Source organism: Campylobacterota bacterium (assembly GCA_040752835.1).
Lineage (GTDB): Bacteria > Campylobacterota > Campylobacteria > Campylobacterales > Sulfurimonadaceae > Sulfuricurvum.
In genome coordinates, this window is the sequence record JBFMGG010000005.1 from 1 (window position 1) to 57,671 (window position 57,671).

Annotated in this window: 57 protein-coding genes and 1 rRNA gene (1 of these 58 running past the window's edge); 31 read left to right on the forward strand and 27 right to left on the reverse strand. The window is 55.2% G+C overall.

Annotated elements, in window-relative coordinates:
* From rrf to AB1763_03200, 4 genes are all read left to right on the forward strand, one after another.
* A 5S ribosomal RNA gene (rrf, locus tag AB1763_03185) occupies window positions 1-101 on the forward strand; the annotation flags it as partial.
* Window positions 102-531: 430 nt separating this feature from the next.
* Window positions 532-1,722, forward strand: coding sequence for an outer membrane protein transport protein (locus AB1763_03190; GenBank protein MEW5831823.1), 1,191 nt, complete (start codon window positions 532-534; stop codon window positions 1,720-1,722).
* A gap of 178 nt (window positions 1,723-1,900) precedes the next feature.
* Window positions 1,901-2,851, forward strand: coding sequence for a hypothetical protein (locus tag AB1763_03195; protein ID MEW5831824.1), 951 nt, complete (start codon window positions 1,901-1,903; stop codon window positions 2,849-2,851).
* Window positions 2,848-3,681 carry a hypothetical protein gene (locus AB1763_03200; GenBank protein ID MEW5831825.1) on the forward strand — a complete coding sequence of 278 codons (834 nt, stop codon included), beginning with the start codon at window positions 2,848-2,850 and terminating at the stop codon, window positions 3,679-3,681. Before AB1763_03195 ends, AB1763_03200 begins: the two co-directional genes overlap by 4 nt.
* Before the next feature lie 66 nt (window positions 3,682-3,747).
* Here the strand turns inward: AB1763_03200 and AB1763_03205 are convergent, their stop codons facing one another.
* The 3 genes from AB1763_03205 to AB1763_03215 are packed head-to-tail and all read right to left on the reverse strand — an operon-like array spanning window position 3,748 to window position 5,751.
* Window positions 3,748-4,788, reverse strand: coding sequence for an Mrp/NBP35 family ATP-binding protein (locus AB1763_03205; GenBank protein MEW5831826.1), 1,041 nt, complete (start codon window positions 4,786-4,788; stop codon window positions 3,748-3,750).
* Window positions 4,778-5,149 carry a hypothetical protein gene (locus AB1763_03210; GenBank protein ID MEW5831827.1) on the reverse strand — a complete coding sequence of 124 codons (372 nt, stop codon included), beginning with the start codon at window positions 5,147-5,149 and terminating at the stop codon, window positions 4,778-4,780. The genes AB1763_03205 and AB1763_03210 overlap by 11 nt, the downstream gene beginning before the upstream one ends.
* Entirely contained in the window at window positions 5,146-5,751 is a 606-nt protein-coding gene (locus tag AB1763_03215; GenBank protein ID MEW5831828.1) for a hypothetical protein, read from the reverse strand. Before AB1763_03215 ends, AB1763_03210 begins: the two co-directional genes overlap by 4 nt.
* A gap of 307 nt (window positions 5,752-6,058) precedes the next feature.
* Between AB1763_03215 and AB1763_03220 the strand changes: the two genes are divergently transcribed.
* From AB1763_03220 to AB1763_03250, 7 genes are all read left to right on the forward strand, one after another.
* Window positions 6,059-7,177 (forward strand): rhodanese-like domain-containing protein, encoded by a 1,119-nt coding sequence (locus AB1763_03220; GenBank protein MEW5831829.1) that lies wholly within the window; start codon window positions 6,059-6,061, stop codon window positions 7,175-7,177.
* Between the two features lie 9 nt (window positions 7,178-7,186).
* Entirely contained in the window at window positions 7,187-10,099 is a 2,913-nt protein-coding gene (locus AB1763_03225) for a molybdopterin-dependent oxidoreductase (protein MEW5831830.1), read from the forward strand.
* A 9-nt stretch (window positions 10,100-10,108) separates the two neighbouring features.
* On the forward strand, window positions 10,109-11,242 hold the full coding sequence (locus AB1763_03230; protein ID MEW5831831.1) for a 4Fe-4S dicluster domain-containing protein: 1,134 nt from the start codon (window positions 10,109-10,111) through the stop codon (window positions 11,240-11,242).
* Window positions 11,242-12,429 (forward strand): ethylbenzene dehydrogenase-related protein, encoded by a 1,188-nt coding sequence (locus AB1763_03235; GenBank protein MEW5831832.1) that lies wholly within the window; start codon window positions 11,242-11,244, stop codon window positions 12,427-12,429. Before AB1763_03230 ends, AB1763_03235 begins: the two co-directional genes overlap by 1 nt.
* A complete protein-coding gene (locus AB1763_03240; protein ID MEW5831833.1) occupies window positions 12,429-12,827 on the forward strand; it encodes a hypothetical protein in 399 nt (132 codons plus the stop codon). The genes AB1763_03235 and AB1763_03240 overlap by 1 nt, the downstream gene beginning before the upstream one ends.
* A gap of 113 nt (window positions 12,828-12,940) precedes the next feature.
* Window positions 12,941-13,510 carry a molecular chaperone TorD family protein gene (locus AB1763_03245; protein MEW5831834.1) on the forward strand — a complete coding sequence of 190 codons (570 nt, stop codon included), beginning with the start codon at window positions 12,941-12,943 and terminating at the stop codon, window positions 13,508-13,510.
* A complete protein-coding gene (locus tag AB1763_03250; protein MEW5831835.1) occupies window positions 13,503-14,588 on the forward strand; it encodes a 4Fe-4S binding protein in 1,086 nt (361 codons plus the stop codon). Before AB1763_03245 ends, AB1763_03250 begins: the two co-directional genes overlap by 8 nt.
* 55 nt (window positions 14,589-14,643) lie before the next feature.
* Here the strand turns inward: AB1763_03250 and AB1763_03255 are convergent, their stop codons facing one another.
* From AB1763_03255 to moaC, 3 genes are read right to left on the reverse strand one after another with little or no spacing between them, the layout of a single operon-like run.
* Window positions 14,644-15,693 carry a DUF6781 family protein gene (locus tag AB1763_03255; protein ID MEW5831836.1) on the reverse strand — a complete coding sequence of 350 codons (1,050 nt, stop codon included), beginning with the start codon at window positions 15,691-15,693 and terminating at the stop codon, window positions 14,644-14,646.
* A gap of 56 nt (window positions 15,694-15,749) precedes the next feature.
* Window positions 15,750-16,019, reverse strand: coding sequence for a DUF493 domain-containing protein (locus tag AB1763_03260; protein ID MEW5831837.1), 270 nt, complete (start codon window positions 16,017-16,019; stop codon window positions 15,750-15,752).
* The gene (gene moaC / locus AB1763_03265; GenBank protein ID MEW5831838.1) at window positions 15,985-16,470 is read right to left on the reverse strand and encodes a cyclic pyranopterin monophosphate synthase MoaC; all 486 of its coding nucleotides are present in this window, start codon (window positions 16,468-16,470) and stop codon (window positions 15,985-15,987) included. The genes AB1763_03260 and moaC overlap by 35 nt, the downstream gene beginning before the upstream one ends.
* Before the next feature lie 247 nt (window positions 16,471-16,717).
* On the opposite strand from moaC, the gene AB1763_03270 reads away from it, so the two are divergent.
* Window positions 16,718-17,599, forward strand: a complete 882-nt coding sequence (locus tag AB1763_03270) for a hypothetical protein (GenBank protein MEW5831839.1) — start codon at window positions 16,718-16,720, stop codon at window positions 17,597-17,599.
* Here AB1763_03270 and mobA read toward each other — a convergent pair.
* The 13 genes from mobA to AB1763_03335 form a co-directional block, all read right to left on the reverse strand.
* Window positions 17,541-18,128: a molybdenum cofactor guanylyltransferase MobA gene (mobA, locus tag AB1763_03275; protein ID MEW5831840.1), complete on the reverse strand. Its 588-nt coding sequence runs from the start codon at window positions 18,126-18,128 to the stop codon at window positions 17,541-17,543. The two genes, AB1763_03270 and mobA, sit on opposite strands and share 59 nt — an antisense overlap.
* Window positions 18,125-18,586 (reverse strand): DUF2780 domain-containing protein, encoded by a 462-nt coding sequence (locus AB1763_03280; GenBank protein ID MEW5831841.1) that lies wholly within the window; start codon window positions 18,584-18,586, stop codon window positions 18,125-18,127. Before AB1763_03280 ends, mobA begins: the two co-directional genes overlap by 4 nt.
* 46 nt (window positions 18,587-18,632) lie before the next feature.
* Window positions 18,633-19,901, reverse strand: coding sequence for a 3-isopropylmalate dehydratase large subunit (locus tag AB1763_03285; protein MEW5831842.1), 1,269 nt, complete (start codon window positions 19,899-19,901; stop codon window positions 18,633-18,635).
* Window positions 19,902-19,957: 56 nt separating this feature from the next.
* Window positions 19,958-20,491: a hypothetical protein gene (locus AB1763_03290; protein MEW5831843.1), complete on the reverse strand. Its 534-nt coding sequence runs from the start codon at window positions 20,489-20,491 to the stop codon at window positions 19,958-19,960.
* A 91-nt stretch (window positions 20,492-20,582) separates the two neighbouring features.
* A complete protein-coding gene (locus tag AB1763_03295; protein MEW5831844.1) occupies window positions 20,583-21,290 on the reverse strand; it encodes a TonB family protein in 708 nt (235 codons plus the stop codon).
* On the reverse strand, window positions 21,287-21,934 hold the full coding sequence (locus tag AB1763_03300) for a sulfite exporter TauE/SafE family protein (protein MEW5831845.1): 648 nt from the start codon (window positions 21,932-21,934) through the stop codon (window positions 21,287-21,289). The genes AB1763_03295 and AB1763_03300 overlap by 4 nt, the downstream gene beginning before the upstream one ends.
* Window positions 21,935-21,937: 3 nt before the next feature.
* The gene (locus AB1763_03305) at window positions 21,938-22,939 is read right to left on the reverse strand and encodes a 4Fe-4S binding protein (protein ID MEW5831846.1); all 1,002 of its coding nucleotides are present in this window, start codon (window positions 22,937-22,939) and stop codon (window positions 21,938-21,940) included.
* On the reverse strand, window positions 22,932-23,744 hold the full coding sequence (locus AB1763_03310; protein MEW5831847.1) for a hypothetical protein: 813 nt from the start codon (window positions 23,742-23,744) through the stop codon (window positions 22,932-22,934). The genes AB1763_03305 and AB1763_03310 overlap by 8 nt, the downstream gene beginning before the upstream one ends.
* Window positions 23,745-23,754: 10 nt before the next feature.
* On the reverse strand, window positions 23,755-25,944 hold the full coding sequence (locus tag AB1763_03315) for a TonB-dependent receptor (protein ID MEW5831848.1): 2,190 nt from the start codon (window positions 25,942-25,944) through the stop codon (window positions 23,755-23,757).
* Window positions 25,945-26,049: 105 nt separating this feature from the next.
* Window positions 26,050-26,937 carry a 4Fe-4S dicluster domain-containing protein gene (locus tag AB1763_03320; protein ID MEW5831849.1) on the reverse strand — a complete coding sequence of 296 codons (888 nt, stop codon included), beginning with the start codon at window positions 26,935-26,937 and terminating at the stop codon, window positions 26,050-26,052.
* Complete coding sequence (locus AB1763_03325; GenBank protein MEW5831850.1) at window positions 26,937-27,350, reverse strand: thioredoxin family protein; 414 nt, start codon at window positions 27,348-27,350, stop codon at window positions 26,937-26,939. Before AB1763_03325 ends, AB1763_03320 begins: the two co-directional genes overlap by 1 nt.
* A gap of 139 nt (window positions 27,351-27,489) precedes the next feature.
* Window positions 27,490-28,812, reverse strand: coding sequence for a c-type cytochrome (locus AB1763_03330; protein ID MEW5831851.1), 1,323 nt, complete (start codon window positions 28,810-28,812; stop codon window positions 27,490-27,492).
* Window positions 28,812-30,206, reverse strand: coding sequence for a cytochrome c (locus tag AB1763_03335; protein MEW5831852.1), 1,395 nt, complete (start codon window positions 30,204-30,206; stop codon window positions 28,812-28,814). Before AB1763_03335 ends, AB1763_03330 begins: the two co-directional genes overlap by 1 nt.
* A gap of 312 nt (window positions 30,207-30,518) precedes the next feature.
* Between AB1763_03335 and arsC the strand changes: the two genes are divergently transcribed.
* Window positions 30,519-30,863, forward strand: a complete 345-nt coding sequence (arsC, locus tag AB1763_03340) for an arsenate reductase (glutaredoxin) (protein MEW5831853.1) — start codon at window positions 30,519-30,521, stop codon at window positions 30,861-30,863.
* Here the strand turns inward: arsC and AB1763_03345 are convergent.
* From AB1763_03345 to AB1763_03360, 4 genes are read right to left on the reverse strand one after another with little or no spacing between them, the layout of a single operon-like run.
* Window positions 30,860-32,503, reverse strand: a complete 1,644-nt coding sequence (locus AB1763_03345; GenBank protein MEW5831854.1) for a methyl-accepting chemotaxis protein — start codon at window positions 32,501-32,503, stop codon at window positions 30,860-30,862. The genes arsC and AB1763_03345 overlap by 4 nt on opposite strands.
* 59 nt (window positions 32,504-32,562) lie before the next feature.
* Window positions 32,563-33,009: a nucleoside deaminase gene (locus AB1763_03350; protein MEW5831855.1), complete on the reverse strand. Its 447-nt coding sequence runs from the start codon at window positions 33,007-33,009 to the stop codon at window positions 32,563-32,565.
* A gap of 20 nt (window positions 33,010-33,029) precedes the next feature.
* Window positions 33,030-33,791, reverse strand: coding sequence for a M15 family metallopeptidase (locus AB1763_03355; GenBank protein MEW5831856.1), 762 nt, complete (start codon window positions 33,789-33,791; stop codon window positions 33,030-33,032).
* Between the two features lie 27 nt (window positions 33,792-33,818).
* Window positions 33,819-35,183, reverse strand: coding sequence for a DUF389 domain-containing protein (locus AB1763_03360; GenBank protein MEW5831857.1), 1,365 nt, complete (start codon window positions 35,181-35,183; stop codon window positions 33,819-33,821).
* Window positions 35,184-35,285: 102 nt separating this feature from the next.
* Between AB1763_03360 and AB1763_03365 the strand changes: the two genes are divergently transcribed.
* Genes AB1763_03365 through AB1763_03375 form a run of 3 tightly spaced genes read left to right on the forward strand, consistent with a single transcriptional unit; the run spans window position 35,286 to window position 40,250 of the window.
* Window positions 35,286-35,600 (forward strand): hypothetical protein, encoded by a 315-nt coding sequence (locus AB1763_03365; protein ID MEW5831858.1) that lies wholly within the window; start codon window positions 35,286-35,288, stop codon window positions 35,598-35,600.
* A 60-nt stretch (window positions 35,601-35,660) separates the two neighbouring features.
* Window positions 35,661-36,992 carry a diguanylate cyclase gene (locus AB1763_03370; protein MEW5831859.1) on the forward strand — a complete coding sequence of 444 codons (1,332 nt, stop codon included), beginning with the start codon at window positions 35,661-35,663 and terminating at the stop codon, window positions 36,990-36,992.
* A gap of 3 nt (window positions 36,993-36,995) precedes the next feature.
* Window positions 36,996-40,250, forward strand: a complete 3,255-nt coding sequence (locus tag AB1763_03375) for an EAL domain-containing protein (protein MEW5831860.1) — start codon at window positions 36,996-36,998, stop codon at window positions 40,248-40,250.
* Here the strand turns inward: AB1763_03375 and AB1763_03380 are convergent.
* Together AB1763_03380 and AB1763_03385 are read right to left on the reverse strand one after the other, a co-directional pair.
* Window positions 40,242-40,529 (reverse strand): c-type cytochrome, encoded by a 288-nt coding sequence (locus AB1763_03380; protein ID MEW5831861.1) that lies wholly within the window; start codon window positions 40,527-40,529, stop codon window positions 40,242-40,244. The genes AB1763_03375 and AB1763_03380 overlap by 9 nt on opposite strands.
* A 35-nt stretch (window positions 40,530-40,564) precedes the next feature.
* The gene (locus tag AB1763_03385; protein MEW5831862.1) at window positions 40,565-41,341 is read right to left on the reverse strand and encodes an RMD1 family protein; all 777 of its coding nucleotides are present in this window, start codon (window positions 41,339-41,341) and stop codon (window positions 40,565-40,567) included.
* 66 nt (window positions 41,342-41,407) lie between these two features.
* Here AB1763_03385 and AB1763_03390 point away from each other — a divergent pair, with 66 nt between their 5' ends.
* Entirely contained in the window at window positions 41,408-42,625 is a 1,218-nt protein-coding gene (locus tag AB1763_03390) for an OmpA family protein (protein ID MEW5831863.1), read from the forward strand.
* A gap of 24 nt (window positions 42,626-42,649) precedes the next feature.
* Here the strand turns inward: AB1763_03390 and AB1763_03395 are convergent, their stop codons facing one another.
* Together AB1763_03395 and AB1763_03400 are read right to left on the reverse strand one after the other, a co-directional pair.
* Entirely contained in the window at window positions 42,650-43,528 is an 879-nt protein-coding gene (locus AB1763_03395) for a hypothetical protein (GenBank protein ID MEW5831864.1), read from the reverse strand.
* Window positions 43,525-44,115: a hypothetical protein gene (locus tag AB1763_03400; GenBank protein MEW5831865.1), complete on the reverse strand. Its 591-nt coding sequence runs from the start codon at window positions 44,113-44,115 to the stop codon at window positions 43,525-43,527. The genes AB1763_03395 and AB1763_03400 overlap by 4 nt, the downstream gene beginning before the upstream one ends.
* A 218-nt stretch (window positions 44,116-44,333) precedes the next feature.
* On the opposite strand from AB1763_03400, the gene AB1763_03405 reads away from it, so the two are divergent.
* From AB1763_03405 to AB1763_03470, 14 genes are all read left to right on the forward strand, one after another.
* A complete protein-coding gene (locus AB1763_03405; protein ID MEW5831866.1) occupies window positions 44,334-45,905 on the forward strand; it encodes an ATP-binding protein in 1,572 nt (523 codons plus the stop codon).
* Window positions 45,893-47,362 (forward strand): response regulator, encoded by a 1,470-nt coding sequence (locus AB1763_03410; GenBank protein ID MEW5831867.1) that lies wholly within the window; start codon window positions 45,893-45,895, stop codon window positions 47,360-47,362. Before AB1763_03405 ends, AB1763_03410 begins: the two co-directional genes overlap by 13 nt.
* Window positions 47,363-47,390: 28 nt before the next feature.
* Entirely contained in the window at window positions 47,391-47,777 is a 387-nt protein-coding gene (locus tag AB1763_03415; protein MEW5831868.1) for a response regulator, read from the forward strand.
* A gap of 2 nt (window positions 47,778-47,779) precedes the next feature.
* The gene (locus tag AB1763_03420) at window positions 47,780-48,274 is read left to right on the forward strand and encodes a chemotaxis protein CheW (protein MEW5831869.1); all 495 of its coding nucleotides are present in this window, start codon (window positions 47,780-47,782) and stop codon (window positions 48,272-48,274) included.
* A 2-nt stretch (window positions 48,275-48,276) separates the two neighbouring features.
* A complete protein-coding gene (locus AB1763_03425; protein MEW5831870.1) occupies window positions 48,277-49,101 on the forward strand; it encodes an MCP four helix bundle domain-containing protein in 825 nt (274 codons plus the stop codon).
* Window positions 49,098-49,916: a methyl-accepting chemotaxis protein gene (locus AB1763_03430; protein ID MEW5831871.1), complete on the forward strand. Its 819-nt coding sequence runs from the start codon at window positions 49,098-49,100 to the stop codon at window positions 49,914-49,916. The genes AB1763_03425 and AB1763_03430 overlap by 4 nt, the downstream gene beginning before the upstream one ends.
* 1 nt (window position 49,917) lies before the next feature.
* A complete protein-coding gene (locus AB1763_03435; protein ID MEW5831872.1) occupies window positions 49,918-50,181 on the forward strand; it encodes a hypothetical protein in 264 nt (87 codons plus the stop codon).
* A complete protein-coding gene (locus tag AB1763_03440; protein ID MEW5831873.1) occupies window positions 50,174-52,288 on the forward strand; it encodes a chemotaxis protein CheA in 2,115 nt (704 codons plus the stop codon). The genes AB1763_03435 and AB1763_03440 overlap by 8 nt, the downstream gene beginning before the upstream one ends.
* Window positions 52,275-53,099 (forward strand): protein-glutamate O-methyltransferase CheR, encoded by an 825-nt coding sequence (locus tag AB1763_03445; protein ID MEW5831874.1) that lies wholly within the window; start codon window positions 52,275-52,277, stop codon window positions 53,097-53,099. The genes AB1763_03440 and AB1763_03445 overlap by 14 nt, the downstream gene beginning before the upstream one ends.
* A 10-nt stretch (window positions 53,100-53,109) precedes the next feature.
* On the forward strand, window positions 53,110-54,507 hold the full coding sequence (locus AB1763_03450; protein MEW5831875.1) for a PAS domain-containing protein: 1,398 nt from the start codon (window positions 53,110-53,112) through the stop codon (window positions 54,505-54,507).
* Entirely contained in the window at window positions 54,485-55,324 is an 840-nt protein-coding gene (locus tag AB1763_03455; protein MEW5831876.1) for a HAMP domain-containing sensor histidine kinase, read from the forward strand. The genes AB1763_03450 and AB1763_03455 overlap by 23 nt, the downstream gene beginning before the upstream one ends.
* Window positions 55,325-55,807, forward strand: coding sequence for a chemotaxis protein CheD (locus tag AB1763_03460; GenBank protein MEW5831877.1), 483 nt, complete (start codon window positions 55,325-55,327; stop codon window positions 55,805-55,807).
* 2 nt (window positions 55,808-55,809) lie between these two features.
* Window positions 55,810-56,832: a chemotaxis response regulator protein-glutamate methylesterase gene (locus AB1763_03465; GenBank protein ID MEW5831878.1), complete on the forward strand. Its 1,023-nt coding sequence runs from the start codon at window positions 55,810-55,812 to the stop codon at window positions 56,830-56,832.
* A 71-nt stretch (window positions 56,833-56,903) separates the two neighbouring features.
* On the forward strand, window positions 56,904-57,671 hold the 5' portion of the coding sequence (locus AB1763_03470) for a hypothetical protein (protein MEW5831879.1). Its footprint extends 348 nt past the window's final position; only the first 768 of its 1,116 coding nucleotides appear in the window; the start codon lies at window positions 56,904-56,906; its stop codon lies off the right edge, out of view.

Genomic DNA, 57,671 nt, shown 5'->3' on the forward strand with positions numbered 1-57,671 from the left:
GAGGGGGAAACGCCCGGCCCCATTCCGAACCCGGAAGCTAAGACCCTCTTCGCTCATAATACTGCACCTTTCAGGTGTGGAAACGTAGGTCGCCGCCAGGCCGCAAGATTCTAACTCTAACTACAATAATCAATCACCTGATATTTCCCAAACACATCATTCACCTAGAAAACCTTTTTACGTCTCCACTCTTGGCGATCATATCCTTTCCTTGTCCAAACATCACAAATTTGTCACATTCTGTGTTACTTTTCTAAACATTTCTTTTTTTTCCTCCAAAGTCGACATTTTGACTTTCTATACCTCTTTTCCGGCCATAATGCAACGGCGGCACATGATTGCGGCCCTTTTTGACGATAAATATACTATTTAGAAAACTAATAAACCGTCATATTAGAAATATGATTAGTTTTATAAGAAAAAAATATAGTGTGATATTTTCGTGTTAAGTTTGGATTAATTTTGACACCCCTATAATGGTGTCAGGAGCGAGCCTTTAAGGCTCTATCTATAACTTATCGAGGAGAATTGATGAAACGTTCAATCAAACTTGCCGTAGCTGCTGCTGTGGCGCTTAGTGCTACATCCGCATTCGCGACAAATGGTGACCACCTGATCGGTACCGGTGCTAAAGCACGCGGTATGGGGGGTGTCGGTATCGGTATGAGTCACGGTGCTGAATCGGCTCTGACCAACCCTGCATTGATTTCGACAGTTAAAGGAACAGAAGTATCGTTCGGCGGTACGATTTTTATGCCGGATGTTGAATCGACAACAGGTGAAGGGTTCAAAAAAAGCAATGCTGACCTGAGTGTGATCCCTGAAGTATCTCTTGCCCAGAAAGTTTCGGAAAACTTTACTTGGGGTATCGGTATGTTCGGTACAGCCGGAATGGGTGTTGATTATCGTTCACAGACTGGCGGTACATACAACAACTATAAAATGGTTACGAATCTCCAGCTGATGCAGTTTGCGGTTCCATTGGCGTATTCTGACAGCGGTGTATCGGTCGGTATCGCTCCGGTTCTCCAATACGGTTCATTGGATATCAACTATCGTACACCTGCAGGCGTTGACAGTACTACCCAGGGTGTCGCTCAGGATTTCGGTGCCGGTTACAACATCGGTTTGGCGTATGAAACAAACGGCTTGACGGTGGGTGTTTCGTACAAATCGGCAATCGATATGGTTTACGACGGACAGCTTTCCAAAGCAACGGTACAATTCGGTATGAACGGCGGTGCAGGGCATGCCGACAACCTTGAGCAGCCTGCTGAAATCGGTGCGGGTCTTTCGTATACGACGGCTGGGCATACGTTTGCCTTCGATTACAAAAGAATTAAATGGTCCGATGCAAAAGGGTATAAAACATTCGGCTGGGACGATCAGAATGTTTATATGTTCGGTTACCAGTATGCGCAAGACAACTGGGCTCTCCGTGCCGGTTACAACTACGCGAAAAGCCCGATTAAAGAACAGTTCGGCACCGATGCTGCCGCTAAAAACATGTTCAACCTCCTCGGGTTCCCCGGTATTGTTGAAAAACACTATACTGTAGGTGGAAGCTACGCATTCACAAAAATGACATCACTCGATCTGGCGTATGTCTATGCGGATGAAAAACAAGATACGTTTGCAACGACAGGTATGACCGCTGACAACAAAACATCGACAAAACACAGTCAGCAGGGCATCAGCGCTCAGCTCAACTTCAACTTCTAATCGAAGTATCCGTTTCCCCCATCCGGGGGATTCACAATCCATTCACCTTTCCATACGATAATTAGAGTCCAAAACGTTGAATTGTCATTATCGTTTTTTGATGGCTTTGTGATACAATATCCCCCTTTAATCCGAGGATTATCACAACGACGAAAGCGATGTTACGAAGGAGAAAACGATGCTTAACAAACTTTTGATGGGTGCTGCGGCACTTTCACTGGCCGCTTCGATGGCTTTTGGTGCCCAGGGGGCCAAATTCTATGTCGGTGACGGCGATAAAGAAAAAGCGTACATGGATATGGTCAACAACAAAATCAGCACAATCGGTTTTGTTCTTTCCGATCCGCATGAGCGCATCAACGATGCGTACAAAACCAAATACGGTGGGACGAACCTCGATAACCTCGGCTTCTTTTCGGTCATGAAAGACGCCGATGTCGGGCCGCTTCTGCTGAAAGAGCCTTCACTCGGCGGGTTTAGTCCTTTCAACCTGCACGTGTACAAAAAACAGGGCGAAAACAAAACGTACGTCGGGCACGTAACGCCTGAGACGATGCTTGATATCACCGGTGTCAAAGATGCAGACGTTCGTGCGAAATTCATCGCAACGTTCCCCGCACTTGATGCGATGATCGAAAAAGAGATCGGAAGCAAAGTGCAGTACACCGAGTACAGCGCGCTTCCGGCAAAGCCGATGATGACGTTCGAACTGCCGATCGAGCGCGGAGCAAGCCTGGAAACGGCGATCGCCGATTTCCAGGGGAAATTCGAAGAGACGTTTGAAGGAAACCAGTACATCATCGCGGGCTACAAAGACATCAAAGCTTCAATGACCGACGCGAACATCGAGTTCGGCCGTTTCGATGCGTACTGGGTTTACTCGCTGTGCCATTTTAAATTCTCCGAGGGGATTTTCAATCAGGGACGTCCCGATGCGGGTGCGTTTGCACCGTGTTCGATGTACATGTACATCGAAAAAGGATCCAACAAAATCATGATCGGTATGCCGCGTCTGGCTACATGGACCGCGGTGATGGGGATCAAAGATCAGAAAATGGTTGACTCGATCAACGCGCTTGATGTCGAAATTACGAAAATCATGAAAGAACTCGGAGCGAAAGAGCTATGAAAAAATTCCTCTCTTTGATTTCAGCGGCTTTGGTCGTTGCGTTTTCGGGATGTGCCGGAATTTCCCCTTCTTCGGAAGGGAATGCCCCGGCAGAAAAAGAGGTTGCGGCGTATAAAATCGCGCCTTACGCATCGGTAGAGGATGCGACGGCCAAACTCGCATCCGCAGGATTTGAAGTGGTCGGAACGAGCAAGGCCGATGCCGGAACGACGGTGTTGTTTACCAATGCCCAGATGAAAGCTTCCGCCGACAAAGCAACCCGCGGGCTTGCAGCGGTCGGGCGCCTGCTGGTGGATGACGAGCGCAAGCAGATCAGCATCGCCAACCCGGTCTATTTCGGCAAAGCATTTATGCAAAAAGAGTACACTCACGCCGCTGCCGCCGCGAATCTTGGCGCTTTGGAAAAAGCGTTCGGACCGCTGAAAGATTCTGCCGACAAATGGGAATTCGCCAAACTCGCGGGATACAATTTCATGATCGGGATGCCTTATTATGAAGACATGATGATTGTGGGCGAAGGTTCAACGGCCGATCTCGTCGCCAAAGCGAAAAATGCCAAAGGGACAACGGCCGTAGTGAAACTTTCGGATGACCGTTACGTCGCGTTTGTCGACATGGATCGCCGCACCAAAGGGTTTGTCAAAAAGATCGGGACCCAGAACGGTCAATTGCTTCCGTGGGCGGTATTGATCGAAGACGGTAAAGCCAAAGCGCTCAGCGCGAAATATTTCATCGCGATCAGCTATCCGCTGCTGACGATGACCGAGTTTATGACGATTGCGACCGTTCCCGGCGCGATCGAAAACGATCTCAAGAAGATCTTCAAATAACCATCAGGCGGCAGGGGCATGTTTGTCCCGTGCGGCCCTCCGCATCTCTCACGATGCAGGAGAAACTCACACTCTAAACTTCACCGCTTTTAGCATGTTTTCCACTATCTCCCGATAATGCCCTTTTAACGTATCGTTTCCCAAGGCGACGGGCGGTTCCCCGTTATCCGATCCTTCGCGAATCTCCATATTGAGCGGAATCTGTCCGAGCAAAGGGACGTTGTAACGCTGTGACAGACGCTCGCCGCCGCCCGTACCGAAGATGTCATAGCGTGTCCCCGTATCGGGGGCGATGAAATAGCTCATGTTCTCGACCAGCCCGCCGATGGGGACGTGGATGTCCTGGAACATCCGTATGGCGCGGCTGACGTCGTCGCTGGCGACGAGCTGAGGCGTCGTGACGATAACACCGGCCGTAATCGGAAGCTCCTGGGCCATGGTCAGCTGGATGTCTCCTGTTCCGGGAGGCATATCGATGACGAGGAAATCAAGTTCTCCCCATGCGACGTCTTCGAGAAACTGGATGAGTGCCGAGACGGCAACGGACGAACGCCAGACCAGCGGAGTGTCCGAGGTAGGGGTTGTGAGGGCGACGCTCATGATTTTAAGGCCGTAATTTTCGCTCGGGACGATTTTATTGTCGTCGTTCCAGCGGATTTTTTCCAGATCGGTGTTGGTCAGGCGGGGAACGTTGGGGCCGTACACGTCGGCATCGAGAATACCTACTTTAAACCCTTTCTGGGCAAGCGCGATGGCGAGGTTGACGCAGACGGTGCTTTTTCCGACTCCTCCCTTGCCGCTGGTAACCGCGATGACGTTGGCCGCATAGGGGGCACGGTTGTTGGGCGTGGCGCTGTTGCCGTAGTGGATGTCTTTTTGCGCAGTACTTTTTTTGGTGATGTCAAGCGTTTGGAAACGATCGCCGAACGCCGCCTCGATCGCCGCTTTGACGGTGAGGTAGGAATCGTCGCTTACCGTTAAAAGCTCGATGTTTGCGCGGTCGTCCGTGACTTTTACTTGCGAGATCAGTTTGAGCTCTCCGAGGGTGCGCGAAAGACCGGGATAGGGGAGGGCGTGGAGTGCTGATTCGAGTTCTTTAGTGTTCATACGGATTCCCCCGTACTTCACGGGCCAGCAGCGATTTGCTCCCTGCGGCTTTTTGGGCGAGTTTCGCAAGTGCCGCGCGGGCCCCGGGATAATCGAGGCTGAGGCGGTGGCACTCTGCGATCCGTTCGTCGATCAGGCGGTTCATCGATGCGATGACCTCCGGGATTTTGCCGTTTTCGTCGGCTTTGTTCAAAAGTTCTTTGATCAGCATTTCCCGTGAGTGCATCTGCATCGGGAGGCCGATTTCACGCCCGAGTGCCATAAAGTCGGCGGCACTCAGGTATAAGCCGGAAAAAAACGTGTTGAGAAAATGGTTTTCGATCGAAAAATATTTGCTTTGCTGTTCGTGGTGCTGTCTCACGCGCGTCCTCCGAGATTGACTTCGGCCGCTTTGGCGACATCGGGATCGGCGTCGTTGAGCAGCAGGGAAACCACCTCTTTGGAAGCACCGCGGTTTTCGGCGAGTCGCATCCGTACCATTTTATCGTTGTCATCCGCGAGGACTTTGAGGAGCTTTGCCGGAGTGTTCGGGTTGCCGGAGAGGCCGTCACGGACGATCTTCTCGTCACTGAAGAATTTTTCAAGCACTTCCGCGGGCGTCGAGGGGTTGGTTGCAACCAGGGCGCGGACGAGGTTGATGGGGTCGTTTGCAAGGTGACGAAGCACTTCAACCGGAGTATGGGGGTTTTTGGCTACGGCCCAGCGTGCTCCCATATCGACGGGGTTGGAAGCAATGTCGATCAGCAGTTCGACCATGAGCGGGCTGTATTCTTTGTCGCGCTCGTAGACCGAGGTACGCAGCGATAGGTTCATGGCGACCTGCCCGACGATCTCTTTGTGGGTTTTGAAGGCGTCATAGATTTGGGCGACCTGCTCGATGGGGAGCGTTTTGTCTTCCAAAAATTCTATCAGTCTGGCGGTATCGGATGCTGCAATGGCAGCGGATACGGTGAGTTCGCTCATTCTCTTTCCTTGAAAATAACAAATGTCTAAAAAGTTAATCGCCATACTATCAAAAAGTGATTAAATGGCAAGTATTAATATAACAGCGTAAGAGAAAAAACAGATAGGCGGTGTATAAGAAAACGTAAAAAAACACTCAGTCATCGGATGTCTCAAAAATGTGATAACTATGTAACATATTGTAATAGGAGTGTGCGGGAAAACGGGCAATTTAACAGTAATTAAGAGTCCCAAACCTATAATGGAGGCGGTAATTCCGTAATTAATCACACCGCTTGAGTGTGCAGACTAAAAACAAGGAGCACGGATGAACAGATTGCTAAAAACACTGTGTGTTGCGGCATCACTGTCGGCAGCGGCTGCGATGGCGGCTGATGGATATGCTAACAAAAATATCCTGATTTCTGCCGAAGAAGCGGTCAAGCTGATCGGTAATCCAAAAGTGATGTTCGTATCGGGTGATAACGAAGATATTTATAAACTCGGTCACATTAAAGGTTCGGTTGAGATGTACGCTCACCACCTTCACCACTCAGAAATTGACGGAGAGATGCACTGCGCGCCGTTGTACCGCTGTGTCGACGATGCCGAAAAATACATCGGCAGCAAAGGGATCAGCAACGATATGACGATTATCGCGTACGACGACTTCAAAGGTCCGAATGCCACCGGCGTTTATTCGTTCTTTGACAGCTTCGGCCATAAAAACGTGAAAGTGCTTAACGGCGGACGTGCGGCAATGATGGCGATCGATCCGGCTCAAAAAGAGTACGATGCACTGAACAAAGACCTCAAAGCGGCCAAAAAAGCCGAAAAAGAGGCCAAAGAGGCGCTGAAAAAAGAGGGTGCCGATAAAGCGGCGCTTGAAGCGGCGCTGAAAAAAGCATCCGAAGAGGCCAAAGCGCTGAGCGCGAAAATGGCGGAAGTCGAAAAACGTCTTCTCGTCGTCAAAGGGGATGAAGTCGTCAAACCCAAAAAATACAAAATCGATCCCAAAAAGATCAAATGGAGCGTCATCGCGGGTAAAGAAGAAGTCAAACACGCGATGGAAGACATCCTCAAAAACGGCAAAAATTCCAAATACGTTATCATCGATTCACGCGGGATGAGCGAAATCATGGGTGAGCGCAAAATGGATAACGTCGCCCGCGGCGGACACGTTCCGGGTGCAACGTTCATCGAGTGGAGCCAGATTTCCGATGCCGACAAAAAACTCTCTTTCCGTTCTGCGGCAGAGCTTCAGGCAGTGTACGACAAGTACGGCATTACCAAAGACAAAACGATCTATGCGTATTGTCACGTAGGTGCCGGACGCAGCTCCGAGCACATTACGGCGCTTCAGCTCCTCGGCTATAAAAACGTCAAAGTCTTCACCGGAAGCTGGGACGTTTGGGGCAACGACATGAACCTTCCGATTAAACGATAAGGCAGAACTATGACAAAAGTAATGAATAATAACCGCCGCGACTTCCTGAAAGTATCGGGAATGACGGCTGCGTTGGTGGCTTCTCAGGGTTCACTTTTTGCAAAAACGAACGTTGTTTCGGTAGAAAACGGCAAAAACAACTATCCGAACACCAGCTACACCGAAGAGATGTACCGCAACGAATTTTCGTTCGTATACGGTAAAAAAGAAGAGCACGGTTTCGCATACCACTGCGTCAACTGTCAGGGTAACTGTGCGTGGGAAGTATGGTCGAACAACGGTGTCGTCACCCGTGAAAACCAGTCAGCGCGCTATCCGGTCATCAATGCCAAAATCCCCGACTTCAACCCACGCGGATGTAACAAAGGGGTTCAGCACTCACAGGTAATGTATCAGAAAGACCGTATCCTCTACCCGATGAAACGGGTCGGCGAACGCGGCGAAGGCAAATGGAAACGGATCAGCTGGGATGAGGCGGCCGAAGAGGTGTGCCAGCAGATTTTCAACTGTCTGACCGATCCGGAACGCGGACCGGACAAGCTGATGGTTCACGCCGGTACGGGTCTTCTGACCGAAGGGCGCCGCGGTGCTCCACTTCGCTTTTCGACGCAGCTGGGTGCGATCCGTATTTACCCGTCTTCTTACCTCGGGGATATGTTCTCGGGTGCGGCGATCGCGTACGGCGAAGGTAACCTCGGTTGTACATGGGACTTCATGTACACCGTAGATACCGCCGTAATGTGGGGCGGTAACCCGTCCGTTTCACGTATTCCGGATGCCCACTTCGTATGGGAAGGAAAATACAACGGAGCGAAAATCATCACGATTACTCCGGAGTTCAACGCGACGGCAAAATCATCCGACCTGTGGATCCCGATCAAAGCCGGATCCGACAACATCCTCGCGATGAGCGTCATCAACGTCATCCTGAACGAAAAACTCTACAAACCCGAGTTTATGAAGTCGTTTACCGACCTTCCGTTCCTTGTCGACGTCGAAACGCAAAAATTCCTCCGCCGCTCCGACATGGAACACGCTTCGAACGATGAAGACCATCACAAATACATGGAAGAGTTCTACTGCTGGAACACGGCGAAAAACGGTATCGCCCTGATGCCGGGTACCGAAGGCTCTGCCATCAAATCGCTCCGCCTGGACGAGCAGGGTATCGTGCCTGCGCTCGAGGGAACATGGACGATCAAAGACATGCACGGACACACGCGCAAAGTGACGACGGTTTTCGAAATGTTGAAAAAATCGGCGGCAAAATTCGCTCCGGAAGCCACCAAAGAGATCACCGGGGTTCACCCGGATACCGTTCGCCAGCTGGCACGCGACATCGCGATCCCCAAAGTGGTCGAGATTACGACCGGATTCTCGTTGAACAAATACTTCAACGGCGTAATGACGATCTGGAACATCGCGTCGATCTGCGGTCTGACCGGACGGATGGGGCCTTATGGCGGTATCAATACCGAGAATGAGTTTACCCTGTCGGGCCTTGGAGCGCTTTCGGGCTTCAGCGGGAAATACAACCCGCGTTTCGGTTCGGGCTTCGTCGGCGAATTCGTATTCGGTGACGGACTTGAAACGTTCGACAAATACTTCAGTGACGAAGACGTCAAACGTGCCCAAAACGGCATGAGCAAAAAAGAGTACATGGCCGTATTGTCTGAATTGCTCAAAGACGGTGAAAACGACAAGAAAAACCAGGCTTCCAAACACGGCAACGTGGTGAAGCCTTGGTGGCAGCCTGACTGTGCACTGATCGTGGCCGACTCGAAATTCCGCCGTAACAAAGGCAGCGACTACCGTAAAGCGTTCCTGAACAAAACGAAGTTCTACGCTTACGTCGATTATCGCATGTCCGAAGCGGCGCAGTTCGCGGATATTCTGCTTCCGGCGAAATCGCACTATGAGGTGTATGACCTCCGTACGTCTCCGGGTTACCACCGTTTCACCAACCTGGCCCAGCCGGTTGCGAACATCAAAAACATCGGTGAAGCGATGGATGAGTGGTCAATGTTTACGTTCCTCGCGAAAAAACTCGAAGAACTGGCTAACCGCCCTGAAAACGTCTCTAAAGCGAAAGTCAAAGACCATCCGAAGTTTGCGAAACCCGGTTTCCACGATCTGACGATTTTCCACAAAGAGTTCACCAACACGGACGCCGAGTCCGAAGGTGCGGGTGAAGTCTATCTCGGAACCGACAAAATGGCGGTTCAGGCGGCACTGGAAAAATGTGAACAGTACGAGCCGTGGACAATGGAGAAAATGTACAAAGTGGGCGGATTCTTGCTGATCAACGAAAAAGCGGCAAAATCTTCACCGTTGTACTCTGACCGTCCGTTCAACTCGAATGAGGACCACCTCTACAAATTCGAGCGCCTCGAGACGGTTTCGGGACGTCAGACGTTCTACGTCGACCATGAGCTGTTCATCAAAATGGGTGCGGCGACCAACACCGGTATGGAAGGGATCCGTCCTCAGTCCAAAGACTATCCGTACGTGTTCATGACGCCGCACGCGCGCTGGTCGATCCACTCGAACTATAAAACTTCCCGTACGCTTCTGCGCCTCCAGCGCGGTGTTCCTGCGATCCAGGTCAACCGTGTCGTCGCAAAAGCCAAAGGAATTGAAGACGGCGATACCATCCGCATCTACAACGCCCTGGGCGAATTCTATGCGATGGCGAAACTCTCTTCTTCCGCACCGGCGGACGGATTGGTTCTTGAACACGGATGGGAACCGTACATGTATCTGAAAAACAAAGGGCACAACGAGGTCGTTCCGACGGCGTTGAACCTGCTCGAAATGGCTGACGGTTGGGGGCACCTGAAATTCGGTGGTCTCTGGGACGGTAACCAGTACGCATACGACGGGGCCGTGAACTTCGAAAAAGCTAAAGACGTACAGTATTAAGGGGTAGTAATGTCTAAAAGACAATTAGCAATGGTAATGGACCTGAACAAATGTATCGGGTGCCAGACATGTACCGTAGCATGTAAAACGCAATGGACGAACCGTAACGGTCGTGAATATATGTATTGGAATAACGTCGAAACCTATCCGGGTACGGGTTATCCCAAAAACTGGATGGAGCTGGGCGGCGGATTCGACGCGGCCGGCGACCTCCAGCCGGGTGTCATCCCCAACCTCGAAGCCGATTACGGGGTACCCTGGGATTACAACTACGAATCGTTGATGGGCGGCCAGGCCGACAGCCATACGTTCCACCCGCACGTTTCTCCGACATGGGGACCGAACTGGGATGAGGACGAAGGTGCCGGGATGTTCCCGCAGGACAACTATTTCTTCTACCTGCCCCGTATCTGTAACCACTGTACGAATCCGGGCTGTTTGAGCGCATGTCCGCGTGACGCGATCTTCAAACGTGAAGAAGACGGTGTTGTTCTCGTCGACCTCGACCGCTGTCAGGGTTACCGCTACTGTATCGCGGGATGTCCTTACAAAAAGATCTATTTCAACCCGAAAATCTCTAAATCTGAGAAATGTATTCTCTGTTTCCCACGTGTCGAGCAGGGTCTGCCGCCGGCGTGTGCGCAGCAGTGTGTCGGACGTATCCGTTTCGTCGGATTCCTGGATGATGAAGAGTCTCAGGTTTACAAACTGGTCCACAAGTACAAAGTAGCGCTCGGACTGCGCAGTGATTACGGTACACAGCCGAACGTCTACTACATCCCTCCGACCGAATCTCCGGCGAAATTCGATGCGGAAGGTAAAATCATCGAAGGTTCTACGCGTCTTCCGATCGAAGAACTTGAAAAACTGTTCGGACCGGAAGTACACGGCGCGATCAAAACGTTGAAGGCAGAGATGCAAAAACGCAAAGAGACGGGTGTAAGCGAACTGATGGATCTGTTGATCGCGTATCAGCATTCGGATATGTTCCGCCTCGACAACAACTACTACCAGCAGGTTGCCAAAGAGAACAAACGCAATCCTCTGGCACCGGTAGATACCCGCTACATCGCAGGTAAATTTACAACCAAAGGGCACACGCAGACTCTGTTCGGCGGTCACACTGCAGGAGGACACCACTAATGAAAAAGCTTCTTACATCTATCCTCGCATTGGGTGTGTGCGCCTCTGCGGCGCTTGCCGCCGAGCCGCTGATCACTGCGGCCAAGGTTGCGAACGTAAACGACGCGACCGTATGGGAAAAAGCGAAATTTGAAACGGTCACCCTCTACCCACAGACGGCGATCGAGTTTAACGACAAAAAAGCCAACGAACTGACGGCCAAAGCGAAAGCGAAAAAAGCCCAGGTTGCCGCGGTTCATGACGGTAAAAATATCGCGTTGATGGTCAAATGGGCCGACAAAACGAAAGATGTGCAGGGGATCAAATGCAGCGACACCTACAGTGACGGGTTCGCGGTACAGTTTGCTGCCGCCACGAAAAAACCCCAGCCGCTTCCTTACATCGGGATGGGTTCAGAAGGGCGTCCGGTTATCGTGCACCTCCAAAAAGCGACCGCTAAAGTCTATGAGCCCAACGGGAACAAAGACGTAGGGATGCAAATCAACCGTCAGCAAACGGGTGTATTCGGCAAAGAGCTTGCCGACTTCGACGCCAAAGTGGCTGCGCTGGCCAACACCGATTTCGAGCGCGTTTTCGTTGCCGAAGGGTTCCGTTCTCTGACCGAAATCAAAGACAAATCGGTTCAGTCGAGTGCGGCGATGACGTACGTACCGGGCGGATGGAACGGATCTTTGGTCCGTCCTTTGAAAGACCAGTATGTCAATCTGAACGGCACAGTTCCCGTATCAATTGCCGTCTGGGACGGTACGAACATGGGGCGTAACGGTCTGAAAAACCTCAGTTCATGGGTTGCGATCAACCTCGAAGGGCAAAAACCCAACGCGGCGATGGTAGCGGAACTGACCACCGACGCCAAAGGGGATGCGGCCAAAGGTAAAGAAGCGGCGATGACGAACGGTTGTAACGGATGTCACCAGCTTGAAGCGACCGATGCGAAATCGTTCATGGGGCCTGCGCTGCACAATGCCGGCGGGTATTCGACGGCAGCGTATCTGCGCGAGTCAATCTTAAAACCGTCTGCGGTTGTCGTACCAGGTTACAATCGTAATGCACACGCCAACACACCTTGGTACAATATTGAAAAAGGGAAACGCGTTTCAACGATGACCGACTTCAGTTTCTTGGATAAAGAGACCGTTGACAATATCGTCGCGTATCTCAAAACTCTCAAAGCGGAGGCAGAATAATGAAAAAAGTTGCAATGCTTTGCGCCGCACTGGTTTTCAGTGCGTTCGCTAACGAGCCAGAAGAGTTCGAAGGCTTTATGACAACGCCTTCATGCGCAGCCCAGGGTGCGTTCGCGGACTGTTATCTCGAAACGTACGCGTGCGGATCTGACGGATGTTTCAAAAAAATCAATCCGGGCGAAACGACCAATGCGCCGATCGCTCTGTTCGTTCACGCAACGGGGAAAACCTATACCATCGACACGAGCAAGCTCAAAGCTTCGGAACTCAAAGAGGGTATGAACAAAAACGGTGTTGTCATCGTCGGCGTTCTCGACGAAGCGACCAACACGATCAAGGCAACGGAGTTCAAAGCGCCTCCTCCGCCGAAAAAATCGTTCTTCAAGGGATGCCTGTAATCTCTTGTACCGCCCCGGCTCCGGGGTGGAAATCCTTTGTGTAATCTATTCTTCTTGGCTCTTTGCAAGCCATCGTATGAGACAATCCGCTATCTTTTTTAGGAATATGTTTGATGAACAACGAATACCGCCTTTACATTTATGCTTTTTTATCGCGCGTGATGAGCGATATTCCCGACCGTCGTTTTATCCATGATCTCAAAAACAACGACCCGCTTTTGGAGATTATCGGTGAAGAGACAAAAGAATGGGTGCAGTCGAATGACGGGGAAACGCTTTATGAGGCGATGAACATCGACTATACCTCGATGTTCATCCTCAATACCCAGCCCGTCGAATCGTTTGTCCTGGATGCGAAAAACGAGACCCTTGTAGGGCTTCAGAACCCCGTTATGGCGTTTTATTTTACCCACGGGTTCGAGGTAAACATGGACCAGACGCAGATCATGGCCCCCGATCACCTCTCGATTGAATTCGCTTTTATGCAGACGCTGGTTTACCGCGATGAGAAAGCGCCCCAGCTCGAGTTCCTCGAGCAGCACCTTTTCCCGTGGGTCGTCCCGTACATGATGGGGATGAAGAATATGGCCGACACCCCGTTTTACCGCGACATCTGCGACTTTGTCGTTGAGTTTTTAAGTGCCGATTACGAGTACCTTAGCGGAGGCGGAGCGAATGGCTAACATCAATTTCATTCAAAAAAGCAACCTCTTCAGCTACACGGGAACGCGCTGCCTGCGCAACGAGTATTACCACAACGACTGCCGGATCTGCATCGATTTGTGCCCGAAAGGGGCGTTCAACATAGTTCGCAACAAGCTGACCCTTTTTGAAAGCGAATGTGTCGGCTGTGCCGGATGTATCGGCAGCTGTCCTACCGAAGCACTGGAAATCGAGAGTTTCGATCCCAACGGATTTGCGGCCGGATTCAAAAACCGGGAAGAGAATCTTGTTTCATGCAAATCCTCGACACCGTGTCTGGGGGTTTTCGACAGCGAACACTACCTGGTGATGGCGCTGCGGGGTGGCAAAAGCGCTTCGTGCGATCTGAGTCACTGCGCGACGTGCCCGTTGAACGAAAACGGGAAACTCGAAGCAACGATCCGGCAAAAGATTGACGATGCGAACCATTTTCTCGAGACGATCGCGCATGAACGGCGGATCGAGATCATCGAGGTCAACGAAGAACACAATGAGCGCCGCGCCCTATTCCGTAAAGGGTTTGAGAAGATCAAAGAGACGGTTGCCGACTCGAGCGAAGCCCACGAAGCGATGACGATCGTGCATCACAAGCAGCCGGACATTAAGATGCCTCTGAAGAGGGTACTGCTCAAAAACTCTCTCAAAGAGATCGTCGGCGATCTGGAAAAGACCGAATTTGCCGAAACCAGCCCTCTGTTTTTCAACAAACAGATCGATTTCAATGCGTGCACCAACTGTGCCGACTGCATCCAGTTTTGCCCGACGGACGCGCTCTTTCCGACTTCGGACAAACAGGGGATCTATTTCAGTCAGGGGAAATGCATCGGATGCGGTATTTGCGAGGAGATCTGCAAACCCAAGGCGATTACGAAAAAAGAGGGATTTGATCTGGTGAGCGTCGCGTATGAACGCGCCGAACAGATGGTCCATTACGAAATGGTGATGTGTCACGAATGCCGGACCCCTTATCCTTATAAGGGGGGCGACCCGATTTGCGACCGCTGCATCAGCTTTGTGACGAACCATGCCAACATGTTCACCCTTGCCCGGGATATGTAAGGCATCGTTTCTTGTGAATCCCTTTCGTGCGCCGCGCGCGCTTTAGCGCAGGCGGCTATTTTTTCTCCATAACGTCTTTGGCCCCTTTGATCGCCCCTTCCATGGCCGATTTGGCGACGCTCCAGGCACGCGCTCCCATCGCTTTGGCTTCCTGCGCCGATTTTGACCGCAGCAGTTTGTTTCCCCGCTCCGTAACGCCCCGTTTGATGCGCGCCAGACGGCTGCGCAACAGTTCGACCGTCTCCTGCGAGAGGCGTTTGAGCTCATCCGAACCGGTCGTGATCTCTTCGTTGAGGCGTTCGAGTTTTTCGACGAATGCGGGGCTGTTGTGGCTTTTGAGGCCGTGGAAGATCTGGGAGAAGAGGGTGTCGACGTTGTCGAGTTCGATTTCGATCGTTTTGTACTCGTCGCGGTAAAGGGCTTTCACCTCTTCGGGGACGTAGAGAAGGTACTGGCGGAATTTTTCGATCGATCGGATCAATGCCGTGTGAATACCCCGCAGAGTGCCGCGCAGAATCGTATCGGCCTGGTTGGGAGTCGCTTCGGCGACGCTCATCGCGCTTTGGAGGATGCTGGAGAGAATCCGCCGGATCCGGACGGCGTTGAGAACGTTGGCGTTGAGCGATTCGAAGGTGATCTCTTTGATGATCTCTTCGAGCGTCTCTTCGATGTCGCTCCCTTTTTCGAGCGTCGTGATGACGGCGCTTTCGGTGATCTCCTCGAGAATTTCGAGCAGGTCGATCGACTGGATTTTTACCTGATGGAGCCGTTCAAGGGTGGCTTCGTCACTGCCGAAATGTTTTTCGAGTGCATTGAAAAGGTTGTATTTGAGATGCTGAAGCTCTTCGCTTTTGCGGGCGATCTGGCGTTCGATGCGCTCTTTCTGGGCCAAAAGGTCTTCGAGTTCGTGGTAAAGCGTCTCGCCCTCCTCTTCGATCATGGCCCCCGTGAGCATTTTCATCTCCTGCAGCGACAGGGCATCGGGCGTGACGGACCATTCGTTGTGCAAGGACGCGACGATGGAGGAGACTTTTGATTCGAGGTCGGCCGATTCGAGGGTGCGGTAACGCGTTTTGATATCCCGTTTAAACGTTTCGAGGTTCATCCTAAACTCCTGTCTGTAGATTAAAATCCGATGGCACATGCCTCGCCCAGGCGAGGTCAAAGAACCATTTTGATGTGAGGGTGGGCTTTGAGCGTTTCGTAAAAATAGGTTCTTTCGTCCTCGTTGTGCACGAGCAGTTCGAGATTCATACTGATGTACTTGCCGCCGCGGCTGGTGTTTGAAGGGGTCAGGGAATAGCTGCGCTCCCCCATGATCTCCAGCGCGGCGATTTCGATTCCGGCCCGTTCGTGCGCAACGATTTTATACAGCCAGTTGCACGGGTATTCGAGCTCAAGCTTTTGGGTTGATTCGTTGATAATCACCACTTTTACCTCCTGATTTGGTTTCGAGTTGAACGGGGCCGATCACCATCCCTTTGTCGATCGCTTTGAGCATATCGTAGATGGTCAGCAGCCCGATGCTGGTTCCGGTGAGGGCTTCCATCTCTACCCCCGTCTGGCCGCTGAGTTTGGCCGTGACGCTCAGGCGGAATCCCGGAAGGTCGGGGAGCTCCTCGATATCGCAGTTGACGCCGCTGAGGTTGAGGGGATGACACATCGGGATCAGGTCGGACGTTTTTTTCGTCCCCATGATCGCCGCGATGACCGCAGTCTGGAGTACCGGCCCTTTTTTGGCCGTCTGGTTGACGACGGCATCGTACGCTTCGCGGCTCATCGTGATCAGGCCGCTGGCTACCGCAACGCGCGCGGTCGTATTTTTATCCGAAACGTCGACCATTTTGGGACGGTCGCGCTCGTCAAGATGGGTTAGTTGCATGGTTTCTCTTTGTCGTAGCGTATATCTAATTATAGCCAAGAGTGGTAAATCCCAAACTGATGAAAAAATAATCATATTGATGGTTAAAATTGGGTTATAGTTTTAGCATGAGATTTCGGTGGGGCTAAAGATAGCGCGTAATTCCGAAACCCTCATACCTCCTTCTTCAAGATTCAGCGCTTTGCCTCTGTGTGCGGAGGCAATCCGTTCGCTTTTAACCGACATCACTACCGACAGGGGAAAAACAATGCAAGATTTGGTACGAAGTTATTCCGCAAATGCCCCGTTGTTCGAAAAATTTATTGTAACCACTCTGGGAAAAGTGAGCCTCAAAAAATTCGACGTACAGCTGGCGCAACGCCTTTTTAAAACCTTTCCGAGCCTCGAGCTGATTTACAAATGCGACGAGGGGTTTGTCCAGAACTCTCCCAATATCTATGCCGACCGGGAGGATCATCGCGAGATCGGAGCCGACCGTGGCTACCTGGTCAACGAAGCGGCGCTTCAAAAAGGGTATTACGTCAGCGAACCCTACATCTCTTCGGCAACTGGGGTGTTGTGCGTAACCGTCGTGTATGCCGTCGGAGACGGATACCTGTTCCTCGATTTCCGGGTGCGCAAACTGCTGGAGCGGTTTGACCTGATCGAGAAAAACGATGTATTCAAACGTCTCAACCGCACCTCCTATGCCGTCATCGGCGGGGGACTGCTCTTTTTCGGGGTCTTCGTCGTATTGTACGGGTTTTATACGTTCGGGGGGTATCTGTTCGGGGATGAACCGCTGTCGATGGATACGGTATTCAAACCGATCATCGCGCTGACCCTGGGGTTGGCCGTGTACGATCTGGGAAAAACGATTTTCGAGCAGGAGGTACTGCCCCGAACCCAGCAGGTGAGCGACGCGTTCAATGCCAAAACGCTGTTGAACTTTTCAGTCTCGATCATCATTGCGCTCCTCATCGAGGCGCTGCTGGTCGTGTTTAAAATCGCGATCCACGACTACAAGGACCTCCCTTACGCATCGACCCTTATCGCCGCGCTGGCGTTTTTGCTGCTGGTGTTCGCGGTCTTTATTTATCTGGTGCGCAAAAGCGAGAAAGTGCCTGCTGATATTCGTGCGGATGGTTGAGATTGGCGAACGCTTCTTCCTCGGTAAAAGGGACGTAGAGGGTACGCGAAGTGCTCAGGAGCTTGCCCAGCCGATGGTCCCCTTCGCGGAGCATCCGCTCCATCTCTTCTTGCAGGGTGCGGCGGTAAATGCCGCAGAGAGGATGGCTCCCCGAAACGGTTCTGGCGATGATCGCATCGTAGTCGCCGTTGTCCGCGGCGATCAGCGTTTCAAAAACGCTTTCGCCGACAAAAGGGGTGTCGACGCTTAACGCCATGATCCGCTCGTCCTTTAGGGAACGGAATGCGCTGACGAACCCCGCCGTCGGGGCGAAATCGGCCCCTTGAGGATCAACAAGGACCGGTGCGCCGAAGCCGAATTTTTCGGGATCTTTGGAAGAGAGGTAGACGCGCTCGAACAGACAAACCAGACGGCGGTACTGGTATTCGGCAAGGGTTGAAAAGTCTCCGAAGGGGAGGAGTGATTTGTCCTCTCCCATCCGGGAGCTTTTTCCCCCCGCAAACAAAACGCACGGAAGATCGGAGATCATTCGGCCAGTGCCGTCTGGACGATTTTGGCCATTCCCGGGCTGCTTCCTGTTTGGATGTATTCGAGAATCAGCGGGGTGAACTTGGAAATAAGCGAGGGGTCCATCCCCAGTGCGCTGAATTTCGAAGCGACGCTGCCGCTTCCGACCGCCGGTGCGGCGGAGACGATCGTCCCCAGCGGGGGAAGCTGTTTGGTTAATGCGGCGTAATCGGTCGGTTTCATCGTACTTTTGGCGTCGTTGAGGATCGCCGCCGTCCCGCCGACCGCCTGGGTCGGGGTGACACCCAGCGTCGTCGTGAGGTTTTTGATCAGCGGGTTGGACGCCAGTGAGGCATCGACAACGGGTGCGGCACTCTGGGCGACGGGTGCGACGCTTTGGATGAGGCCTCCGAAGTCGATGGCCTGGGCCTGCGAAGCGATAAGGGTCAGTGCGGTCAACGGATGGATGAGGTTGCGCATGGTGAGGGCTCCTTCAAGAGTGATGGAGCCATTATAGCAGATACGTTCAGCGGATGGTGGCGGGATCGGTGATGACTCCCGTGATCGCCGAAGCGGCGGCGACGGCCGAGTTGGCGAGGTAAACTTTCGAGCTGCGCGCTCCCATCCGTCCGACGAAGTTGCGGTTGGTGGTCGCGATGGCGACTTCGTTATCGCCGAGAATGCCCATGTATCCCCCAAGGCAGGCGCCGCAGGTGGGGTTGGAGACGACGCCGCCCGCATCGACGATGATGTCGATGTAGCCGAGCTTGGTCGCTTCGCGCAAGATCCTTTGGGTCCCCGGGGTGACGATGAGGCGGACGTCGGGGTGGACCCGTTTGCCCTTGAGGATTTCGGCGGCGATTTTGAGGTCGCTGAGGCGGCCGTTGGTGCAGCTGCCGATAAAGGCCTGGTCGACTTTGATGTGGTCGCTGACCGCCTGGCTGAGGCTGTGGCCGTTGCTGGGGAGGAACGGGTAGGCAATGACCGGCTCGAGCTTGGCCACGTCGATTTCAAGTACCTGAACGTAGATCGCGTCGTCGTCGGAATAGTGGATTTTCGGTTCACGCGCCAGCGGCTTGTCCGCAAGGAATTCGGCCGTGATTTCGTCGTAGGCGACGATCCCGCTTTTGGCCCCCGCTTCGATGGCCATGTTGCACATCGAAAAGCGGTCGTCCATACTGAGGTACCGAATCGTGTCGCCGGTGAATTCGAGGGTGCGGTAGAGGGCGCCGTCGACGCCGATCATCCGGATCACTTCGAGGATAATGTCTTTTCCGGTCGTGTATTTCCCCGGTTTACCGCTCAGGACGACTTTGATCGATTCGGGGACTTTGAACCAGTTGCCCCCCGTGACCATCGCGAATGCGAGGTCGGTCGAACCCATCCCGGTGGAGAAGGCACCCAGTGCGCCGTGGGTACAGGTGTGCGAATCGGCGCCGATGATCACGTCGCCGGGGACTACCAGCCCTTTTTCGGGGAGGAGGGCATGTTCGATCCCCATGTCCTTTTCGTCGAAAAAGTGCTTCATCCCGTGTTTTTTCGCGAAATCGCGGCTGACGCGGGCCTGATTGGCCGATGCGATGTCTTTGGCGGGGATGAAGTGATCGAGGACGATCGAAAAACCGTCGGGGTTGGCGAGTTTGGTCGCCCCCGCATCTTCGAACGCTTTGATCGAGATGGGAGTTGTGATGTCGTTCCCGATCACCATGTCGATCGGCGAACGGACGATTTCGCCCGCATAAACGGGGCGACCGACGTGCTCGGAGAATATTTTTTCGGTAATAGTCTGACCCATAATCAAGAACCTTTTCAAGGGGCTAAATAATGGGGGCGATTATACCACAGCGACCCTTAGCGTTTGGCGGGGAGGGGTTTCTTGGGTGACGCCGGGGTGACGTTCCTGGTCCCGCAGTTGGCCGTCGAGCGAACGTCACACCCTGCCGCGTAGCCGCTGCTGCCGCACCCGTATCCCCCTTTGGCCGGAAGGGCGTACTGGATATGGTGCTGATACATTCCCATCAGTCTGGGAAACTCTTTTTTCTGGGCGTCGTTCAAAACCAGATAGATCGTCTCAAACAGATCGATCTGGGCCTGCAGCGCTTTGGCGCTGGGGGAGTAGGCGATGTACGCCGCAGGGTTGAAATGGCCTCCCACGAACGCTTCTTCGGGTACTTTCGGGGTAAGGGTGCGCATCTCTTTGCGGTAAAGACGCAAAGCGGTCTGAATATCGGAATTTTCTTCCAGTCCCAGTTCGTTGATCGCATAGGTTACGGTTTCGACGAGGGGAATGCCCCCTTTGGCACACCCCGTCGCGCATCCCGAGGGGTTGGCGCAGGCCAGGGCCGCCGCCGTAAACAATCCGAACGTCATCATGATCAATCGCATGGTCGACTCCTTGCTGTAGTATGGGATTAATGATACCCCCGATCCTAATAAGAGAATCTAAAGTATGCAATGTAGTTGGACGGGTTAACGATCACGTGTTTTTTAATCGGAATTCGAGGGTCAGGTCGATTTCCATCGGCATTGAACCTTCGAGATTTTTGGGGATGTCGATCCCCGAAGCCGATGCCACGGCGGCTTTGACCGCATTGTGGAAAACCGCTTCGCCGCTGAGGATGGTGATCCCTCCGAGAGTCCCGTTGCCGTTGAGGCTGAAGCGTACCCCCACTTCCCCTTCCATACCGCGGCGGCGGGCCGAAGAGGGGTAGCGGAGATTGTTTTGAATCGCAGAGCGCAAAGAGGCCAGAAAAGCCCGTTTTTCGGATGTGTTGTCGGGCTTGGCCTGGGGGACCTGCACGCTCGGCACGGCCGGTGCGACGCTGCGGGAGAGGGCGGAAGTCTGGGGAAGGGGTACGGCCGGGGGAGATGCGGGTACGGCTACCGGCGCCGACGCAGCGGGGGATTGTACCGAAGGTTTGAGGGGTGAGGGTTTGGGTGAGGGCTGCAGCGGGGGGGATGCGGGTGTACGCGGCGCGGGTTGCGGGATCGGCCGGGACGAGGCGGTCGGCGGCAGCGAAACGGCGATACGCGGTTCGGCGGGTTGAAACGACATGATCTTGAACGCTACCCGCGAGGGTTGCGCGGGAGGCGTCGTCTGGGAGAGGACCCAAAAGGCCAGTGAACCCATCAGGGCGTGAAAGGCGAGCGAGAGAGCAAACGATTTGCGTGCGGTTGTCATCATAGGTGTAACCATCCCTTAAAAATAGCGATCCCTACCAGCGCCAAAAAAACGGGCGCGGCATGTCGCAAGAAGGTACGATAGGTACCTAAATGGACCAAAGATTCCTGGAGAATTTTGGTGAGAACGACCGAAAAAAACAAAAACCATAGGATGCTCGCCCCCAGCGCAAAGACCAACCCGTAGGCGAGTGCTCCGTACCAGGTGCTCGATGCGGCGGAGAGGGTCATCATCGTGACCACCGGGGCGCAGATCGACATGGAGAGGAGCGCCCCGCTTAGATAGAGCGAGAGGGCATTTGTCGGCGTTGCGGGGGCAGAGGCACAGCATGTGGCACTGCGCCGTGCCTCCATCCAAAGGCGAAATGCCATAAAGAGGGTGATGCTGCCGAGCAGATACCCCATCAACTCCGTATCGCGGATGAGCGATTTGATAAAAAAAGATCCGGCATAAGCGACCAGAGCGAGGGAAACGTATCCGCTGATCCGCCCGAGTGTAAGGGGGAGCAGTGCACGGAGGCTTGCTTCGCGTGTTGCACCGTTCGCCAGCAGAATCGGAGAGACGATCGGCATGCACGAAAACATACACGCCGTTGCCCCATAGGAGAGGGCGACAATGAAAAGGGAAAAAAGGGCCAGCGGTTCCACCCTTTAGCCTTTCCACCATTTATCGATTTTAGAGCGTTTTTTGAACGACTCTTTGGAGGAGGTGAGGATCGTTGCGGGGCCGTATTTGAAACTCATGACCCCATCGTGCGGACAAAATTCGACGCATCGTCCGCAGAGGGTGCAGTCGGTGTGGGTGATGTTTGCGTTCACGGCCGGATTGCCGATTTCGTAAATGTCCATCGGACACGCTTTGACGCAGTTGGAACACCCTTCGCAGTAGGACGAGCCGTTTTTGACGAGGCGCAACAGGCCGATTTTTTTGAACAGGGTCTGCATCGGCAGGATCGGGCAGATGCGGCAAAACGGCTGCCGTACGAAAAGGGCGAGGGCGATCATCAGACCAAAGAGCAAGTCGGCGATCAGCGAGAGGAGGGTGTACCCCCACCCCGCCTGGGAGATGTAGAGCTGATTCATGTCTCCGACCGCGAGGGTCGTCATGATCCGGCTGGGGCAGATGGAACAAAACGGCGATCCCCATTCGTGCCCCAGCATCCCGATTCCCGTCAGCAAAGGGAAAATAAGGACCAGAAAAAGGAAAATGAACCATTTGACCGGGCGGATTTTGTTCACCGTTTCGACCGAGAGGGAGGGGAGCTGTTTCATCCCCAGTTTCGTCCCGATCATCCCGACGCTCTCCTGAAAGAATCCCAAAGGGCAGAGCCATCCGCAGAACGCTTTGTTGAGGATCAGGATCAAAAGGGCGACGGTAGCGACGGTAATCGCGGTCCCCATGAGTGCCTGCATGATTCCCGAATCGCCGGTGAAGAGGGTCGAGACGCGGTGATCCATCTGATGCTGAAGCGGGATGAGGGCGCAATAGTCCCCGCTTTTCATGTCGTAGGCGCACGAGAGGGCCGGAAGGGCCTGGGTGAGCTTGTCGTCGGTGTAAAACGTCGTGAAAACGGTTGCCCCGTAGACGAAAAAGAAAAAAGCGGTGAGTTGGACGACACGGCGGAGTGCCGTTACGGTCAAGAATTTATCCATTTTGTCCCCCTTTGCGGCTGCGTCGATAGAGGAAAAGTCCCCCTAAAAATCCCAGTGCCGCGGCGGCGGCACCCCATTCCTGCGATTGCCAGTGGTTGTTCGGATTGGGTGAATAGGGCATCGAAAAGGTGGTGACGTAGCGTATTCCCCCCTCTTCGTGCCGCAGGGTCAAAAGAAATTCGGAAGGTTTGTTCCCCCGGCCGGGTGTGACGTTCGCAAAATCATCGGGGAGAGTGACTTCGGCCGCACCGTCGGGTCCGCTCGTAAAGGTTTGCGCGCCGCTGCGGCGGGTTTCCAAAACAAGGGGGACATTTGTCAGGGGCTTGCCTTTGAACATCGCGACGAAACGGTACGTTTTCGATCCCGTATAGCGGTCGTGCTCGCGGTGCAGGGGATCGGGGATAATTTCGAGGGCGGTTTTGGGCAGTGCCGTGAGACGGGTAGGCGAGACGTCGGCGGGACGGCCGAAGAGCGAGAGGTACCGGACGGCGCTGCGGACGTTTCCGGGGGATTCGGACTCGGCTACAAGCGCGTAATATCCCCCCATTTTGGGTGGAGGCAGCATTACCGTGTTCCGGTCGAAGCGAAGGGGCCGGAGCGAGAGATCGGGGAGTACTAGCCGGGCAGTCGCGTTTCCTTCGAGATTCATCGCGGCGAACATGGCGCTTTCCCCTTTGCCATGCCCGCCGTGGGCCGCGGCGGCCGCTTTGCCCGTGTCGCATCCGTGGGGGGCCCAGTATAAGACCCCCTCGCCGTAAGCCCAGAGGGAAGTTCCCAGCACGAGAGCCAAAAGAACGTTTTTCATGGCAGACTCCTTAGAATTTGATCGAGAGACCGGCGGTGTAGACGCGGCCGGGGTTGACGGTCAACGAGAGGTCTTCGTAATCGAATACGTCGTTTTCGTCCCGGTCGCTGCTGGCTCTGGCGGTATTGAAATACTGGTTGTCCATCAGGTTGTCGATGCGGGCGAAGAGGGAGTATTCGACATTGAAAGCTTTTGCCTTGTATTCGGCCAGCAGGTTGAGCGCTTCTTGTCCGTCGATGCGGAGGCGGTTGAGGTCGTCGGCATAGTAGTCGGAGCGTTTGGTGTATTCGGCCGAAAGCTTGAAGTTGGCGTTGTGCTGGTAATCGAGGATGACGTTAAGGCTGTGTTTGGAGGTTCTGGGGATCGTGTTTCCCGTCACGTTGTAATAGGCGACCTCGCCGGTATCGACCCGGCCATCGTTGTCGGCGTCGAAGTGGATGCCGAAATTGTCGTAATCGGTGTATTTGGCGTCGAGGTAGGTATAGGCGACGTTACAGGAAAACTTGTCACCCAGTTTGGAGACGGCGGAGAGTTCGAACCCCTGGTGTTTCGCCCCCCCGATATTGTCCCACATGTCGGTGACGGTACTGTCGACGCTCCCGTAGTTCCCGGCCGTTTTCATGATGAAATCTTTGCGGTCGATGCGGAACAAAGAGGCTTCGTATTGGAGGCCGTTGTAGTTGCCGCGCACCCCGGCTTCGTAGTTTTTGGCGTGTTCTGGGCGGAGGTTGGGGTTGTTTTGGGTGCTTCCGTAGGTGCTGACGTTCGCGGCGAAGAGCTGTGAAATGGTGGGTGCGCGAAAACCGGTGGAGTAGTTCGCAAAGAGGCTGTTGTCGTCGCCGAGGTCGTAGTTGCTGCCGATACGGTAGGAATAAACGTCGAACGATTTGTCGAGCTGATTGTTCCGCGAGTCGGTGTAATCGAGTTTGATCGCGTCGTAACGGACGTTGAACGTGGCGCTGAGCCGGTCGGTCAGGCCGTGTTTGTACTCACCGTAGAGCGCGTAAACGTTTTCGTCGGTTTCGTTGTTGCTGTTTTCGGCTCCGGCCGATACGTAGGTATAGCTGGGGAAATAGCCGACGCGTTGCGCGACGCGGTAGAGCACCTTGTTTTTGTAATTGTTGTCCCGCAGATCGATCCCCAGCAGGGTCGCGAAGGTTTCCGTCGCCGTGCGGAATTCCCCTTTCATCCCGGTCTGTACCTGTTCGTAATAGTTGTCGTAAACGTAATCGTCATCGGTGTAGGTCCCCGACGCTCCCAGGGCATTTTTCGTTTGGGGGCTCGACCAGAAATAGGTGTCGTCGGTGTAGACGTAGCCGTTTATCAGGAGGTTGGTGTTTTCGGAAAAATCTTTCGAATAGGTGAGAAACAGCTTGAGAAGGTCGACGTCGTATTTGCGGGTGTAGTCACGACTGTCCATGTCCCCGGTGTAGACGCTTTCGGGGTTGTTCAGCGCTTCGCTGAGCCCCCCGACGGTTCCGTGGGAATCTTTTTTCCGTTTGGAAGCTTCGAGACCGAACGTCACGTCGCTCGTGTCGTCGAGGTAATACTGGAATTTCCCGTTGACGTACTGGGCGATGTAGTCGGAATCTTCATGGTACCCGTCGGCCTTGCGCTCGCTTGCCTGGATATGGAAACTCAGATCGTCGTTGGCATATCCCGTTCGGGCGACAAGTTTCTGGTAGCCGAAGCTTCCCCGCTCGACGGCTGCAAAATTGTGGTTGTATTTGGCCCCTCTTTTGGTGGTGATGACAACGGCTCCCGAGAGGGCGTCATCGCCGAACAGATACGAAGCCCCCCCCTTGATCACCTTGATCGATTCGATGTTGTCGAGATCGATGTTGACCGCCCCGGTGCGTTCAAACACGGGGACCCCGTCGATAACGACGGCAACCCCGGGTTTTTCGCCCATGTAGACCTGGTTTTCGATCCCGCGAATGTGGATTTTGAGGCTGTCGCCGGTTTTGACTTCGGTGGTGATACCGGGGATCGCATTGAGCACCTGCTGGATATTTTCGACGTGGGAATCGTCGACTTTTTGTCCGTCGATGGTTGAGGTGGAGGAGGCCTCGGTCCGGGACGAGTGGAAACGGTCGTCGATCGTTGTCGAATCGATACCGATAATGCCGAGATTTTCGGCCGCGAGGCACGAGCCTGCAAGCAGGGAAGAGAGAATAACGCTGTGGGAAATGTTGGCCATCACCGCTCCTGTTTAGATGTAAAAGTGGCGGATTATGAGGAAAAAATGTTACATTAGTGTTAAATAGATAAATAATAAGTATTATTCTTTGGTATTAAGTATTCATTAATATAGAGCCGTATTTTCTAGTCGGCACGATTCGAGCCGCTCAGAGTCGATTAAGTAGAATGAGCCGATTATTATGAAAAGAAGGGTAGCTGCGAGAGCAAATAATAATCCTTTGTCTCTCCCTCCTGCACGTAAAATAGAGCGTTGATCCTGATGGATCAGTGAGTCTATAGGGGATTTCGCAAAGGTTTTTTCGCATGCCACTTCACAAAGCCCGCACTGGATACAGCGTAGATCGAATCCATCTCGTATATCGAGATTAGGGATAGGGCAGATTTTGACACAGCCTCCGCAATCGGTGCAATCGTCGGTAGGATCGGAAAAGGTATAGCTCAAACGATCCTGTATGGGGAGTATCACGCACGTCGCCCCATAGGGGCAGAGATAGGCGCAGTACCACCCCTGAACCATATACACCTCCGCAATCATCAGGAGCGAGAGGGTGATAACCAGCCATCCCGCAAAGGAGAGATCTGTTATGGCACCGATCAACTCATCGGTGCTTATCCCATACGCCACTACTGAAAATGCCAGCATCGAAGCTAGCGCGGTGAGGATGCTCAACCCGATCACTTTGGAGGGGAGCGAATTTTTCTTTTTGCCAAAGAGGGTGAGGAGATGGGCGAAAAACGTGTTGGGACATAGCGTTCCGCAATAAAAGCGGGATAAGGTCAGAGCAGAGATGAGGGCAACCCCTACGGCGATGAGGATGAACGTCCCGATAAGGGCATAGGTGTTCATTTCACGGGCGAAACCGAACAGCTCCAGACGATCATGAGGGAAATTGAATAGCAAAAGATGGAAATCGCCGATGGTGATCCACGGAATCGCCATAAAAGGGATGAATAGAGCTAAAAATGCTCTGTTTTCACGTAAAAACCGCATCACATCCCCTTCCGATCCATCTTCCATGTATCGAGTCGCTGATCGATGGGGAGGGTTCCATTCTCTAAGCGTCCCTCTTCGAGGCGTCCGACGAGGTCAGAAAAAATGGTTTTGTTTGGCAAAGTTTTGAACCGTTTGACAATATTTCCCTCATGATCGGCGACGAGGATCAGGGGAACACTCTGAGCCAGACCGAACGGCAAAGCCCGCTTTTGGCTCTCGCTATCATCGACTAAGACACGATGGATAGAGAGGCGGGGATGAGATGTGTGTATTTCATCCAAAAGGGTCAAGCTTCGTTTGCAGGGCGGACACCATGAAGTGTAGAAAATGACGATGGAAGCAGAGGCTTTAGGCGAATAATAGGGGGCGTTTTTGAGCGATAGCGGTGCACCGAAAAGTGCTAAAGACAAAAGAAAAAAAGGGAGTATTCTCAAAGGAGAACCGAATATGATTTGAATCTTTAAGGAGGTCGATTTAGGCATATTAGGTTCTCTTTTCAGGATAGTTATGTTGTCATCCCCGGTATAGTCGGGGATGAGAAATTGGTTGTTATTTTTGTTTCAGCACCCACTCAACGAGGGTTTTCGCCTCTTCGTCGGTCACATTTTGCGGAGGCATCGGAGTTTCACCCCATTTACCCGTTGAGCCGTTCTTGAGTGATGCGGTGAGGGTATCAGCGCTTTCACCTTTGGCGGCAACCTCTTTATACGACGGTCCTACGAGCGCCGTATCGACACTGTGACATGCCAGACACCCTTTCGAATCGGCAAGCGATACCGCCGGATCGAGAATGACTGCCGGAGCATTTTTCATCTCCTCTTTGTACGCTTTGTATTCGGTGATAACGTCGGTCATGTATTTTTCGGTCGCTTCGGCCTGGAGCTTGAGCGGCTCTTCGAAGCTCACGACGCGGATACCGTGACGGGCGGTCGCCATCAACAATACTGCGACGAGCATCAACACAACCGCTTTGGTCGCATCCCCCATGTTCATCTCTGCTGTGCCGAAGCGTTTGAGGAGGAAGAAGAACAAGATGGTGAGCACCACCGATGCGGCGAACGGTGCGAACACGAACGGCGTATGGATATACGCTTCGCTGATGCGCGGACTGAATGCGAAGAATACCAACGGCAAGATTGCGATGTTGACGGGTGCCGCCCACATAAACCATTTTTTACCCTGATCGATCGCCAAGCGTCCCGCATCGGCATCTTCACCGCCCGCTTTGACCCATTTGACGCCCAAATAGATCATCACGATCCCCGTAAAGCTAAACGCCGTGAGGAAAAAGTTAAGTAGGCGGAAGCCCGTAAGCGGGGTGAGCATCATGTCCCAGATGTTTTGAACCGTTGCAAATGTTTCCGGCTGCAAATAGAGGTTGGACATCGACATGAACACCGGAGGCAACGTATAGAACGTCAATACAGCAACCAGACCGATTGCGATATGAAACCCTTTGTGATGGTGCAATGAATGCCAGCTGAATTTGTACGCATACGAGAGCAAGAACGCAAAGATGTTCCCGTAAATGATATGCAAAATATGCGGAGAAACTTTGAGAATCGCCGTATAGAAAAATCCGGTATAAAGAACCGAAATAACGAGCAGCGGAGCGACCCCCCACAATGCCCCCATATTTTCACTGATGGTGGTGGGGTTGGTCATTTTATATGCCAATAAATCATCCGTTTTGGACTTTTTGAATACCCCGGTAATGTTGTAGAGGACCGACGCGGTCGATGCTCCGATGAGGGTATAGATAAATGCGATGTGCACAACAAATACGATAATCCCGAGGGTATCGAAAAACCAGCCCGGAAGTCCCATCGTCGGAACGACGAGGGGGATGTCAAAAGGGAGTTTCCAGTTCATTATTTGATCTCTCCTCTTTTATTAAGTGATGCGATATAGGCCGCTAACGCGTCCTTTTCCGCTTCGGTTCCGACAAACGGAGCCATATAAGGGGTTCCCCCGCCCGGCAGGTTGTTGATACGGTTGCGGATCGCCGCTTCGCTCCATCCCGCCGTGAGCGCTTTGAGACCGTTGATCCCGTTTTCGGTATGGCAGGCACGGCACTCGATTTGGGCGATGGTGTGACCCACTTCCACAAGATTGGATTTATCCTCTTTGATCACTTTTTTCTCTTCATCGACGAAGACGGCGTGTTTGAGGATACCCACTTTGTTGAGATACGGTACGTCGGTAACACGGATACCGTTGGCGTACATGTAGTTGTAAATCAAGAACGGTTTACGGATGAACTCACGGGTACGCTCTTCGTAACCCCAAAAGAGCAAGAAGGCGCTGACCATTAAGGTCGCAGCGATATAAGGCATCCGTTTCGGCGAGAAGTAGGCGATAATCGTGGTCACAACGACCGCACCGCCGATACCGCTGATAATCATGTACATCAGATCCATTTTATCGGCGAATGCTCGGGTCATCATCGCCGTCGGGATCATGGCACGCGCCGCTTCGGGGATTTGGAGGAGGTAGTAGTACCCCAGTGCCGCACCGACAGGAACGGTGATAATCATGATTTTGGCGAACAGTTTGATCAGCCCTTCGCGGGTGTTACGGATCGCTTCGTCTTTGCTAAACGCGGTGATGAGCCATGTCCACATGATGGCGAGTGCGGCGGCAAACGCGATGGAGCTGAACGTTCTGAATGCCAGTCCGGGGAACCACGTCGGGTTGAAGAGGGCGTTATTGTAGTTGACGTTGCCCGGATAGACTTCCGGATCGACCCACGGCTGGCCGTCGAAATTCGGAGTCAACATAAAGCCCAAAATGGCGGTGATGATGAGCATGGTAACCCATGACGATGCGGCGTAAAATACCCCGAATCTGACCGATTTGGCACGTCCTTCGGGAGTAAGCGCTTTCTCTTTCCAGGTCATGAACCAGAAAAGGAGCAAGACAACTTCGAAGTTGAATACGATCCACTCGATAAACCATTTCCAGAAGAAGACGCGGATGAGTCCCCCGATAGCATTGGGGCTGATGATGTTGGCGTGAATCCACATACCGATACCGGTAAGGGCTCCGACGGAGGTTGTGATGATAAAAAAGACCAAGAGCAAACGGTAGACAGTTTCATACGAAGCCATGTCGTTGCGTTTGTTGGCCCACCATGCGGCGAGTGCGAGAACGACCGATCCTCCTACCGCTCCGCCGTGCGAGACGAAAACGTGGATGATCGCATTAATCGCCATAAGCATCCGTAGCCCGATCGTGGGCATTTCGAATATGGGAAAATCGAACATACATATCCTTTTTTATTTTAGATTGTATGCACGGCAACGTCGCAGATACAGCGGAAAAACGCTATAATGTAACGTTGCTATGCAATACGATTTTCCGCTCGCCTGAGAGGTCCAATTCGCAGGGCGGGCGGAGCGTGATTGTGTGGTGTTTCTGCGACGTCTTTTCTTCTTTCGGCTCCTTGATTGAGAATTTTTAATTGTACGATTATCCGAAAACAATGTTACATTTACGTTAATTATCTAATGAATTAATTTAAGTTTTTTTTGAGTGTTACGGGTGGGTTATAATGGCATTTAAAAACGGAGGCCCCTATGATTACCGTCTGGCATAATCCCAAATGTTCCAAATCGCGTGAAGCGCTCAAACTTCTCGAAGAGAAAGGGTGCGATTTCGGTGTCGTAAAATATCTGGAAGAGACTCCAAGCCGCGGAGAGATCGAAGCGCTGCTCCAAAAGCTTGGGATTTCGGCGCGGGAGCTGATGCGCACCAAAGAGGAGCTTTACAAAGAGCTCGAACTGGCGAAAGTGACTGACGAGGCGACGCTCATCGACGCGTTGGCGGAGCATCCGCGCCTGATCGAGCGCCCTGTCCTCATCGAGGGGAACCGCGCCGTGATCGGGCGCCCGGCGGAGAAAGTGATCGAATTCCTGGGTTAAGTCCGGAAGCGCGAGAGTTTGCCGTTGATGTGCGTCGTGCTCTGATCGAGGCGGAAGGCGACGTCGCTGATTTCGCGGATGCTCGTCGCGTTGGACGCCGCCAGGAGGTTGAGCGAGTCGATCCGTCCGGAAATGAGGTGCATTCCCTCGGTGAGGGTGATGAGGTGGGCATTTGAGTCGCGAACGCTCTGGGCGGCTACCGAGATGAGGCGTGAGGAGCCGTTGATCATCTGCTGGACATTTTGGGAATCGCGGGAGACGATGAGAATCGACCCGGCCGATTTTTCCATGTTCCTGCTCGTCCCCGTGATCGCCTCGACGATCGTGCTGATCGTGCCGTTGATGCGATGGAGGCTTTCCTGGGTCCTCTCTGCCAGTTTGCGTACCTCGTCGGCGACGACGGCAAATCCACGGCCGTGTTCCCCGGCGCGCGCCGCTTCGATCGCGGCATTGAGGGCGAGGAGGTTGGTCTGGTCGGCGATATCGCCGATAATGTCGAGGATCCCTTTGACCTCCTGCGCTTCGGCCGAGAGGGTTTGCAGTTCGCTTGAGAGTTCCTGCTGCATCCGCGCGACGGTCTGGATGTCGCCGTTCATCCGTACGATTTCACCGTCGGCCCGGATCAGTGTTTCGGCGGCCTCTTCCATTTTGGCGTTGGTATCGCGCGCCGAACGTGCGGACGTGTCGACGATGGATTGGAGGGTGAGGATCTGATCGTGGGTTCGGGCGATATCGGACGAACCGCTCTCGAGGCGTGTACGGATGGCGGCCGAGACATTGTTGAGTTCCTGGGCCGTAGAGAGGCTTTCGGACGATGCTGTCTGGATGTCGCGGAGTATCTTTTGCAGTTCCGCCATCGAACCGTTCATGTCCGATGCCGCCACGGAGAGTTCGTCGCTTCCCTCCGCGTCGATCCGCTGGGTCAGATCGCCCGTTTTGAGGCGATGGGCGATGAGGGCGATGTCGGAGATTTTGGCCAGAAGGTCGCGGGTGATGAGGCGCAGGATGGCGAAGACGACGACCATCCCCAAAGGAAGGGTGATCCCGATGAGGATGAGGGTGTGGTTGAATTCGTCCTGCGCCGCGAGGTAGAGACGATCGGCATTGGCGATCTGGAGTTCGATCAGTTCATCGAGCCGTTGATCGGCGGGATCGAGCGAGTAGGGGAAATCGCTTTGGATCAGGTCGAGGATGCTCATCAGCTCTTTTTTCGCGATCGCGTTTTCCAAGAGAGCGATGGAGCGTTCGGCCCTCTCCATTGCCGTGTTTGCCTCGTCGAGCCGTTCGCGTTCGGCGGGGGTGAGGGAGCCTTGGGTATAGGTATTCCAGGTGTGGTGGAGGTGCGCTTTGGCTTGGCGTACCGCGACCGAAGCGGCGGCAAAATCGCCGACCCCCTGTGAGAGGTCGGTTGCCGTTTTGAGGACGACGGCGTCGATATCGTTTTTGCACGAGCGAAGCTGCTGCAGCGGGGTGAGGCTCTGTTCGTGGATCGTCGAGAGCGACGCGTTGGAGAGGACCATTCCCAGAATCCCGATCCCGATGGCGATGATCGCAAAGAGCTGCGTCAGGGCGACGATGAGGGTGAGTTTCTGGCGGATGGAGAGGCGTGAGGCGACCCGAAATGGGCGGAGTGAGAACATGGACGCACCTTGTGAAAAAGTGCGACAGTCTAAACCGTGCAGGTTACGGAACGGTCACATCAATACGCGGTGCGGTCGGGTTTGTCGCTCCATCGCAAAAAGAGCCGGGCCGCTTCGGGCGAATCGACCGGCCGGAGGTCGAGTGCGGAGGCGGGGTTGGCCAGCGCATCGTAAAAACGGGCGTCGTCAAACCCCGCACGCGCGGCGTCTTCCGTCGACGCGCCGTAGTAGACGGTTCGGATCCGCGCCCACAGGATCGCCCCCAGGCACATCGGGCAGGGGTAGCAGGAGGTGTAGAGGACGCAGTCGGAGAGATCAAATGTCCCCAGCGCTTGGGAAGCGCGCCGGATGGCGAGCATTTCGGCATGGGCGGTGGGATCGTTCGCGGCGAGCACTTCGTTATGTGCCGAAGCGATGGGAATCCCGTCTTTGACGATGAGGGCTCCGAAAGGGCCGCCCTCGCCCTGTTCCATCCCGCGTGCGGCTTCTTCGACCGCGAGTCTCATCCACCGCTCCACGGTCGTTCCTAACGGCTTTTCGCGACGCAGGAAGGGGCGAGCAGCTCGGGGCGGTATTCGAAGTGCATCGTGTCGTAGTGGTACCACCGCCCTCCCCAGATAAAGCCGTGCTTTTCGAAAATCCTCACAATCGAGAGGGGCATCGTATTTTTGTACCCGATTTTGGCCGTTTCGGCTGACGCCTCGTCTTTCCAGTACTGGGTCGCGGCGGGTGCAAGGTCGATGGCGATCCCGAAGCTGTGCATCGAAAGGCGGTCGGTATCCTTGATGACGCGGTAGCAGTAGGTGGCCGCCCCTTCGGCCCAGACGCGCTCTTTTTTCGGGAGCTTGGCGATCTCCTGGCCGATGGCGTAGAGCTTTCGGTCCACCCCCCCGATCCGGCTCACCTGAAGTTTCGTTTTCCCTTTGAGCGTCGGCCATTCGACGGTGACGAGATTCTTTTCGATCTCTTTTCGGTCTTTGCCGTAAAGCGCCTGGAAAAAGGGTTGATACCGCAACCGTCCCGGATCGAAGAGGTAGGGGGGCGGCGTTTCGCTCCCCCCTGCATCGTAACGCTGCTCAAGCTGCGTCGAGAGGTCGGCGTTGTTGATTTTTTCGTCCCAGGTTCCTTTGGGGCTATCGGTGCGGAAGGGATAAACCGTACCGTTTTTGAGGATCAGCTCTTTATCGTTCGCCGAAGCGACCAGGCCGGGGTAGCCTTCGACGTAACACTGCGGATTTCCCCACGCCAAAACGCCCAGCAGCGTCCCAAAAATCCAAATCGTCCGCATCTGCACTCCTCGTTTGATTCCCTTATTTTAGCGAATGAGGACCAAAACGTTCTCATGCTTGGCGCGAATTTTCAGCCATGCTTCGATGTCCCGGCGCTCTTTTGCGGAGAGTCTGCCCGCCGCCCGAAGGTTGAGCAGTAAAACGGTCGAACTCCGGTTCTCGTCGAGGGCGGAGGGATCGTAGCTTTTCGAGAGGATCGCTTCGCGTATTTTGGGGAAGAGGGTTTTGAGCTCGGCGGGGACCGACTGAAAGAGGGCGTTTTCTTCGTCGTGTCGGCGCAGCTGTTCTTTGAGGGCCTGGATCTCTTTGTTCTGCGATTGGAGGGCGACCTGACTGTTTTGGTAGAGGTCAGTGATGATTCCCGTTTTGAGTTTCGAGAGATCGATGCTCTGGCCGTTGGTGTTTTGGTAGACGTTGAGCGAGGCTTTCCCCAACCCTTCGCGTTCCATCCCTTCGCGGAGTTCCTGGAGCTTGTTTTGCGGGACGTATTCCCCGATGAGGAACACCTTGATCTCCCGGGTTTTCGGATCGATTTTTACCTGTGCGACGTTCGTGGTTTTAAAATTGAACGCCTGGGCGACGAACTGGGAAGCGCGGGCCTTGAACACCTCTTCGCCGACGAGGCGGTACGCCAGGTATGAACTGGGTAGCAAGGTGATGAGGACGGCGGCGGCGATATAACGCTGCGCCCGCACCGCCAGAGCGGGATCGACGTATTTTTTTTCCGCCACGTTGAAGGCCCGGACGACGATGAACGACGCCAGGGCGATAAAGACGAAATTGATCGTGTAGAGGTAAAACGCTCCGAAGAAAAACTCCCAGTTGCCGCTTGAGAGGCCGAACCCCGCGGTACACAGGGGCGGCATCAGGGCGGTCGCGATCGCGACGCCGGGGATGACGTTGGATTTTTCTTTGCGGGTGATGGCGACGATTCCCGCCAGCCCCCCGAACAACCCGATCAGAACGTCCCACGCCGTGGGGGTGGTGCGGGCCAGCAATTCCGAATGGGCGGTATCGAGCGGCGAGATCAGGAAGTAGAGGGTGGAGGTGAGCAACCCCACCATCGTGGCGAAACTGAGGCTGACAAAGGAGCGGCGCAGCAGCGAGAAGTCGTTGATCCCGGCACCGTATCCGATCCCCATGATCGGTCCCATCAACGGGGAGATGAGCATCGCCCCGATGATGACGGCGGTGGAATTGACGTTGAGCCCGATCGAAGCGACGAAAATAGCGAACATCAAAATCCACAGGGTCGCCCCCCGCATCTCGACTTCGCTGCGGATCCGCTCGTCGATCACTTCGTCATCGGCCATATCCTGAGTGATACTGAGCCGTTCTTTGAGGATGCTTTTGAGGTTGATCCATGTACGATGCTCGGTAGCGGTATCCATGTTGCGTCCTTGTGTGCTTTCGGGGCCAATTATAGCCAACTATTCACAATCGCTTCACATCGGTTTGCGAAGATGACACCATCTTGAATACAGGAGCTTTCGATGAAACCTCTTTTTGTCCTCGCCGCGGCGATCACCGCCGCCGCATTGATTTCGACGGCCGCACAGGCGGACGGGCGTCGCCACCATGTCCTGCGCCCTGCGCATCACGGAGTGCACCACCACGGCGCCGGCTGGGCCGTTCCGATCGTGATCGGAGGGGTGATCGCCTATCGCCTCTCCGATGCCGCGCACCCGGTGCAGCGCGATGCGCGAATCGTACGGGTGGAGGAGCGTTATGGCCCCCTCTACGAAGAGCGCTGGGAATATTTCGGCGATTGCGACTGCAAACGCCGGGTGCTGGTCAAAATACGGTAGTTTTAGCGGGTTTGTAACCGGCAAACGGTATAATTCTCTTTTCTAAAGAAAGGGGATGGAATGTTTTTTCCGAGTCTGGGACTGATCGCGACGACGAACGTCATTACCGTCGACATCAAGGAGAGCGTTCAGACGGCACTGAACCGGATGCACGAACACAATCACCGGAGCGTCATCGTCGTGGACGGCCCCCAGCACTTCATCCTCGCCTCGAAAGACATTATCCGCCTCCGTTTGGAGGGGATCGGGTTTGATACCCCTCTTTTCCGGGTCCTTTTGCGCCCACTGCCCCTGATCAGCCGCGAAAGCAACATCGTCAACGCCCTGAACCTCACCAACGAGCAGGATGAGCACATTTGCGTCTGTAACGAGGACGGGAGCCTCTATGGTCTCGTGACCAACAGCGACATCATCAGCAGCGTCGATCCGCAGATCGTGCTCGATTCCCTCCAGATCGGAACCTTGCTGGACAAAAAATACGGTTACAAAAGTTTCGCCCCCGATACGCCGGTCATCAAGGTGCTGGAGTATCTCAAAGACGCCCCGAACGACTGCGTCATCATTCAAAAAGACGATCTTCCCGTAGGCATTCTCACTTCGAAGGACGTGTTGCGCCTGATCGAAAAAGAGGATCTGCATACGCTCCCCGTCGAAGCGGAGATGTCCTCACCGGTCTTTACACTGGGGACCCGCGCATCGATCAACGACGGGCTGGAGTTTCTGAAAAGAAACCATTTCAAGCGGATCGTCGTCACGGACGATTCGGGGGTGGTCGCAGGAGTCGTCAACCAGCAGGACCTGATCGCCCGCACGTATCTGAAGTGGTCGCAGCTTATGCGGGACCATTTCAAGCAGTTCGAGGAGCTGACGCAGGTGCTTCAGCACAAAAACCTCCAGCTCTCAAAACTGGCGACGAAAGACGCGTTGACCGAAGTGCACAACCGCCATATGTTCACGGAACTGTTTGCCAAAGAGGTGATCAACCTCAAACGCGACGGCGCGAAACTGGTGCTGATGATGATCGATCTGGATTATTTCAAGCGGATCAACGACACCTACGGCCACAATGCCGGCGACGAAACCCTCAGGACGTTTGCGCGGACCGTGTTGACGTGTATCCGCGAAAGCGACATTTTCGCCCGGTGGGGAGGCGAGGAGTTCGTCCTCCTCCTGCACGGCGCGTCGGGAAAGGAGGCGTACGACATCGGCGAAAAAATCCGCAAAAAGGTCGAAGCGACTTTTTTTGAACAGGCGGGGCAGCTGACCTGCAGCATCGGTGCGGCGGAAGTGTTTGCCGACGACACGATCGAAAAGGCCGTCCATCGCGCCGACAGTGCCCTGTATGCGGCCAAAGATCGGGGACGGAACATGACCGTCGTCCATGAGGGGTGAGCCGTGAAGAATATACCTCTGGGTTCTTTGCTGGGACCGAAAAACGTATCGCTGCGGACCGACCGCTCGATTGCCGAAGCGCTTAGGATAATGTCCGAAAGGGCGATCAGCTCGGTCGTCGTGACCGATGCGTCCGACCATCCGGCCGGGATTTTCACCGAACACGACGCGTTGCACGTGGTCGCCGATTCCCTGAACCCCGAGACCCCCCTTGGCGAGGTGATGACGCCCGAGCCTTATTGCCTCGAGGAGTCGGTACAGCTGCACGACGCGTATCAGCTCATGGAGGAAAAAGGGTTTCGCCATCTCGTCGTCGTGGACGGATCGGGACGGTTCAGGGGGGTCGTGAGCGAAGGAGATTTTATCCGTCACCTCGGGTTTGAACACCTGACGAAACAAAAGCGGGTCGCCGAAGCGATGAGCGATTCACCGCTCATCATCACTCCGGGGATGCCCCTTGCCGAGGCTGCGGCACTGATGCACGAGCGGCGGTGCGATTACGCGATCGTCCTCGAGGGGGGACGCCCCGGCGGGATCGTTACCGAGCGCGATATCGCCCACCATTACGCCCACGGCGAAACCGCCGGCGACGAACGGGTCGATTTGCTGCTTCGCCCGGACGTTTGCACCGTCGACAAAAACATTTCGCTGCAGGAAGCGGCACTCTTGATGGAGCGTCACGGGGTTCATCAGCTCATCGTGGTCGATTCGCACGGGGCGCTGGAGGGGCTGGTCAGCCGCCACGACGTCCTGCATGCCATGCACGGCGCCTATTTCGAATTTCTGATCCGTACAATCGAGCGCAAAAGTGCCGCCATTGCACGGATCAACGAGCGTAAACGGGAATTACGGAGCGAAAAGGAGGAGATCGAAAAAAGTACCCTCAAGCTCCGCAAATTGTTCGAGACCCTTCCCGATGGCGTCGTTCTGATCGACGGTCGGACGATGCAGGCGGTCGAGTTCAACCGTTCGGCGTACGAACAGCTCGGGTATAGCGCCGAGGAGTTCGCCGCATTGCGGGTGAGTGATTACGAAGCGATCGAGACCCCCGAAGAGACGCGTCGGCGCGTCGAGAAGATCGAACGCGAGGGGAAAGACGCGTTCGAGACGCAGCACCGGACCAAAGAGGGGATGATACTGGATGTCTGGGTGAACGTCGTGCTGGTGGACCTGGGGGGCGTTCCCCACATGATGGCGCTTTACCGCGACATCACCGAAAAAAAGCGGACCGAACGGGAGATCGACCGCGTTCAGGCGCTTGCGCGCATCGGGACGCTGGAATGGGACATCGTCAAAGACGAGATGTCCGGAAGCGAAGAGAGCAGCCGGATTTTCGGCATCTCTTTCGAGGAGAGACCTTCGGTACACGCGTTGCTCGCCTCGGTCGTCGACGAGGACCGGGAGCGGGTGACGCAGGAGCTGTATTCGGCCCTCAAAGAGGGAACCTACAACGCGATGTGCCGGATTGCCGTCGCGGGGGGGATGATCCGGTGGGTGGAGACGAACGCCGAATTCATTTACGACGAGAGCGGAAACCCGATCAAGGGGGTGGGGATCGTGCAGGACCTGACCGAGCGGGTCCTTGCCGAAGAGGCGCTGCGCCGCAAAGACGCCGATCTCAGTACCGCCCAGGCGTTGGCCCACATCGGAAGCTGGCGGCTTGACGTCGGGCGCGATCTGCTCGAATGGTCCGAAGAGACGTACCGCATCTTCGGCATCTCGAAAGGGGTGCCGCTCAACTACGACGTTTTTCTGTCGGTCATCCACCCCGAGGACCGTGAAAAGGTCGATTACGCGTGGCGTGCCGCGCTGCAGGGGGCGCCGTATGAAATCGAACATCGCATCGTGGTGGACGGCGAGATCAAATGGGTCCGCGAAAATGCGCAGCTCGAAACCGACCGGGAAGGGAATCTGATCGCGGGGGTCGGAACGGTGCAGCTTATCACCGAGCGAAAACTCTACGAAGAGCGGCTTGAAACCCTTGCCAACTATGACCCGCTGACGGGGCTGGCGAACCGCGCGCTGCTGATGTCGCACCTGCAAAACGCCATCGAACAGGCCAGACGTTCCAAGAGCGAGATCGCCCTGATCATGTTCGATCTCGACCGCTTCAAGGATATCAACGACAGCTATGGCCACAGCGCGGGGGATGAACTGCTGCGCCACGTCGCCCGGCTGTTTACGTCACGGCTGCGCGAGGGGGACATGATCGCCCGCCTCGGAGGGGACGAATTCGCCGTCGTCCTCGAAAACCTTTCCCATCCCGAGGACGCCGGGCGGCTGGCCGAAGAGATGATCGGGATGCTCGGGATCGATTACAAACTCTCCGGCGGCGCACTGATCCATGTCGGCGCCAGTGCGGGGATCGCCCTTTTCCCGCATCACGGGGATGACGCGTTCACCCTCTTGCAGCATGCCGATGCGGCATTGTACAAATCCAAAGCCGAAGGGCGGGGGACCTATTACTATTACACCGACGAACTCACCGCTTCGGCGCGCAAACGGATCGAATGCGAGAGTTACCTGCGCCGCGCCATCGCCAACAACGAATTCGAACTGTACTATCAGCCGCAGGTCCATCTGGGGACGGGCCGGATCGTCGGGGCCGAGGCGCTGATCCGCTGGAACGATCCCCACCGCGGGATCATCTCTCCCGACCAGTTCATCCCGATCGCGGAAGAGACGGGGCTGATCCGCGAAATCGGCGAATGGGTGCTGGGCGAAGTGTGCGCACAGGGGAAAGCGTGGCTGGACAAAGGGCACCGCATCACGCTGGCACTCAACCTCTCGGCCCACCAGGTTCGCTACCAGAACATCGTCGTTCTCGTCGAAGAGGCACTGAGAAAAACCGGCTACGACCCCAAACGACTCGAACTGGAACTGACCGAGAGTACGCTGATGGAGCGTCAGGAGGAGGCAGTGGCGATGCTCCATGCGCTCCGCGCGCACGGCATACGCCTCGCGATCGACGATTTCGGGACGGGCTATTCGTCGCTCTCGTACCTCAAGCGGTTTCCGATCGACGTTCTGAAAATCGACAAAAGTTTCGTCGACGATCTCCCCTACGACCCCGACGATATGGCCATCGTCACCGCCATCGTGGCGATGGGCCAGGCGCTCGGATTTCAGGTATTGGCCGAGGGGTGCGAACGCGAAGAGCAGATTGCTTTCTTGAAAGAGAAAGGGTGTACGCTCTATCAAGGGTATTACAAAAGCCCGCCGCTGAAGGCGCCGGAGTTCGAAAAGCTGTTATTTTAGGGTATCGACGTAATCGGCGACCGCTTTGAGGTCTGCGTCGGAGAGATCGGCAATCGAGGCCTGCATCGTCGCTTTCTGTTCCCATCCGAAGGTCCCTTTTTTGTAGCCGTCCAATTTGGCGAAGGTCCCTTTGGAGCCGGCGATCGGTTTCCCAGAAACCGAAACGTCTTTACCGTCCCCGCCGTGGCACTCGGCGCATTTGGCGCCGTAAATTTTCATCCCCTGGGACGCCGACAAAACGGCTCCCCCCATCAGCAACGCGACAATGATCCGGTTCACATTCTCTCCTTCTTTCGGCTAAATAACCTATTCTATCACAATTTTTGGGCCATTTCGGTCAGCCCCATGACGATTTCGAATGCGATCAGAACGATGATGATCCATTCGAGGAATTCGCTTTTTTTGTGGTTGATGATGTCCATGACGAGCATAACGTCCTCCTTGATCTGCGAGAGTTTCGAGAGAGCCGTTTCGTGGCGGTCGTAGAGTTCGAGGATGAAGGCGATGCGGGTGTAGAGCGCTTCGGCCTCTTCGTTGTCCCAGAGTATGTTGGGCTTGTCGAGCAGGAGGAGGTTGCTGACCATGTCGTGCCGGGTGAGGGCGAGCCGTTTGGCGAACTGCATCAGGCGGCTTCGCCGGGTGAACGAATAGGTATGGATCGATTCGACGATCCTGCGGCTCTGGGTGAAGAGGGCGTTGAGCCTTTTTTCGTATTTCTCCAGCCCGACGCTCTGCGAAACGGCCAGGGCGATAACGTTGAGATTGAGGGTCGAAATTTCACGCAGGCGGATCGCCTCGTTGTCAACGCGAAACGGCTCGGAGAGGGCAGGGTCGATGTGAATCGGGTAGTCCTGGGTGAGGAACTCTTCGTGGTCCTCCATCGAGATCCCCAGAACGGCCAGCGCGTCGAGGAGGGTTTTTTTCTCCTCGGCGATGAGGGTCAGGACGCCAAAGGGGGCCAGCACCACGTGCAGCGCGTCGTTGCGGCCATAATAACCGTTTTCGATCCCGCGGCTCATGGTGATGTCGAGGGCGTATTCGAGCATCGACGTGCTGAGGGGGCGGTTGAGATAAAGCGAAAGGAGATTCATCAAGGACCCTTTAACCGAAATTTAGCCACCTTTATTGTATCATCTCCGTATTACAATGAGGTGAGTATGCGCAACACAATAGCAGTCGGATTGATCAGCCTGGGACTCGGATGGAGCAGCGCCGCCGCGGACGTTTCGGAGATGATTTTTTATCCCGAGCCCGATTTCGCGGAGGGCATTTTCCATTTCAACTACCAGGGCGAAAAAAATAAAAACTACGGGTTCATGTTCGAAAAAGGGTTCGATCCCGAACGGATCGTCTACGTCCGCCCCGCCGAACACAAAATCGAAAAGCTGCGCGACGGGGCGCTCAAGGTGTCGTTTAGCAACACCGACCGCTATTCGTACCTGCAGCGGGCGTACCGGGACGATTTTCTCGTTTCCGACGAGAAAGGGGTCGTCAAGATCCTCCTCAGCGGCGGCGACTGCAAATCGAGCACGGACTGTGTGACCGCCGAGAATATCCTGACCGTCAATATCCCTAAAGGGTACGGCGTCCGGAGCTACCAGGGGCTCGATCAGGATCTCAAACCGCTCAAAAACCCCCAGTGGCAGCGTAAAGGGAACACCTACACCCTCACCGCCCGGGACGTCAAAGGGGCGTGCATCATGATGGAGCTCGAACGGCTCAAGCCGGGGCAGGTTCCGACCCATCCGGCGATGGCATCGGCGGCTCCCAAACCCGCGCCCAGAGCGGCTGCGAAGAGCGAAGCGCCGCTGGTCTCCGCGGTCAAAGGGGCTTCGGAGAGCGACATGAACGTCGCCGATGTCGAGACGCCCGCCCATGCGCCGCAGGTTCCGCGGGAACCCGAACCCGAAGTGCGCCCTGTCGCCGTCGCTGCGCCCAAGGTTCAGGAGCCCAAACCGCAAAGCGCGCCTGAAGCACCCCGGGCCGAAGTGAAGCCCGTGGCCCCAAGCGTCGCCCCCGCGGCCTATTTCCGCAATTTCCAGCTGTTTGAAAACCGTTCGGTGGTCGCCCTCAACGAAGAGGGGAAAGCCCGCCTCAACGAATGGGTCCGGCAGTTCCGTGCCGGAGGGTATCAGTCGGTGGTGATCAACGCCTACACCGACAGCATCCCGCCGCAGCGGCTCAAACATCTTTATGCGACCAACGAGATTCTCTCCGCCGCACGCGGGAAAGTCGTTGCCGATTACCTCGTTTCGCAGGGGATCGACGCGTCCCGCGTAAGCGTCAACGGCAAGGGGGCGCTTGACCCGGTTGCCTCGAACGACACCGAAGAGGGGCGTTCCAAAAACCGCCGTATCGAGTTCGTCCTCCGCTGATTCTCTTTTCTCTGCGCTTCCCGATCAGGGGAGCTGTTCGTACAAATCAAACAGATCGATATCGTCCGGAAGCCTCGACCGTCCGTCGCGGTGGGAGCGGGTGTAGGCCACAAGGCGCTTGAAATGCTTGCGCAGGTGGTAGGCGTCGGGGACATTGGGACGGAACCAGTCCCCTTTGGCGCTGAACAGCCAGTCGATCACCCCTTTGACGTCGAGGAGGGTATAGCCGTGTGCGTCGATGAGCAGTTTGATCTGTTTCGCCCAGCTCATGACGTCGAAAGGCTCTTCGAACTGCGGATCGATCGCCCGGAGGCGTCGGATGAAATACTGCGCCATCTCGAACTCCTCGCCCGAGGGTTTGGCTTCGTCGAGTTCGCGCGAAGCGACCGCGGGGAGGGATGAGGCTTCTTTGCGCGCCCATCGCCCGAATTCGGCTTTCCAGTCGAACGAGCGGCGGTTCTGGGATCGGTGGTAGAGGTTGAAATCCTCGAACACGTCGCGCCGCAACCCTTCTCTGTCACACAGTTCCAGCGCAAACGCGTGCAGCTCTTCGAACGCTTCGTTGGAGAGGTTGAGGTAATAGTTGCTGTCGACGTATTCGGTCGGAACGGTTTCGGGAAGCGGCGTCCGTTCGGGGGAGATCGGTGCGAACGCGTAGCGCATCATCATCCCCTCGGGGGTTTTGCGCCGGGCGGAGACGAGAATCCCTTTTTTGACCAGCGAATCGAGCGCTTCGACCACCTCGCGGGGGCTGTGCCGCAGGGTTGCAGAGAGCCCCGACGCCTCGATTTCCCCCGGTTTTTCGCCCCATTTTTGGGTATGCAGCGCGATGAGGGGGAGAAGCGCGCGTTCGAGCAGGCTCAGATCGTTGCGCTCGATCAGCGATGCGGGCAGCACTATCATGATTTGAGAAGCCTCCCCTTGAGCGGGGCGGCGATCGCTTCGGTGCGGGAGCGCTCGCGCCGGAGGATTTCGTTGACGTATTCGTTCATGACCCGCGCTTCAAAAAGGCTCCGATCGAGCGATACGTAATCGTAAATCCATTTTTTCCCGAGGGTTTTGACGACGTTGACGTCGGTTTCGTCCAGCAGGGGTTTCTCTTCTCCCTCCCGGCGGATCGAGGTGAAGCGGATCGCTTCGAACCGCTCCAGCGCACTTTTTTCGGTATTGCGTTCGAGCGTGACGTTACGGCGCAGATCGTACATCAGGTGATAGAGGTTTGCCGTCCGCTCCTGCGCTTCGCGCTCGATCGGGGTTCGCGACTCTTCTTCGAACTCGGCGGCGACGTGCGCGATTTTTTCAAACCCGTTTTTAAAAGGCATTCCCCCGCCCGAGAGACGGCGGAAGAATTCACGGTACTGCGAAGGGTGGATGTGGCGTACGAGATCGGCAACGTGGGCGCGGAGGTTGATGTCCTCTTCGATCTTGAAATATTCCATCAGTGAAGTGACGAACTGGGCGCGGATCTGGTCTTCGGTGTGTCGTTGCATGACGTAAGTATAGCATCCCCACGTAAAAGAAACATGAAGCGCCGATGATGCCGTGTAACGTAAATGTGACCGACAAACGGTATCATTGCAGCCGTATACGGGTTTTTTGACAAAAATGTCGGAAAACGGGATATACTTTTTACGATGAATTTATGCCGGTTCGCCCTGTTTTATCAAGCAGTGCGCGACGGTTTCAGCTCCCAAGGAGGCGCTCAGCATTGCCGACGTTAAAAGAACAGCTTAAGCAGCGCCTTCGCGAAAACGACCCGGCTTACCGCTATTACAAATCGATCTTTAACCTGGTCAGCGACCTGATCGCCCTCAGCGACGGAGAGCGGATTATCGACGCCAACGACCGCTTCACCTCTTTTTTCGGACGGCTGGGAGAGGACGTGTTTGGACCGGAATTTCGGCTTTCCCGCCATTTCGAGCCGATCGACAAATACGGTTACGTGTATGAAGGGTACGAAGGAAAGCGTTGGTTCGAACACGTGCTCTCGGATCAAAAAGAGCATTACCGCGTCGGAGTGATGGGGGACGGAAAACTCCATTCGTTCAACATCGCCCTCGCCCCACTAGAACCGCTCGATGGGATTTACGTCGTCACAATGACCGACATCACCGAGATGATCGGGTACAAAAACAGGCTCGAAGAGGGGTTGCGCAGCAGCGTGGAAGATAAGCACGAAGCGCAGTTTCTGCTCCGGCAGTACGATTACGCGATGAACGTCTCGAACCTGGTTTCCCGCAGCGATCCGGACGGAAATTTCACCTACGTCAACGATGCGTTTTGCGCGGCTTTGGGATACGAACGCGACGAGCTGATCGGGGAGAACGCCCTCATTTTGTGCCCGCCGGATGAAAACGACCTCTACTACGAATCGATTTGGAAAGCGATCGACGAGGGGAACATCTGGCAGGGTGTTCTGCGCAACGCCGACAAAAACGACAACATTCATTATTTCGATACTACGGTGGTCCCCGTCCGTGACCGTGCGGGCGACATCATCGAGTACCTCTCAATCCGGCACGAGATCACCGCGACGGTCAAAGCCCGTACCGAAGCGATCCAGAACCTCGAGTCGAAAACCAAATTTTTCGACCAGATATCGCACGAGCTGCGCACGCCGCTCAACGCCGTGGTCAACTTTACCGATCAGGCATTGGAAAATTTCGACGAGATGTTCGGGGACGAATCGACCCGCGAACTGGTGCGCCGCTATCTCGAGCGGGCCCACAAAAATTCCGAAAACCTGCTGTTACTAATCAACTCACTCCTGGACCTCGCCAAACTCCGATCAGGAAAAGAGACGTTTGCAATGTGCCCGTGCGAAGCGGTTTCTCTCGTGCGGGAGGTCTTTGAGAACTGCTCAAGCCTGAACCATGAAATTAAAATAAATTATGCGTTTAAGAACACTGTTAGGTCGGTATGGATAAATTCTGATCCGGTGAAACTGCGACAGATCATCACCAACCTGATTTCCAACGCGTTTAAATTCACTTCCGAAGGTTTCATCGATGTGTCCGTCGAGGAAGAAGGGGAGGAGTGTCGGATCGAGATTTCCGACAGCGGGGTTGGGATCGCGGAGGATAAACTCGCTTTGATTTTCGAACCGTTCGAACAGGCGCGAATCCAGGACCCCGGGACGGGGCTGGGTCTGAGCATCGTCAAAGAGTACGCGCAGTCGATGGGGATTTCCCTGGACGTTCGGTCGGTGGAAGGGCTGGGGAGCCGTTTTACCCTCAAAGCGCAAAAAATTCCCCCAAAAGGTGAAGAATGGACCATATAAAGCTTCTGATAGTTGACGACGTCGAGGACAACCGGCTCGTCCTCAACGCCATATCGCGGAAAGTGGAAGGATTCGAGATCAAAGAGGCCTGCGACGGGATCGAAGCCGTCGAGATCGTCGACGCGTGGCACCCCCAGATCGTGATGATGGACGTGATGATGCCCCGGATGGACGGCCTGGAAGCCTCCCGCCTGATCAAAGCCCGTTACCCCGAAACGATCATCATGGTCGTCACCGCAGTGATCGATCCGCAGATGGAAGAGAACATGGCCGCGATCGGGATCGCCGCGTATATCCACAAGCCGATCGACAAGGACCTGATACGGTTCAAACTGCAAAACTTCGTTTCGTTTCTGAATTCCAAAGAGGGGAAATTCAAACCGCTTTCGGAAAAGGAAGCCCTCAACCCCTTCAGCTCCGACATCCGCCACTGCAAGACCCTTTTCGACGTTCCCGATTCGGAGGCGATGATGGATTTCGGGATGTGGATTCTCGCCCGCTGCGAAAACGGCTACCCGGTTTCCTGCACCAAGGTGGACATCGCGCTGGAGTTTTTCTACGAGCTGATGCGTTTCGGTACGCGGGATGGGAAGGCGCTCAGCATTATCGTCGAAGAGAGTTTCGAAGAGATTTTCGTGACGATGAAATTCGACGCGCCGATCGTACTGCACCCCAAAGTTTCGGCATTGCTGGTTGACATGGGGGAAGACTGCATCTGCCGAGGCAACATCGCCTGCGTGCGGCTGCGCATCTCCAACCCCGCCGCGACGCCGAAAAAAGAGCCGCTTCCCCCGTGCCCGCCGACTCCGTCGGAGAAAAAGGGTTTCGAACCCGCCCCGGCGCCCGTCGAGCCCTCTACCGCCCCGAATATCCCTGCGGCACCGCAGGCCGCGGCAAGCGTTGAACCTTCGCAGCCCGCCAAAGAAGTGCGGGTCATCGATTCGGAAGAGAAAGTGCTCCTGCGCCAGAGCTTCGTCAATAAAACCTCGGCGGTCGATTACGTCCGCGACATCGGCGGAGACGTTCTCGACGAGATCCGCGACCTCGAAAGCCTCGACGTCGAATGGGGCGAAAAGCTCCGTATCATCGAAGACGACGGCGATGCCCAGAGCATCCGCTCTTTTGCTGACAACGTGCTGGGGGTCTATGTCCGGGCGATCAACAACCTGTTCGAATTCACCGCGCTGGCGTATGCCCTCTCCTCGCTGGGGGCATTTTTAAAAGAGAACGCCGATGCGATCATCGCCGATCCCAAAAAGCTCAAAACGCTCACGATGCTGCTCGAACACCTCGGCAGCGATCTGAGCTCGTGGCGGGAGCATATTTTTTCACTCCAGGACACCGCCGACATCCACTATCTCGACAGCTCGTTTTTCAGTTCGTGCATGCAGATCGAGGGGATCATCGCCGAAAAGGAGGTTGCCGCGGATGACGACAACGACATCGAATTTTTTTAACCCACACCACCGAGGAGGAAACAGATAAATGGCAAAAAGAGTAATCATCGTAGACGATTCCAGGGCCGTCGTCGCAACGGCGGAACTGGCGCTGGAGGGGCTGATCGGCAGCGGTGCGATCGAGTTCAAATCGTATCTCAACCCGGCCGAGCTGCTGGCGAACCTGCAGGGGGGGAGCGAAAATTTCGATCTCCTCATCAGCGACGTCAACATGCCCGAGATGAACGGCCTTGATCTGGCCCGTGCCATCAAATCCGACGACCGGTACAAAACCAAACCGATCATCGTCCTCACCACCGAAAGCTCCGACCAGATGAAAATGGCCGGCAAAGAGATCGGGGTGACGGGATGGATGGTGAAACCGTTCAGCGAAGACAAACTGGTCAAATCGATCAAAATGGTGCTGGGGGTATAGCCATGGAATCCAATACGGCGCAATCCAGACGGGAGCGTTACCTGACGTTTTTCCTGGGGGAGGAGCAATACGGCATCGCGATCGACCGGATCAAGGAGATCATCGCGATGATGAAGGTGACCAACGTCCCCAAAACGCCCGAATACATGCGCGGGGTCATCAACCTGCGCGGTTCCATCATTCCGGTGGTCGATACGCGGTTGCGCTTCGGGATGGAGGGGCGTGAAGCCGACATGCACACGGCGATCATCATCGTCGAGGTCGAAAAGGTGAACATCGGGTTTATCGTCGACCGCGTCGAAGAGGTTGCCTCGATCGATGCGGCGCATCTGAGCGAGCCGCCGAAATTCGGCAGCCATATCGACACCGATTTCATCTGCGCGATGGCGCAGATCGAGGAAAACGTCGTCATGATTCTCGACGTACTCAAGCTGTTCGAAGCCGAAGAACTGGTCAGTCTCGAACAACTGCAAAAACAAACCACTGAAGGAGAGTAAGGATGAATTGGTTGGAAAACATGGTCTTGCAGACCAAGCTGATGCTGTTGACCGGGGTGATGATGGTTGCCCTGGCGATTTTGGGTTACGTAGGGTACAACTCGACGCAGAAATGGGAAGAGAGCATTACCGAGGTGGGAACCGTCCGTCTCCCCTCCATCGTCGGCTTGCTGGACATGCGGACGGGGATGAATCAGGTCGCGATTCAGCAAAACCGCGTTCGCGCCCTCAAGGACGACCCGCGTTCCAAAGAGAAGCTCCAGGATGCACTTGAAAAACTGATCAAAGGGTTCGAACGCTACGACCGGGGGTATAAAATCTATGCTCCCCTGCCCCAAACGCCCGAAGAGGCCGAAGAGTGGAAAAAATTCGAAGAAAATTTCGGCAAATGGAAAGAACTGAGCCTGCAGTTCCGCGCCAACACCCTCATTCCGCTGATCAACAATACCGACCCGGCGATGGTCGATGTCTATTATGGCCAGATGGCGGCGTTTATCGAAAAAAGTCGTGAACCCAGACAGGCTGCGTTGGACAACATCGAAAAAATCACGCAGATCAACGTAGAAATCGGCGATGAAACAGTCAAACAAGCCAAAGAAGATTCGGCGGCGGCAGTACAGCTGACGATGGTGATCGTACTGGCGGCGTTTGCGGCGGCGATTATCCTGGCTGTCCTTATCATCCGCTCGATCACCCGCTCCATTACCCAAAGCGTCACTTCGATCCGCGACGGGGCGATGCAGATCACGTCGGCATCCGAGCAGGTCGCTTCGTCGTCTTCGTCGTTGGCCCAGGGAGCGAGCAGGCGAGCAGCGTCGAAGAGGTGAGCGCGACCCTCGAAGAGTCCACCGCGATCAACGCGCAAAACACCGACAATGCCCGTCAGGCCGACATCCTGGCGAAAAACGCGAACGATTCGGCCCGTGCCGGGTACGAAAAAGGGGAGCAGCTCTCCTCGTCGATGCACGCGATCACCGAATCGGCGGCAAAAATCTCAGGGATCATCAAAGCGATCGATCAGATCGCGTTCCAGACCAATCTCCTTGCTCTCAACGCCGCCGTCGAAGCGGCCCGTGCGGGTGAACACGGCCTCGGATTCGCCGTCGTTGCCGATGAGGTGCGCAACCTGGCGCAGCGTGCCGCTTCCGCGGCCAAAGAGACCTCCGACATCATCGAAGAGGTAGTCGAGCAGATCAAAGAAGGAAACCAGATCGCCCTGGCGACCCACACGGCGTTCCAGGAGATCGTCGAACAGTCCAAAAAAGTCTCCGATCTGATCGGCGAGATCAGCATTGCCGGAAAAGAGCAGTCCGAAGGGATGGCGCAGATCAACCAGGCGATGGGGCAGGTCGATCAGGTCACCCAGCAGGTGGCGGCAAACTCCGAAGAGGCGGCTGCTGCGGCCGAAGAGCTCAACGCGCAGGCTGCATCGATGCTCGAGACGGTAGGGATCCTGGCCAAAATGGTCGGCATGCAGACCGACGCCCCGGCGGTTCAGGCGAAGAAAAAAACGCTCCACACGCTGGAAGTGAAAGCTCCCGCCGCGCCGCGTAAAGTGCAGAGCGCATCTGCGCCGCGCCCGACACCTGCCAAGGCCGATGAGATTTTCCCGCTGAGCGAGGACGATCTCAAAGAGTTCTAAGATGCAGTTCGACGGAGACGTGCTGACCATCGGGCTGGAAATGACGATGGAGGAGATACGGGAATTCGAACAGTTTATCCGCCCGCGCATCGAGTACATCGAGCGCATCGAGGCGGAGGCGGGGAGCGTGCTCAGAAGCAGTGCTCTCCTGGCTCTTTTGGCGAGCCTCAAACGCACGCGCCCCGATCTGGCGATCCCTTTTTTGGAAAAAGGGTCGGTAGCGGCGCCGGCGCACGGAACCTTGCATTGGATGTGTTATGACTAAACAAGAACAAGTCAAAGCGATATTTATCGAAGAAGCGGGCGAGATCATCGAAAAACTCGACATCGACATCCTGCGCTTCGAAGAAAATCCCGGCGATTACGATCTGCTGAATGCCATTTTCCGCGGCGTCCATACCCTCAAGGGGAACGCCAACGCTTTCGGCTTTACGCGGCTGGGAGAATTCGTCCACCATTTCGAGGACGTACTCGACCACTACCGCAATACCAAAGAATCGATCGAGACCCACCACCTCGAGCTTTTCGTCGGGAGTGTCGACGTGATCAAAGAGGTGATGGAGTGCGAACTCGACGCCCTCCCCACCCTTCCTTCCGATTACGACGAATGTCTCGGTAAAATCAAGGAGTTGATCGCCTCGAAAACGCTCAAACCGATGATCCCGTCCCAACCCGAAGAGAGCGGCGCCCTGAACGACCTGGCGAGCGAATTCGGTTTCGGATGCGACGAGGGGATCGAGGAAGCGGTGCGGCAAAGCATTGAGCGTCATCAGCAGATGCGCGGCGAGGGTCAGAACCTTCTGCGCGTCGATCTGACCCTTGATGAGGACTGCTACAAACGGGGCTTCGATCATCTGACGTTTTTAAACCTTCTCGCCGAAGGGTCCGTTTCGCTCGAAAGTTTCGCCGATCTTGAAAACGTCCCCCCTCTGGATGGATTCGCTTCCGACGTCAATGCGATCAAGCGGCTGGGGTGCGTGTTGCTCACCCCAAAAAGCGTCGCGGAGGTGAGTGAGAATTTCGAGTTTTTGTTCGACCACGAATACCGTGTAACGGCGATCGAGCCTAAAGTCACCGAAGAGCAGCTCCCCGAACCCGTCGCGGCTGCCTCCGAGGTCTTGGAAACTCCCAAACCCGCTTCCAAACCCGCGGCCGGAGAGAGCGCTTCGGCCTCTTCGGTGCAAGGTGCGTCCAAGTCGACGATCCGCATCGACACGTTCAAGCTCGACGAGTTGTTCGATTCGGTCGGGGAGCTGGTGATCGCGCAGAATTTCATCGCGCAGAACGAAAAAATCCGCGTGATCGAAGACGAATCGATCACCCGCACGATCGAGACCCTCTCGAAGATCACGAAACGGATACAGGACCGGGTGATGAGCCTGCGGATGGTCGCGATCCGTGATACCTTCGACAAGATGAAACGAGTGGTCCGCGATACCTCCAAAAAAACGGGCAAGGAACTCCACCTGATCGTTCAGGGGGAGGAGACCGAGATCGACAAGACGATGATCGACAGCCTTTCCGATCCGCTGATCCATATCATCCGAAACGCGATCGACCACGGACTGGAAGCCTCGGCGGCGGAACGGATTGCGGCGGGCAAAAAAGGGGAAGGGACGATTACCCTCAAAGCCTTCCATAAAAGCGGCAGCATCGTCATCAGCGTCAGCGATGACGGGCGGGGGATCAACAAGGACAAGGTGTTCCAAAAAGCAATCGACCGGGGGATTATCACGGGAGATGAGAATCTGAGCGAATCGCAGATTTTCGGTCTGATCATGCAGCCGGGATTTTCGACCGCCGAGACGATCAGCGATCTTTCGGGGCGCGGAGTCGGTCTTGATGTCGTCAAAACCTCGATTGAAAAGCTGCGCGGCAAAATCGAGATCGATTCGAAAGAGGGGGAAGGGACCACCTTCTCGATGGTCCTTCCCCTCACCCTTGCGATCATCGACGGGATGCTGGTGCGTGCCGCGGGTGAAATCTACATCATTCCGACGCTCAGCGTCGTCGAATCGTTCCGCCCGGAGCGGGAGATCGTCCATTCACTCAAAGACAAAGGGGAATTCGTCAGCCTGCGCGGCCAGCATATCCCGGTCGTCCGCCTCAGTGATGTTTTCAGTCTCCCGACCGAACGGATCGAACCGTGGGAAGGGATTCTGGTCTGCGTCGAAACCGAAGCGGGACGGATTGCCGTCATGGTCGATGAACTGGTGGGACGCCAGCAGGTCGTCATCAAAACGCTGGGGAAATCGCTCGCACGGCTCAAAGAGATTTCGGGAGGGGCGATCCTGGGGAACGGCGACATCGCGCTGATCCTCAACGTCGACGAACTGCGTCCCCTGATCGAGGCACCGCATGGTGGAAATTGAGCTCAAGAGCGAAGAATTCGCCCTTTTTCGACGCTATATCTACGAAAAAGTGGGGATATCCCTCTCGGAGCAGAAAAGTACCCTTGTCAAGGGGCGTCTGAACAAACGGCTCAACCAGCTTCGGCTGGGGTCGTTCCGGGCCTATTACGATTATCTCGTCGGGGACGAGAGCGGGGAGGAACTCGCGTTTTTCGTCAGCGCCATTTCGACGAACGTCACGTCGTTTTTCCGCGAGGGCGCCCAGTGGAAATGGATGGAGACCCATTTGCGCAACCTGGCCCAGGAGAAGCGGGAGAAGAAGATCCGCATCTGGTCGGCGGGGTGTTCGAGCGGGGAGGAACCCTATACGATTTTGATGTTCCTCCAGCACCACCTGAGCGATTTCGAGGAGTGGGACATCAAGATCCTCGCCACCGATATTTCGCCGAAAGTGCTCGCGCACGCGATCGAGGGGGTTTACGACGCCAAATCGGTCGAACCCCTCGCCAAAGAGATCGTCCTCAAATCGTTCGAGAAGATGCGGACCGAGAGCGGGGTGAAATACCGGATACGGGAGCATTTGCGCGAGAAGGTCGTCTTTCGCCTCTACAATCTCGTCACCGACCCGTTTTTTTTCAAAAACCGTTTCGACATGATTTTTTGCCGGAACGTCATGATCTATTTCGACGACGTAACCCGTCAGGAGCTGATCGGGAAGTTCGCGACGCTCCTTCCCAAAGGATCTCCCCTTTTGCTGGGGAGTTCCGAATCGCTGACGACCCACCGCGACACGTTCAAGCTGCTGGGCTCATCGATTTACCAACGATTGTAAAAGGAATGGTGTGAAAACCGATCTCTCCGCGCAGGAAGCGAAATTCGACAACGACGAGCTGTTTTTTTCGATCACGCAACTTGACAGTACGATCCTCTCGGGCAACGACGTTTTCGTCCGCATCAGCGGCTACGACGAAACGGAGCTGGTCGGGAGCATTCACAACATTATCCGCCATCCCGATATGCCGAGGGTCATTTTCAAAACCCTGTGGGACGCTATCGGTTCGGGCAAACCGCTCGTCGCGTACGTCAAAAACCGGACCAAAACGGGAGAATATTACTGGGTTCTCGCCGCCGTTTTCCCGCTGGGCGAACGCTACCTCTCGATCCGGATCAAACCCACAACGGCGCTGTTCGCGCGTGCACGGGAGATCTATTTCAAACTCCTGATGGCCGAGAGCAGGGGTGGGATGGAAGAGAGCGGGGCGCTGCTGGGGCGGCTGCTGGGCGAACTGGGGTATGAGCGCTACGAGCAGTTCATGAGCGAAGCGCTGCTGCAGGAGCTGCACGCCCGCAAAGCCAGCCTGGGGAATGGCTGCCTCGCCGAAAAACGGTTCGAGTCTTCGTCGCAGTCGCTTCTGGGGCTGAAGATGCTCTACGATACGTGCCAGAGCGTCATGCGCGAATACGAGGAGTGGTATGCCAAGATCGGCCTGTTCGAAGAGGTCCGTTCGGGCTTTAAGGAAAAAGGGGACCTCCTGCGCCGTCTGGCGCGGGACGTGGTCTTTTTGTCGCTGAACGCATCGGTCTCTTCGCACCGTTCTTGCGGGGGCGGGGAGACCTTCGGCGTTCTGGCCCGCGATATCCGGATCAACGCCAAGGAAAACGATGAGCTCATCGGAGGGGTACGCGTACTGATCGACGACCTCTCGGTGGGGTTGAACGAGCTGATTTTCACCGTCTCGGCGATTTCGCTGCAGATCGAAACCATCTTGTATTTCATCGAAGAGGTACTGTGCAAAGAACGTGAAGAGAAAATGGATCAGGTTCGGGAAAATGTGTCCGACCTGATCGCGCTTGTCTGTGAATACGCTGCACGGTGCCAGAACATTCAAAACGGGCTGCTTGCCGGGATGACGACGGTGCTTAAACATCTTGAGCGGTTGGAACGGCAGATGCTCTACCTGGGGTACATCCAGGTTTACGGGATCATCGAAGCGGCGGGAGAGAGCGACGAAGCGACACGCTTTAACGTCATTTTCTCCGAGCTGAAGGTGCTGTTGCAAAAAACGTCGGGGGAGATCGAAGCGATGCAGATCATGGGAGAGCGTTTCGCCAATGAAAACCGTTTTCTGATCGACAAATCGGCGGCGATGGAGGGGACCCTCGCGCGGCTGAAACACGAAAGCGGCCCCGGGCCGATCCGGAAGAAAGGGGAATACAATGCAAAACGTCGCGATGTTTAGCGAGGTTAAGTGTGAGGATGGATGCGACGAGGTCGCGTTCCTGAGCCGAAAAATACTCGATCTGAACAAGAAACTCATCGAAAGCGAAAAAGCCAAATCGCGGTTTTTGTCGCTGGTGGCGAACGCCTTGAACAACCCGATGACGGCGCTGCTGGGGATGATCCCCCATCTTGCGCCGCAGGAGGGGGGAGAGCGGCGTCAGGTTTACGACCTGATCGAGGAAGAGGCGCTGATCCTCGATTTCCGGATACAAAACCTCGTTGCCGCCGCCGAGATCGAAAGCGGGATCAACGACATAAGCCATTCGCTCGTCGACGTCGCTTCGCTGGTGCGCGAGGCGATCGAGTCGCTCAAATACCCGATCCGGGCCAAAAACATGGACGTACGGATCGACGACAACCTGGGCCGAGCCATTGTTTCAGACCCCCGTAAACTCTACCTGATCCTCAAAAACCTTCTTGCCAACGCGTGCTGCTACGGGGAAGCCGGAACGCCGATTGACGTGACCTTCTCCGCGCGGGGCGAACGGGTCGAGGTGACCGTCACCAACCGGGGCGAGGGTCCCGACGTCGAGTACAAGCCCCAGGTATTTACCCGTTTCGCGCAAGGCCCCGGCGGCGCGCACGGTCTGGGGATCGGGCTGAGCATCGTCCGCGATTACAGCGAACGGATGGGGGGAAGTACCGACTATTCGGTTCAGGAAGGCGCGGTGACGTTTCGGGTCGATCTGCCGCTTCAGACGACGCTTCCCGATTCGGAAGCGTGCGGTTCGAACGAGTTTTTCTTCGAATCGTTCGACGATGCCATCGAAATCTAAATGATTCAGGGCGTCTCCACGTTCATCCACGTCGGGCAGATCCATGTGGACAGTGCCCCTTCGGCCATTTCGACCGTTTTGGGGTCATGCGTCTCGGTGTGTTTGTACGATCCGCATCTCCGGATCGGCGGGATGAACCATTATCTCCTGCCGTTCTGGAACGCGAATGGCTTGCAAACCCCCAAATTCGGCAATATCGCGATCCCCAAGCTGATTGAGGCGATGATGAGCCGCGGGGCGAAGCCCAAAACGATGGAAGCGAAAATCTTCGGCGGGGCTTCGATGAACATCGGCGGCTCCGAAGCGATGCTGATCGGCCAGAAAAACATCCTCGTGGCCAGAGAGATTCTCAAAGAGTATCGGATCGGGATCATTGCCGAAGACGTCGGGGGAGAAAACGGGAGAAAAATCCAGTTCGATCTCGAGCGGGGGAAAGTATTGCTCAAATACGCCAGCCGCAGCGAATTGACGTGTAAAGGATAGAGATGGCGATACGGGTATTGATTGTGGACGACAGCGCGACGGCGCGGGCGGTTCTGCGCGACATCCTCGAAAACGACCCCGAAATCGAAGTGGTCGGGAGCGCGTCGGATGCATACGTCGCCCGCGACAAGATCGTCGAACTCCGTCCGGACGTTATCTGTCTGGATGTCGAGATGCCCCGGATGGATGGGATCACGTTTCTGCGCCGGTTGATGCATTATGTTCCGATTCCGGTAGTTATGGTCTCATCCTTGACCCAAAACGGGGCAAAAACGACCCTCGAGGCGCTCGAAGCGGGAGCTGTCGATTTCGTCCCCAAACCCCATTCGCACATTTACGACGGTAAAGACGAGATGCGCGACGAGCTGCTTTCGAAGATCAAAACGGCTTCCCGTGTACGGGTTCGTCAGCGCGCTCTTCAGGATATCCGTCAGGCGAATACGACGTCGCTGGCCGAAACGACCCACAAAATTCTCGCCATCGGAGCCTCGACGGGGGGGACCGAAGCGCTCAAAGAGGTGCTGATGGGACTGCCGCGAAACGCCCCTGGGACGGTGATCGTTCAACACATGCCGGCCAATTTTACCGCGCCGTTTGCCGAGCGGCTCAACGCATTGTGCGCGATGGAGGTGCGCGAAGCGCGCAACGGCGATTCGATTACGCCGGGAGTCGTTCTGATCGCGCCGGGAGATTATCACATGGTCGTACGCCGTTCGGGGGCACGATACTACGTTGAGATCGGCAGCGGGGACAAGGTCTCGGGGCACCGTCCCTCGGCGGACGTACTGCTCAATTCGGTGGCCAAGATCGCGGGGGCCAACGCGATCGGCGTGATCCTTACCGGGATGGGGGGCGACGGTGCGCGCGGGCTTCTCGCGATGCGCAACGCGGGGGCGAGGACGATCGGCCAGGACGAAGCGAGCTGCATCGTCTACGGGATGCCCAAGGTCGCGTACGAGCTTGGGGCGGTCGAGCGGCAGCTGCCATTGTCCAAAATTGCCGAAGGAATTGTGCAATCGCTCTGAATTCTCAACGAAAATAAAGTAAAATTATACGGGCGTTGTTACGATGCCCCAATTTGCACCGAAAGAGTCTCATGCTCACGATCAACGAAACGGTTATCCCCGAAGGGGACGAGGATCTCGGCGATAACCTGCTGTATTACGATTACAATATCGACCACATCCTCTCGCTCGAAGCCAAGGGGCTGACGATGGAAGACGAGGGGTACGTCAGCGCGTACCGCTCGTTCGAGGGGGAAGTGTACGAAAACTACATCTACGAAAAACTTCTGCGCTTTGCGGCCAACGAGCCGAAAATTAAAAGTTTCATCATCAAAGGCCCCCACAAGCACCGTACCCGCGCCCGCAGCGACGCCCTCTCGGTGAGCTGGAAAGGGCAGATCATCTACCGTGCCCGTCACAAGGAGATCGGGGAGTTCGACGGGCTTTTGTTTACCGACCGGGAACTCTATTTCGTCGAGATGACACTGGTCAAGTCGGTGAGCAACCTCAAAAAGCGGCTCCGCAAAAAACGGGCGTTGCTGGAAGTGTTGTTTCCCCGCTACAAAGTCAAGGCGCTGCTGGTTCTCAACGAAGGGGCGACGGGGACTTCCGAACTTCCCGATTACGCATCGGTCTGGATCACCAAACCCTACAGCGCGCGTCATATCCTCGACCGTCTCTCCACCCGCGCGCCGCGCGCGCCGATGCGTCGGGTCGAGAGCGCCAAAATCGCCCATGCCGAGGAGATCAAAACCGCCTCGTTCAAATACTATGCGACGCTCACGTGGATGCTGCGCTCGCTGCGGGGCAAAGATCCCATCGACCTGGAGTTTTTCCGCCGCAGTTCGACCCAGCGCTAT

Coding starts and splice junctions, on each gene's coding strand:
- AB1763_03455 (MEW5831876.1), top strand. CDS start 54,485: ATGCAAAACGTCGCGATGTTTAGCGAGGTTAAGTGTGAGGATGGATGC.
- AB1763_03225 (MEW5831830.1), top strand. CDS start 7,187: ATGACAAAAGTAATGAATAATAACCGCCGCGACTTCCTGAAAGTATCG.
- AB1763_03310 (MEW5831847.1), bottom strand. CDS start 23,744: ATGAAAAACGTTCTTTTGGCTCTCGTGCTGGGAACTTCCCTCTGGGCT.
- moaC (MEW5831838.1), bottom strand. CDS start 16,470: ATGCAACTAACCCATCTTGACGAGCGCGACCGTCCCAAAATGGTCGAC.
- AB1763_03200 (MEW5831825.1), top strand. CDS start 2,848: ATGAAAAAATTCCTCTCTTTGATTTCAGCGGCTTTGGTCGTTGCGTTT.
- AB1763_03230 (MEW5831831.1), top strand. CDS start 10,109: ATGTCTAAAAGACAATTAGCAATGGTAATGGACCTGAACAAATGTATC.
- AB1763_03425 (MEW5831870.1), top strand. CDS start 48,277: ATGAATTGGTTGGAAAACATGGTCTTGCAGACCAAGCTGATGCTGTTG.
- AB1763_03205 (MEW5831826.1), bottom strand. CDS start 4,788: ATGAACACTAAAGAACTCGAATCAGCACTCCACGCCCTCCCCTATCCC.
- AB1763_03390 (MEW5831863.1), top strand. CDS start 41,408: ATGCGCAACACAATAGCAGTCGGATTGATCAGCCTGGGACTCGGATGG.
- AB1763_03345 (MEW5831854.1), bottom strand. CDS start 32,503: ATGTTCTCACTCCGCCCATTTCGGGTCGCCTCACGCCTCTCCATCCGC.
- AB1763_03435 (MEW5831872.1), top strand. CDS start 49,918: ATGCAGTTCGACGGAGACGTGCTGACCATCGGGCTGGAAATGACGATG.
- AB1763_03255 (MEW5831836.1), bottom strand. CDS start 15,693: ATGAACCTCGAAACGTTTAAACGGGATATCAAAACGCGTTACCGCACC.
- AB1763_03235 (MEW5831832.1), top strand. CDS start 11,242: ATGAAAAAGCTTCTTACATCTATCCTCGCATTGGGTGTGTGCGCCTCT.
- arsC (MEW5831853.1), top strand. CDS start 30,519: ATGATTACCGTCTGGCATAATCCCAAATGTTCCAAATCGCGTGAAGCG.
- AB1763_03215 (MEW5831828.1), bottom strand. CDS start 5,751: ATGAGCGAACTCACCGTATCCGCTGCCATTGCAGCATCCGATACCGCC.
- AB1763_03315 (MEW5831848.1), bottom strand. CDS start 25,944: ATGGCCAACATTTCCCACAGCGTTATTCTCTCTTCCCTGCTTGCAGGC.
- AB1763_03355 (MEW5831856.1), bottom strand. CDS start 33,791: ATGCGGACGATTTGGATTTTTGGGACGCTGCTGGGCGTTTTGGCGTGG.
- AB1763_03240 (MEW5831833.1), top strand. CDS start 12,429: ATGAAAAAAGTTGCAATGCTTTGCGCCGCACTGGTTTTCAGTGCGTTC.
- AB1763_03400 (MEW5831865.1), bottom strand. CDS start 44,115: ATGCAACGACACACCGAAGACCAGATCCGCGCCCAGTTCGTCACTTCA.
- AB1763_03360 (MEW5831857.1), bottom strand. CDS start 35,183: ATGGATACCGCTACCGAGCATCGTACATGGATCAACCTCAAAAGCATC.
- AB1763_03445 (MEW5831874.1), top strand. CDS start 52,275: ATGGTGGAAATTGAGCTCAAGAGCGAAGAATTCGCCCTTTTTCGACGC.
- AB1763_03420 (MEW5831869.1), top strand. CDS start 47,780: ATGGAATCCAATACGGCGCAATCCAGACGGGAGCGTTACCTGACGTTT.
- AB1763_03410 (MEW5831867.1), top strand. CDS start 45,893: ATGGACCATATAAAGCTTCTGATAGTTGACGACGTCGAGGACAACCGG.
- AB1763_03460 (MEW5831877.1), top strand. CDS start 55,325: ATGATTCAGGGCGTCTCCACGTTCATCCACGTCGGGCAGATCCATGTG.
- AB1763_03270 (MEW5831839.1), top strand. CDS start 16,718: ATGCAAGATTTGGTACGAAGTTATTCCGCAAATGCCCCGTTGTTCGAA.
- AB1763_03285 (MEW5831842.1), bottom strand. CDS start 19,901: ATGGGTCAGACTATTACCGAAAAAATATTCTCCGAGCACGTCGGTCGC.
- AB1763_03350 (MEW5831855.1), bottom strand. CDS start 33,009: ATGAGACTCGCGGTCGAAGAAGCCGCACGCGGGATGGAACAGGGCGAG.
- AB1763_03295 (MEW5831844.1), bottom strand. CDS start 21,290: ATGATGACAACCGCACGCAAATCGTTTGCTCTCTCGCTCGCCTTTCAC.
- AB1763_03250 (MEW5831835.1), top strand. CDS start 13,503: ATGGCTAACATCAATTTCATTCAAAAAAGCAACCTCTTCAGCTACACG.
- AB1763_03290 (MEW5831843.1), bottom strand. CDS start 20,491: ATGCGATTGATCATGATGACGTTCGGATTGTTTACGGCGGCGGCCCTG.
- mobA (MEW5831840.1), bottom strand. CDS start 18,128: ATGATCTCCGATCTTCCGTGCGTTTTGTTTGCGGGGGGAAAAAGCTCC.
- AB1763_03330 (MEW5831851.1), bottom strand. CDS start 28,812: ATGAACTGGAAACTCCCTTTTGACATCCCCCTCGTCGTTCCGACGATG.
- AB1763_03245 (MEW5831834.1), top strand. CDS start 12,941: ATGAACAACGAATACCGCCTTTACATTTATGCTTTTTTATCGCGCGTG.
- AB1763_03465 (MEW5831878.1), top strand. CDS start 55,810: ATGGCGATACGGGTATTGATTGTGGACGACAGCGCGACGGCGCGGGCG.
- AB1763_03195 (MEW5831824.1), top strand. CDS start 1,901: ATGCTTAACAAACTTTTGATGGGTGCTGCGGCACTTTCACTGGCCGCT.
- AB1763_03385 (MEW5831862.1), bottom strand. CDS start 41,341: ATGAATCTCCTTTCGCTTTATCTCAACCGCCCCCTCAGCACGTCGATG.
- AB1763_03190 (MEW5831823.1), top strand. CDS start 532: ATGAAACGTTCAATCAAACTTGCCGTAGCTGCTGCTGTGGCGCTTAGT.
- AB1763_03335 (MEW5831852.1), bottom strand. CDS start 30,206: ATGTTCGATTTTCCCATATTCGAAATGCCCACGATCGGGCTACGGATG.
- AB1763_03320 (MEW5831849.1), bottom strand. CDS start 26,937: ATGCGGTTTTTACGTGAAAACAGAGCATTTTTAGCTCTATTCATCCCT.
- AB1763_03395 (MEW5831864.1), bottom strand. CDS start 43,528: ATGATAGTGCTGCCCGCATCGCTGATCGAGCGCAACGATCTGAGCCTG.
- AB1763_03440 (MEW5831873.1), top strand. CDS start 50,174: ATGACTAAACAAGAACAAGTCAAAGCGATATTTATCGAAGAAGCGGGC.
- AB1763_03305 (MEW5831846.1), bottom strand. CDS start 22,939: ATGGATAAATTCTTGACCGTAACGGCACTCCGCCGTGTCGTCCAACTC.
- AB1763_03370 (MEW5831859.1), top strand. CDS start 35,661: ATGTTTTTTCCGAGTCTGGGACTGATCGCGACGACGAACGTCATTACC.
- AB1763_03220 (MEW5831829.1), top strand. CDS start 6,059: ATGAACAGATTGCTAAAAACACTGTGTGTTGCGGCATCACTGTCGGCA.
- AB1763_03280 (MEW5831841.1), bottom strand. CDS start 18,586: ATGCGCAACCTCATCCATCCGTTGACCGCACTGACCCTTATCGCTTCG.
- AB1763_03365 (MEW5831858.1), top strand. CDS start 35,286: ATGAAACCTCTTTTTGTCCTCGCCGCGGCGATCACCGCCGCCGCATTG.
- AB1763_03415 (MEW5831868.1), top strand. CDS start 47,391: ATGGCAAAAAGAGTAATCATCGTAGACGATTCCAGGGCCGTCGTCGCA.